The organism is Rathayibacter rubneri (assembly GCF_023743255.1).
In the GTDB taxonomy this organism is placed as follows: domain Bacteria; phylum Actinomycetota; class Actinomycetes; order Actinomycetales; family Microbacteriaceae; genus Rathayibacter; species Rathayibacter rubneri.
This window is the reverse complement of sequence record NZ_JAMRYM010000004.1, coordinates 1-57,671: the sequence shown is the minus strand read 5'-3', so window position 1 is coordinate 57,671 and position 57,671 is coordinate 1. Positions and strand designations below refer to the sequence as shown.

Here is a 57,671-nt window from a genome sequence, read left to right as displayed (position 1 = left end):
TGATCAACCACGGAACCAATCTCGACCCCTGGTACGACTCCTACGCAGAGCGCACCGCCGGCCTGGCAGCCAGCGAGGTCAGAGCACTGTTCGCCGTGGCGTCCCGACCCGAGGTCGTATCGCTCGCGGGCGGTATGCCGTACGTCACCGCGCTGCCGCAGGACCTGGTGAGCAGTGCCATCGACTCCGTCATGCGGGAGCAGGGCCCGGTCGCACTGCAATACGGATCGGGTCAAGGTGTTCCGAAGCTGCGCGAGCAGATCCTCGACGTGGTGGCGCTCGAAGGGATCTCGGCCAGCGCGGACGACGTGGTCGTCACCACCGGATCACAGCACGCGCTCGAGCTCTTCTCGAAGATATTCCTCGACCCGGGTGATGTCGTCCTGTCCGAAGGCCCCAGCTATGTGACGGCCATGGTCATCTTCCGGTCCTACCAGGCCGAGATCGAGCACGTCGCCATGGACGAGCACGGTCTCATCCCCGCGGCGCTGCGGGAGCACATCGCCCGCGTGCGATCCTCGGGCAAGCGGATCAAGTTCCTTTACACCATCCCCACCTTCCACAATCCCGCGGGAGTCACCCTCAGCTGGGAGCGGCGGGTCGAGATCCTCGAGATCTGCAAGAGTGCGGGGATCCTCGTCCTCGAGGACAATCCGTACGGGCTCCTGTACTTCGACGGAGCACCGCCCAAAGCGATGCGGTCGCTCGAGGAGGACGGCGTCGTCTACCTGGGCACGTTCTCCAAGACCCTCGCACCCGGCTTCCGCGTCGGCTGGGCCCTCGCCCCGCACGCCATCCGCGAGCGTCTGATCCTAGCGAACGAGGCCGCAGTCCTCAGTCCCTCGTCGTTCAGTCAGCTGGTCATCTCGAAGTACCTCGACACCGCGGACTGGAGAGGGCAGATCGACATCTTCCGTGGCGTCTACCGGGAGCGGAAGGAGGCGATGCTGCGCGGACTCGAGACTCACCTGCCGTCTCTCTCGTGGACGGATCCGAGCGGCGGCTTCTACGTCTGGGTGACGCTTCCCGACGGACTCGATGCGAAGGCCATGCTCCCCCGCGCTGTGAAGGAGCTCGTGGCCTACACACCCGGCACCGCCTTCTACGGGAACGGAGACGGCCGCCGCAACATCCGGCTCTCCTTCTGCTACCCGACGCCCGAGCGGATCACTGAAGGGATCAGACGGCTCGCCAAGGTCATCGACGGCGAGCTCGAGCTGCTGTCGACCTTCGCCGGCGCGGGTGCTCGGCGCACCGTCGACACCGGCCGTCCGGTTCACGCCCTTCCTCCGACCATCGCCTGACGATCCCCGTCCGTCTCACCGTTCTGAAGAAGGCCTGGTCATGACCCCTTTCGCAGCCCATCCCCGCGCTCTCGACATCGTCGTGGTCAGCGGCGGGATCAGTCACGAGCGCGACGTGTCCCTCCGCTCGGGCCGCCGCGTGACGGATCGGCTCGTCGCCATGGGACACCGCGTCACGACCCGTGAACCGGACGCGGACCTGCTGCCGTTCCTCGTCTCTCGCCGACCGGACCTCGTCTGGCCGGCCGTCCACGGGGCAAGCGGAGAGGACGGGGCCCTGCTGGGGCTGCTCGAGGCCGCTGGCCTGCCCTACGTCGGCTCGGATGCGGATGCGGCCCGTCTCGCGTGGTTCAAGCCCACGGCGAAGACCCTGGTCCGGCGCGCCGGTCTCGCCACACCGGACTCCCTCACGCTCCCCCGCGACACCTTCCGTGAGCTCGGTGCGGCAGCGATCCTCTCGCAGGTCCGGGCGATGCTGCCCGGCGCACTGGTGGTGAAGCCCGCGCAGGGGGGATCAGCGCAAGGGGTCACCCTCGTCGACGAGGACTCCGAACTCCCCCGGGCCATGGTCGGGGCCTACACCTACGGAGATGTCGCCCTCATCGAACAGCGCATCCGAGGCGCGGAGATCGCCGTCGGTGTCATCGACCTCGGAGACGGACCCCTCGCCCTTCCTCCCGTCGAGATCGAACCGGTCGCCGGCTCGTACACGTTCGACGCGCGGTACAACGCCGGTGAGACAAGGTTCTTCACGCCGGCCCGGCTGGATGCTGGCACGATCGCAGAGGTCTCGCGAATCGCCGTCCGGATCCATGAGCTACTCGGCCTGCGCCATCTCTCGCGCATCGACTTCATCGTCTCCGCGGACGGTACGCCCTGGTTCTTCGACGCGAACGTGCTGCCCGGGATGACCGAGACCTCGCTGGTCCCCCAGGCCATCGAAGCGTCGGGCCGGTTCCTCGGTGATGTGTACTCGACCTTGGCTCATCTCGCGGCGGCACCTGCTCCATCTCGGGCCTGAGCCTGGATGCGAGGCGGGGTTTCCTCGCGGTGTTCCACGTGAAACAAGGTGGCGGTTGACCGGGATCCGCGCGTAGGCGCGGAAGAACCCAACCCCTGGGTGTTTCACGTGAAACATCTTCCGCAGCGCGAGCGGCGGGATATCGCCGATCTGTGGTGCGCTGCCCGATATGCATCGCAGGATTCGCGCGGATGAAGGCGTCGCCCCGCATCGCCGACGGAGAGCCTGGCTCGACAGCGATCCGCCAGACTAGCTTCTCGGCCATGTTTCGACGACATCGTCGTTTCACGTGAAACGCTCTGCCAGACTTCTCAACGTGGTGCTGCGAGCAGTCAGCTAGCGGACGCACCTGCCAGCCGGAGGGTCTTCTACCGGACTCGATCGCTCGGCCCCCCAGAGGTCCAGCACCGCATCAGCACGGCTCCATCGGGCACAGAAAAGCCCCGGCGGGGGAGACCACCGGGGCGTTTCACGTGAAACATCACCGCGCTACGGCGCGAGCGATACCTCGGAGGGCTCTCCGATCTCGGCCAGGATGCGGTTCAGGTCCTGAATCGTCGCGAAGTCGATGACCATCTGGCCTTTCCGAGCACCCAACGTCACCTTCACGCGGGTGTTCAAGCGGTCACCGAGGTGGTCGGCGATCGTGCTCAGGTGCCCGGCGTGTCCCCCGCGCTCCTCCGGCACTTCCCGAACGGACGTCCGCGGCTTCTTCATCTGAGCCGCTGCAGCCTCCGCGGCGCGGACCGACAGATCCTCGTTCACGATCTTGTCCGCGAGCCGTCGCATCTGATCGACATCCTCGAGCGACAGCACCGCACGAGCGTGTCCCGCCGTGAGTACTCCGGCAGCGACCCGCGCCTGCACATCGGCAGGCAGGCGGAGCAGGCGGAGCGTGTTCGAGATCTGGGGGCGGGACCGTCCGAGGCGCGACGCGAGCGCCTCCTGGGTGATCCCGAAATCGCTCAGGAGCTGCTGGTAGGCGGACGCCTCCTCGAGCGGGTTCAGCTCGGCCCTGTGCAGGTTCTCGAGCAGAGCATCGCGCAGCATGTTCTCGTCGGCGGTGTCCTTGATGACCGCGGGGATCGTCGTCAGTCCCGCCGCCTTCGACGCCCGGAACCGACGCTCGCCCATCACGAGCTCGAACTTCGCACCACCGCGGCCCGACACCGGACGCACGACGATGGGCTGCAGTACACCGAACTCGCGGACGCTGTGCACCAGCTCGGCGAGATCGTCCTGGTCGAACACGGCCCGGGGCTGCGCAGCATTCGGCACGATGTCGTCGAGGGGGAGTCGCGCCAGGCGTGCACCGGGAACATCCAGCAGATCGTCGGCCGGCTCCACTCCGACGTTCTGGTCCGGGAAGAAGACGTCGACGGGTCGAGACCGCGTCTCATCGCTGGTCGGGATCAGCGAACCGATCCCCCGGCCCAGTCCTGTACGCTTCGTCGCCATCAGCGTGCCTGCCCTTCGTTCTCGGTGGTAGCGGCCTTCCGTGCTCCTCTGCGGGCGATCTCCGCGGCCGCCTCGAGGTAGGCCAGCGAGCCGGAGGACTGCGGGTCGTAAGTGATCACGCTCTGCCCGTAACTCGGCGCCTCCGAGATGCGCACGTTCCGCGGAATGACCGCCCTGAGCACCTCCTTCGGGAAGTGCTCGCGCACGTCCGCGGCGACCTGGTGGGAGAGGTTGGTTCTGCCGTCGAACATGGTCAGCAGGATCGTCGACACGGCGAGCTTGGGATTCAGATGACGCTCGATCAGATCAATGTTTTTCAGCAGCTGGCTGAGTCCCTCCAGTGCGTAGTACTCGCACTGGATCGGGATGAGCACCTCGCGAGCGGCGACGAAGGCGTTGATCGTCAGGAGCCCGAGCGACGGCGGGCAGTCGATGAACACGTAGTCGAACGGCTCGTCCATGCCCTCGAGCATCCGATCGAGGGCTCGACGGAGCCGCTGCTCGCGCGCCACGAGGGACACGAGCTCGATCTCGGCGCCGGCGAGATGGATCGTCGCCGGAACGCCGTACAGCGAGTCGAACTCCGGGCTCTTCTGAACCACCTCGGCCAGGGGAGTGTCGTTGACGATGACGTCGTACACACTCCGCGTGTCAGCACGGTGCTCGATCCCCAGCGCGGTCGACGCGTTGCCCTGGGGGTCGAGGTCGATGACGAGGACTTTGGCATCGCCGCGTGCGAGCCCGGCAGCCAGGTTGACGGTGGTGGTGGTCTTGCCGACCCCGCCCTTCTGGTTCGAGATCGTGATCACACGGGTCGACTCGGGCTTCGGCAGCGGCTGCGCGTTCAGCAGCGCCCGCCGGCGGGTCATGTCGGCGATCTCGCGGGCCAGGGGAGTGGAGGAGTCGAAACCCCCGGCCTGTCCGGTCACGTCGGAATCGGGTCGTTTCACGTGAAACCTTCGCTCAGCAGATGGATCAGGGCGGGTGCCACCGGGGCCGGGAGTCGAGGATCCGAGACGGATCGCGTGCGACAGGGCCGGATCAACCCACTGTAGCCCGGACCACGCGCGTGACCTCGGAGAGCACGCCGTCGCCGAGTACGACGACCTCGGGCGACGAGACCTTGAAACGCCGGAGCACCTTCTCGGCCGCCAGGATCTCCTTCTCGGCGTTGATCCCCTTGAGCAGCACGAGTTCGCCGCCCGGCCGCAGCAGCGGTGCTGTCAGAGGGATGAGCTTCGAGAGAGCACTGACAGCCCGCGCCGTCACCTGGTCGAGCGGCTCCGGAAGGCGGACCTCCTCGGCACGAGCTCGGAGAACTGAGACATTCTCGAGTCCGAGCTCGTCGACCTGCTCGCGGAGCCAGACGATGCGCCGCTCCATCGGCTCGATGAGCACGAAGCGCACATCGGGCCGCACGATGCCCAGGACGAGGCCGGGGAGACCCGCACCACTACCGACGTCGCCTACCAGCCCCGGACGCAGCAGAGGGGCTACCAGGGCGCTGTTGAGCACGTGGCGGGTCCAGAGGCGGGGGAGCTCGAGCGGGCCGATGAGCCCGCGCTCCTCGCCCTGCGCGGAGAGCGACTGTGTGAACCGGCGCAAGACCGGCAGTCGGTCGCCGGCGATCGCGGCTGCCGCGGCGGGTTCCGCCTCGAGAGTCGGCTCCACGGATCTCAGCCGCGGGTGATGACGGTGTGGCGCTCTCGCGCCTCGCCGCGCGACTCCGACACGAAGCCCCGCTCGCCCACCATGTCGTGCACCAGCTTGCGCTCGTACGACGACATCGGGGGCAGGGACGCCGAGGTGGCGCCCTCCTCGATGCGCTCGATGGCCCGGTCGACGAGCTGCGCGAGCTCGGTCTCGCGGGCGTCGCGCGAGCCGCCGATGTCGAGGATGAGCCGCGAGAAGGCACCGGTGCGGGTCTGCACCGCGAGACGGGTCAGCTCCTGCAGCGCCTGAACGGCATCGGGGCGGGACAGCACGCGGAGGTTCGAGTCTCCGGACGCGGTCACGGACAGGTAGGCGCGGCCGTTCCGCACCTCGATGTCGATGTCGCCGTCGAGGTCGCAGATGTCGAGGAACTCCTCGATGTAGTCCGCGGCGACGTCGCCCTCGTCCTCGAGCTGCTTGAGGGTCGACTCCGGAGCCGGGGCGGCACTGTCGCCGGCGGGCACGATCGTGGACTCGTCCACGGCGGGCGCACCGTCGAACGACGGGGCCTGCACGGGAACGGAGGTGGTCTGCGTCGAGTCGGTCATGACGGTCCTACTTCTTTCCGGCTTGCTTCTTGGCGCGGTTCTTGCCGACCGGCTGCTGGCGCTGAACGGCCTTCTTCTCGACGAGCGTGGTCTCGCCGGCGACGTTCGTCTCCTCGACGAGCTTCCCCTTGCGGCGCAGGCGCTCCTCGCGGGCCTTGGCGGCCTCGCTGCCGGGGGTGGGCATGTTCCGGATGACGATGAACTGCTGGACCATCGTCCAGATGTTCGAGGTCAGCCAGTAGAACATCACGCCGAGGGGGAACGCGAAGCCCGAGAAGGCGAACACGAGGGGGAGGATGTAGAGCAGGATCCGCTGCTGCTTGAAGGTCGGCGAGGCCTTGGCCTCGGGCGACATGTTCTTCGAGACGATCTGCAGCTGGGTGATGAACTGCGAGGCGGTCATCAGGACGACCATGATGACGGCGATGACGACCACGAGCTCCTGGCCGCCCTCCTGCAGGGCGCCCTGGATCGACTGGTGCAGCGGGGCGATGCCGAAGAGGTTCGCCTCGCCGAACTGACGGGCGAGGGCCGCGTCGAGGGGTCCGACGCCCCGCTCGCTCCGCTGGGCGTCGTTCAGCACCGAGAAGAGGCTGAAGAAGATCGGCATCTGGATCAGCAGCGGCAGACAGGAGGCGAGCGGGTTGGTGCCCGTGCGCTTGTAGAGCTCCATGGTCTCGCGCGACATCGCCTCGCGAGAGAGCTGGTCGCGCTTGCCCTTGTACTTGTCCTGGATCTTCTTGAGCTGCGGCGCCACCTCCATCATGCGGCGCTGGCTCTTGATCTGCTTCACGAAGATCGGGATCAGAGCGGCACGGATGACGAGGACGAGGCCCACGATCGACAGCACCCAGGTGATGCCGGCCGCCGCCTCCAGACCGGTCAGCGTCAGCAGCTGATGGAAGGCGACGAGGATCAGCTCGACGACCCATTTGAGGGGCCAGAGGATCGTGCCAAGGAGGTCCATGGGAGGGGGTCAGTCCTTTCGAGGGCCCGCGACGAACCCGAGACGCGTCACAGCGAATCGGATGCGGCCCGGAGCCGGCCGGTGCAGAGGGATCGAGGTCGGTACGTCGTCGACGCCGCCGGCCGCCCACGGGTGGCAGCGGAGGAGTCGACGCGCAGCGAGGACGGAGCCGAGGACGAGTCCGTGGAGCTGGACGGCCTGCAGCGCGTACGAGGAGCACGAGGGGTAGTAGCGGCAGACGTCGCCGTACAGAGGGGAGACGACGGTTCGGTAGACCAGCAGGAGCAGGATCCCGAGATTGCGGGGGAGCAGCAGCAGGCCCCAGCCCAGCCGCGCAGGCCACGAGAGCGAGCGGTCGACGACGGAGGTGGTCACGAACGGACCTCGGACGACCGGCCGGACCGCGGGTTCCGCGACATCGCGCCCACGACCTCCCGGCGGAGATCCGCCCACGGAGCCGTCGCGCTGCTCGGCAGCGCACGGATGACGACGTCGGTGCCGTGCTCGGTCTGCGCCAGCAGTTCGAACGCGATCGCCTTCAGGCGCCGGCGCACGGTGTTGCGTGTCACGGCCGAGCCGACGGTCTTGGCCACGATGAAGCCGAACCGCGGGGGAGTCGCCGAAGACGACCTCCGGACATACGTGACGGTGTGCGGTCCTGTGGACCGCACACCGCGACGGACGACTGCCCGGTACTCGTCACCTCGGACGATGCGATTGGCTCTGGCCAGCACCGCTGGTCGGTACCAGTGGGCTCTACGCCGAGAGCTCGGTGCGGCCCTTGGCGCGGCGCGCGCTCAGGATGCCGCGGCCGGCGCGGGTGCGCATGCGCAGGCGGAAGCCGTGCACCTTGGCGCGACGACGGTTGTTCGGCTGGAAGGTTCGCTTGCTCATAGTTCAATCTCCACGTACGTGTTCCTCGGTACCGGCGGGGCGACCGCCGGGGCGGTGCTCCGGTCTCCCGGGAAGAAAGGGAGCCCGGCTCCGATCAGGACGTGTCCCTGAGGACCGACCGAGCGACCCCGGGCAGGCGTCAACTGATTAAAACTACGGCCTGTCCCGCCACCGGTCAAATGGGACCGGGCCGAAACCTCGATTCTGCCCGCGCGGCGGCGGGTTCCGCGCATTGACACGCGGAGGCGGCTGTGGTGGATTTGTCTCCCGTCGGCTCCTTCGTTACCGTGTTGAGCCGCAGTTATCCACAGGCACAGACCCCCTGTTCCCGCGTCCGCGCTGGCATCGGCTCCCTCCTGTGGAGGGCCCTGTGGACGACGTTCGACCCCGGGTCGGGCCGGATCACCGACGGAATCCGCGCGTTCGCAGTGCGAACGGCGCCGCCGCACGGCGATGAGCATTTCGACAGCGACCGAGGACCGGAGACAGATGCCAGAGGACACGTCGATCGTCGACGCGTGGAAGGTGATCCTCGGGGCCCTCTCGCAGGACGATCGCATCACGGCTCCGCTCTACGGATTCGTCTCGCTCGTGGAGCCCAAGGGCATCATGGCGGGCACCTTCTATCTGGAGGTCCCGAACGAGTTCACCCGCGGCATGCTCGAGCAGCGCGTGCGCGTGCCGCTCCTCAGTGCCATCGGCACCCTCGACGACTCCTTCGGCGTCTCGACCTTCGCCTTCGTCGTGAACCCGGACATCGAGCACGAGCCGCTGATCTCGCCCGCCTCGTCCGAGTCGCTGAACCCGTTCGAGCCGATCACCGGTTCCTCCCCCGCGGTCGCCCCGGTGCGCGTGGTGGAGGAGATGCGGACCGTCCCGGCGACGGACACCCGGCTGAACCCCAAGTACAGCTTCGACAACTTCGTCATCGGCGGGTCCAACCGGTTCGCGCACGCCGCGGCGGTCGCGGTCGCGGAGGCGCCGGCCAAGGCCTACAACCCGCTCTTCGTCTACGGCGACTCCGGACTGGGCAAGACCCATCTCCTGCACGCCATCGGCCACTACGCGATGAGCCTCTATCCGGGCATCCGCGTGCGCTACGTGTCGTCCGAGGAGTTCACCAACGACTTCATCAACTCGATCGCCAACAACCGGGGCAACGCGTTCCACGGCCGGTACCGCAACGTCGACATCCTCCTGATCGACGACATCCAGTTCCTGCAGGGCAAGGCGGAGACGCAGGAGGCGTTCTTCCACACCTTCAACCAGCTGCACGATCACAACAAGCAGGTCGTGATCACGTCCGACCTGCCGCCGAAGGCCCTGACGGGGTTCGAGGACCGGATGCGCTCCCGCTTCGAGTGGGGCCTCATCACCGATGTCCAGGCGCCCGACCTCGAGACGCGCATCGCGATCCTCCGCAAGAAGGCCGTCAGCGAGAAGCTGCTCGTGCCCGACGACATCCTCGAGTTCATGGCGTCGAAGGTGTCGAGCAACATCCGCGAGCTCGAGGGGACCCTCATCCGCGTCACCGCGTTCGCGAGCCTCAACCGCACCCCGGTCGACATGTCGCTCGTGCAGACGGTGCTCAAGGACCTGATCACGCTCGACGAGGACAACGTCATCTCGCCGGTCGACATCATCAATCACACCGCGGACTACTTCAAGCTCACGGTCGACGACCTCTACGGCTCGTCCCGCTCGCAGGCCGTCGCCACCGCACGTCAGATCGCGATGTACCTCTGCCGCGAGCTGACCAACCTGTCGCTGCCCAAGATCGGCCAGCTCTTCGGCAACCGCGACCACACGACGGTCATGTACGCGAACAAGAAGATCTCGGAGCTCATGAAGGAGCGCCGCAGCATCTACAACCAGGTCACCGAGCTGACCACCCGCATCAAGACGAACCGCTAGGCGCCCGTCGCCCTGCTGGTCGAGCAGCCGCGCAGCGACCCCTTCTGCTGGTCGAGCAGCCGCGCAGCGGCGTATCGAGACCCGCCCTCCCGATGACGGGGATCTCGATACGCGACCTGCGACCGCTACTCGATCAGCAAGTAGGGAGACGGCCGTCCCCGGACCTCTCCTTCCGCTGGTCGAGCAGCCGCGCAGCGGCGTATCGAGACCCGCCCTCCCGATGACGGGGATCTCGATACGCGACCTGCGACCGCTACTCGATCAGCAGAAGCGAGACGGACCCTCCCCCTCCGCTGGTCGAGCAGCCGCGCGGCGGCGTATCGAGACCCGACCTCGGCGACTCCGACACGCCGTCGCACCCCTCCGCGTTCGACGCATCGAACGGATTCCGGCGCTTTCCACACGTGTGCAGAACCTGTGGATAACTGTGGACAACCGAGCTCGAACTGTGCGGCCGATCGACCCGCCTGTGGAATCCGGTCGACCCGCTCGGATCTCTCAACAGGGCGTCCACCGGCGCGCTCACAACTCCTCCACAGAGGCGGGGGGTCCGGATGCCAGTCGGGAGTAGGGGACGTCAGCGCTTTCCACAGTTTCCACACGTGTTAACACTGTTAACGCAGTTCTCTCTTTAATCAGGGCGCGAACGACAACCTTGTGGAGGACGCGGGAAGCGGTCGACGGAGTCCACCCCTTCTGAGTGCGACGAGACACCCGGGTACGATGGGCGACGGTCTTCGTCCGCGACTCGTCAGGGGTGTTCTCGTGAGGTTCCAAGCCAACCGCGATGTCTTCAGCGAGGCCGTGTCCTTCGCGGTCAAGCTGCTGCCGCAGCGCACCACCCTGCCGATCCTCTCCGGCGTCCTCATCGAGGCGACGAGCGAGGGCCTCACGCTCTCCTCCTTCGACTACGAGGTCTCGGCGCAGACGCAGATCGCCGCCGACGTCGAGGAGACCGGAACGGTCCTCGTCTCCGGGCGCCTCCTCGCCGACATCGCCAACCGTCTGCCCAACGCGCCCGTCCGCGTCGCGACGGAGGAGTCCCGCGTGACGGTCGCGGCCGGATCCGCGCGCTTCACGCTGCTGCAGATGCCCGTGGAGGAGTACCCGTCGATCCCCGAGATCGACGCGTCGACCGGGCTGGTCCCCGCCGACGCCTTCTCGGCCGCCATCTCTCAGGTCGCCGTCGCCGCCTCCCGCGACGACGTGACTCCGGTGATCACCGGCGTGCAGCTCGAGATCACCGAGAACACCATCGGCCTCGTCGCGACGGACCGCTACCGCGTCGCCGTCCGCGAGATCGACTGGGACAACGGCGACAACCCCGCTCCGAGCCAGCCGCTCACCGCTCTCGTGCCGGCGCGGACCCTGCAGGAGGTCGGCAAGACGTTCGGCCACTCCGGCACCGTCTCGGTCGCGATCACGCAGCGCGACGAGCGCGAGCTCATCGCCTTCACCGCCGACCGCAAGACGGTCACGTCGCTCCTGATCAAGGGGAACTTCCCCCCGGTGAAGCGCCTCTTCCCCGCCTCCGTCGAGAACTACGCGGTCATGGCGACCAGCGACCTCATCGAGGCCACGCGCCGCGTCTCGCTCGTCCTCGAGCGCGAGGCCGCCCTCCGCTTCAGCTTCAGCAGCGACGGCCTCACCCTCGAGGCCATCGGATCGGAGCAGGCGCAGGCGTCCGAGAGCATCGACGCGATCCTGACGGGCGGCGATGTGGTCGTCTCGCTCAAGCCGCAGTTCCTGCTCGACGGGCTCGCCGCGGTGCACTCGGAGTTCGTGCGCATCGCGTTCACGAAGACCGAGAACCCCAACAAGCCCGGTCCGGTCCTCCTCACGGCCCAGACCTCGCGCGAGCAGCCCGGCAACGACAGCTACCGCTACCTGCTGCAGCCCAACCTGCTCCTGCGCTGACCCCCCTCATCGATCGCACCGTCGCGACCCTCCCCGCTCCCGACGAGCGCCCGCCCGCCGGCTCATGAATCCAGGAAGGTTCACCATGCACATCGGACTCGTCGGACTCGGCAAGATGGGCGACAACATGCGCTCCCGCCTCCGTGAGAAGGGAGTGGAGGTGACCGGATACGACCGCAACCCGGACGTCTCCGACGCCGCCTCCCTCGACGACATGATCGCGGCCCTGCCCACCCCCCGCGTCGTGTGGGTCATGGTCCCCGCCGGAGCGATCACCGACAGTGTCGTCACCGACCTGTCCGAGAAGCTCTCCGAGGGCGACCTCGTCATCGACGGCGGCAACTCCCGTTTCACCGAGGACTTCAAGCACGACGCGCTCCTGAAGCCCAAGGGGATCCACTACATCGACGCCGGCGTCTCGGGCGGCGTCTGGGGCCTCGAGAACGGCTACGGCCTCATGGTCGGCGGCCCGAGCGAGCTCGTCGAGTACGCGATGCCCGTCTTCGACGCGCTGCGCCCCGAGGGACCCCGCGAGGAGGGCTTCGTCCACGTGGGCGAGGTCGGCGCGGGCCACTACGCGAAGATGGTGCACAACGGCATCGAGTACGCGCTCATGCAGGCGTTCGCCGAGGGCTACGAGCTGCTCGACACGCGCAAGGACATCATCAAGGACGTCACCGGCACCTTCAAGGCGTGGCAGCGCGGCACGGTCGTGCGCTCCTGGCTCCTCGAGCTCCTCGTCCGCGCTCTCGAGCAGGACCCGGAGTTCGAGCACATCGAGGGCTACGTCCAGGATTCCGGCGAGGGTCGCTGGACCATCGAGGAGGCCATCAACAACGCCGTCCCGGTGCCCACGATCAGCGCCTCGATCTTCGCGCGCTTCGTCTCCCGCCAGGAGGACTCCCCCGCGATGAAGGCCGTGGCGGCGCTGCGGAACCAGTTCGGCGGGCACTCCGTCAAAGCCGTCGACTGAGTCGACGGGCTCGGACCGGCTGCGCCGGTCCTCGCGGCGGTCGGCTTCTCGGGATGGTCGCGTTCCGCAGAGCCGGCCGCGTCCGACGCCCTGCGGCCCGCCGCCACCCTGAGGCAGGAGATGCTCTCAGGGCGTCGGCGGGCCTCCGGCCGCCTGCTGCGTTCATCGGCGAGGACCGCCTGCTGCGGTCCTCGCGGCGGTCGGCTTCCTGAGGCGGTCACGTCTCGCAGAGCCGGTCACGTCCGTCGACCTGCGGCCCGCCGCCACCCTGAGGCAGGAGATGCTCTCACGGCGTCGGCGGGCCTCCGGCCGCCTCCTTCCTTGCTCACAGGGGACCGCGTCCTTCGGACGGCGGGGGTTCGTCCTCTCCGCTCGGCGTGCATCCCCCTGCTGGTCGAGTAGCCCCGAAGGGGCGTATCGAGACCCGGATGCGCCGGAGGTCGGGCCTGGAGGAGGCGTGAGGCGAGACCCGTGGGGATCGGAGGAGGAGCGGCCCTCAGGAGGGTCGGGCAGAGTGGGACGGAGGAGGTGGTGACGTGCACGTGGTGCAGCTGGCGCTGAGCGACTTCCGGAACTACGGATCCGTCGACGTCGCGCTCGTGCCCGGGCCGAACCTCTTCGTGGGGCGCAACGGACAGGGCAAGACGAACCTGGTCGAGTCGCTCGGGTACCTCTCCACTCTGGGGTCGCACCGGGTCTCGAGCGATCAGGCGCTCATCCGGGCGGGCCGGGACAGCGCCGTGGTGCGGGCGCGTCTCCGCAACGGCGACCGCGAGCTGCTGGCCGAGGTCCAGATCAACCGCTCCTCCCCCAACCGCGCCCAGATCAACCGCGGCGGCATCAAGCCGCGCGAGCTGCCCCGCTTCTTCTCGAGCGTCCTCTTCGCACCGGAGGACCTCCTCCTGATCCGCGGCGACCCGTCGGCCCGGCGCCGCTTCCTCGACCAGCTGGTGATCCTCCTCTCGCCCCGGATGAGCGCGGTGCATGCCGACTACGAGCGGGTGCTGCGCCAGCGCAATTCGCTGCTGAAGTCGGCGCGGGCCAGCGGCATCCGCGACGTGTCGAAGCTGGGCACCCTCGACATCTGGGACGAGCGGCTGATCGCCCTCGGCTCCGAGATCATGCAGTCGCGCCTCGCTCTCGTCGACGAGCTGAGCGGACCGGTGCGCCGCGCCTACGAGGCGGTGGCCGGGGCGGACCAGCGGCCGGTCCTGCGCTCGCGCCTGAGCATCGAGGGCGCGGTCGACGACGACGGCGAGCCCGTCGAGAGCGCCGAGCCGGGAGCCCCCGTCGAGCGCGCAGGACTGACCGACGCGTTCGCGACGGCCCTCACGGCGGTGCGCCGCAAGGAGCTCGACCGCGGGATCTCGCTGGTCGGGCCGCACCGCGACGACGTGCAGTTCGAGCTGAACGACCTGCCGGCCAAGGGGTACGCGAGCCACGGCGAGAGCTGGTCGTTCGCCCTCGCCCTGAAGCTGGGCGCCGCGGAGCTGCTGCGCCGCGACTCCCCCATGGGCGATCCCGTCCTGATGCTCGACGACGTGTTCGCCGAGCTGGACGCGCGCCGCCGCGAGCGTCTCGCCTCCGTCGTCGCCGACTACGAGCAGGTGCTCATCACCGCGGCGGTCTTCGACGACGTGCCGGCCGCCCTGGCCGCGCACACCGTGAGGATCGAGGCGGGCAGCATCGTCGAGCCCGAGACTCCGGGCGGTGCGGCGATCGCACCGGACCCGGACGTCTCCGGGTCGGCGCGGCCGGACGCGGCGACGGAGCCGGACGTCGCCGACTCCGAGCAGTCGGCCGACGCGGCACCCGACGCCGACGCCGAGCCCGCCGTCGAGGAGTCGGCCCGTGGCTGACACCCCTCGTCGCGGCTCCCCCGCGCCCGAGACCGAGGCCGCGCGCGTCTACCGCCACCTCAAGGAGGTGTTCGGCGGCGACGGGCCGCGCCGCATCCGCAGGACCGTCGAGCGCGCGGAGCCCAAGGGCGACGCGATCCCGTTCGGCAAGGGGCGCGACCCGCACGACCTCGGCGACGTGCTCGAGTCGCTCACCCGCAAGATGGATTGGACCGCGCCTCTCGCACAGGGCGACCTCATCTCGTCGTGGACGGCGATCGCCGGCGAGGAGACCGCGAAGCACTCCACTCCACTGGGCGTCGTCGACGGAGTGCTGAGCGTCGCGTGCGAGTCGACGGCCTGGGCGACGCAGCTGCGGCTCATGCGGATCGAGATCATGAACCACATCGCGGTGAACTACCCCGAGGCAGGGATCGCGTCGATCCGATTCCAGGGCCCTGACGTACCGAACTGGAAAAGGGGCCCCAGGTCGATTCCAGGGCGTGGTCCGCGCGATACCTACGGCTGACGACGCATTTTCGGTCGACCCCGTCGATTCAGGGCGTCAGATCGCCGCAGAGAGCCGCGGATCGTCCCGTCGCGCGGTAGAATGGAGGGCCGCCGAACCGCGGCGACGCCGTTCCCGAGTCCGTTCGGGAGCAGCGCGGTCCACCACTCGTGGGACTCGCGCACCGGGAGCGATCTCCAGATCCTCCCCCGCGTCGCATCGGACCGTCAGAGGAGAACTCCACAGCTATGACATCTGAGCCGACCGACTCCACGTCAGCCCCCGCAGCGAACGACCTGGACGCGAACGGCTCCACCGACGCCCCGTCCTCCGGGATGTCGACCAAGTCCTCCGGCGACTACGGTGCCAGCCAGATCCAGGTCCTCGAGGGTCTCGAGGCGGTGCGCAAGCGCCCCGGCATGTACATCGGATCCACGGGGCCGCGCGGTCTGCACCACCTGGTCTACGAGATCGTCGACAACGCCGTCGACGAGGCGCTGGCCGGGTACTGCGACAGCATCGAGGTCGTCATGCGCGCCGACGGAGGCGTGACCGTCGCCGACAACGGCCGCGGCATCCCCGTCGACATGCACCCGACCGAGGGCATCTCGACCGTCGAGCTCGTCCTGACCGTGCTGCACGCCGGCGGCAAGTTCGGCGGCGGCGGCTACGCGGTTTCCGGCGGACTCCACGGCGTCGGCTCCTCCGTCGTCAACGCCCTCTCGACGAAGCTCGAGGTCGAGGTGAAGCGCCAGGGCTCGGTCTACCGCATGTCCTTCGCCGACGGCGTGCCCGTGGCGCCGCTCGAGAAGGGCGAGGCGAGCGACGAGACCGGCACCACGATCACCTTCTGGCCCAACGGTGAGATCTTCGAGACCACCGAGTTCGACTACGAGACCCTCCGCGCCCGGTTCCAGCAGATGGCGTTCCTCAACAAGGGCCTGCGGATCGCGCTGACCGACCAGAACGAGGTCGAGTTCGACGGCGAGGGCGAGGACGAGACCGTGGGCGTCCGCGGCGACGTCTTCCACTACGAGAAGGGCCTCGTCGACTACGTCGAGTACATCAACTCGCTCAAGAAGTCCGATCTCGTGCACTCCGAGATCATCGACTTCGAGAGCGAGGACAAGGAGCGCCGCATCTCGCTCGAGGTCGCGATGCAGTGGACGACGGCGTACACCGAGAGCGTCCACACCTACGCGAACACGATCAACACCCACGAGGGCGGCACCCACGAGGAGGGCTTCCGCGCGGCGCTCACCACCCTCGTGAACAAGTACGCCCGGGCCAAGAACCTCCTCAAGGAGAAGGACGACAACCTGTCGGGCGAGGACATCCGCGAAGGTCTCACCGCGGTCGTCTCGATCAAGCTCGGCGAGCCGCAGTTCGAGGGCCAGACGAAGACCAAGCTCGGCAACACCGAGGCGAAGGCGTTCGTGCAGCGCGTGACCGGTGAGCAGCTCGCGGACTGGTTCGACCGCAACCCCACCCAGGCCAGGGACATCATCAGCAAGTCCATCCAGGCCGCGTCGGCTCGGATGGCGGCCCGCAAGGCGCGCGAGACCGCCCGACGCAAGGGACTGCTCGAGGGCGGCGGCATGCCCGGCAAGCTCAAGGACTGCCAGTCGAAGGATCCGTCGCTCTCCGAGATCTTCATCGTCGAGGGCGACTCGGCGGGCGGATCCGCGGTGCAGGGCCGCAATCCCGAGACGCAGGCGATCCTCCCCCTCCGCGGCAAGATCCTGAACGTCGAGAAGGCGCGCCTGGACCGCGCCCTCGGCAACAACGAGGTCCAGGCCATGATCACGGCGTTCGGCGCCGGCATCGGCGAGGACTTCAACCCCGACAAGGCGCGGTACCACAAGATCATCCTGATGGCCGACGCCGACGTCGACGGCCAGCACATCACGACGCTCCTGCTGACGCTCCTGTTCCGCTACATGCGACCGCTGATCGATCTCGGCTACGTCTACCTCGCGCAGCCGCCGCTGTACCGCCTCAAGTGGTCGAACTCGCCCCACGAGTACGTCTACAGCGACCGCGAGCGCGACGCTCTGCTCGCGCACGGCGCCGCGTCGAACAAGCGCATGCCGAAGGAGAACGGGATCCAGCGCTACAAGGGTCTCGGCGAGATGGACTACAAGGAGCTGTGGGAGACCACGATGGACCCGGCCACCCGGACCCTGCTCCAGGTCACGCTCGACGACGCGGCCGCCGCCGACGAGATCTTCTCGACCCTGATGGGCGAGGACGTCGAGTCGCGTCGCTCCTTCATCCAGAAGAACGCGAAGGACGTGCGCTTCCTCGACATCTAGATGTCGAGAAAGCGCACGTCCTTCGAAAGGCGGCAGCCGGGCGGTCCAGTGGACCGCCCTCGCAACCACCTCGAGGACGTGACGGCGACCCTCAACGGGTCGCATCCTCGACTCGAACGCGACAGCGGTCTCCACCCGCCCGCGCACCACCACCTGACACCCAGCGCGACCGCCGCCCCGACCCACCCGGGGCTCGGACCCACCTGAGAGACCAGAGATCATGGCAGACGAACCCACCACCCCCACCACTCCGGACGACGGCGAGGACATCGTCACCGAGACCGGTGTGGTGATCCACGGGCACGACAAGATCGAGCCCGTCGATCTGCAGCTCGAGATGCAGCGCTCGTACCTCGACTACGCGATGAGCGTCATCGTGGGCCGGGCGCTCCCCGAGGTCCGCGACGGACTGAAGCCCGTGCACCGCCGCGTCATCTACGCCATGTACGACGGCGGCTACCGCCCGGACAAGGCGTTCTCGAAGTGCTCGCGCGTCGTCGGCGACGTGATGGGCCAGTTCCACCCCCACGGCGACTCCGCCATCTACGACGCACTCGTGCGCCTGGTCCAGCCGTGGAGCCTCCGCTACCCGCTCGCGCTCGGTCAGGGCAACTTCGGCTCCCCCGGCAACGACGGCGCCGCAGCCCCCCGGTACACCGAGACCAAGATGGCCCCGCTGGCCCTCGAGATGGTCCGCGACATCGACAAGAACACCGTCGACTTCCAGGACAACTACGACGGCCGCACCCGCGAGCCCGCCATCCTGCCGGCGCGCTTCCCCAACCTGCTCGTCAACGGCTCGGTCGGCATCGCGGTCGGCATGGCCACGAACATCCCGCCGCACAACCTCCGCGAGGTCGCGGCCGGCGCCAAATGGGCGCTCGAGAACCCGGAGGCGTCCCGCGAGGAGCTGCTCGAGGCGCTCCTGCAGCGCATCAAGGGCCCCGACTTCCCCACCGGCGCCCAGATCCTCGGCGTCCGCGGCATCCAGGACGCCTACCGGACCGGTCGCGGCTCGATCACCATGCGCGCCGTCGTCTCGATCGAGGAGATCCAGGGCCGCACCTGCCTCGTCGTCACCGAGCTCCCGTACCAGGTGAACCCCGACAACCTCGCGATCAAGATCGCCGAGCTCGTCAAGGACGGCCGCGTCTCGGGCATCGCCGACATCCGCGACGAGACCTCGGGACGCACCGGCCAGCGCCTGGTGGTCGTGCTCAAGCGCGACGCCGTCGCCAAGGTCGTGCTGAACAACCTCTACAAGCACACGCCGCTGCAGGAGAACTTCGGCGCGAACATGCTCGCGATCGTCGACGGCATCCCGCGCACGCTCTCGCTCGACGGCTTCATCCGCGCGTGGGTCGACCACCAGGTCGAGGTCATCGTGCGGCGCACGCAGTTCCTCCTCGATGAGGCCGAGGCGCGCATCCACATCCTGCGCGGCTACCTCAAGGCGCTCGACGCGCTCGACGAGGTCATCGCCCTCATCCGCCGCTCCCCCACGGTCGAGGAGGCGCGCGACGGCCTGATGGAGCTGCTCGACATCGACGAGGTGCAGTCGCGGGCGATCCTCGACATGCAGCTGCGCCGCCTGGCGGCGCTCGAGCGCCAGAAGATCATCGACGAGCACGACCGCATCCAGGCCGAGATCGAGGACTACAAGTCGATCCTCGCGAGCCCGGAGCGCCAGCGCAGCATCATCTCGGACGAGCTCGACGAGATCGTCGACCGGTTCGGCGACGACCGCCGCACCGAGATCCTCTTCGGCTTCGACGGCGACATGAGCGTCGAGGATCTGATCCCCGAGGAGGAGATGGTCGTCACCGTCACCCGCGGCGGCTACCTCAAGCGCACCCGGAGCGACTCGTACCGCGCGCAGCACCGCGGCGGACGCGGAGTGCGCGGGGCCCAGCTCAAGGCCGACGACATCGTCGAGCACTTCTTCGTGACCACCACGCACCACTGGCTCCTCTTCTTCACGAACACCGGACGCGTGTACCGCGCCAAGACGTACGAGCTGCAGGAGGCGAGTCGCGACGCGAAGGGCCAGCACATCGCGAACCTGCTCGCACTGGAGCCGGGCGAGCAGATCGCCCAGATCCTCGACATCCGCGACTACGAGGCGGCCCGCTACCTGGTGCTCGCCACCCGCGACGGACTGGTGAAGAAGACCGCGCTCGCGGAGTACGACACCAACCGCTCCGGCGGCATCATCGCGATCAAGCTCCGCGAGGGCGACGAGCTCGTCTCGGCCCTGCTGGTGGACGAGGACAGCGACGTGCTGCTGGTGTCCCGCAAGGGCATGTCGATCCGCTTCACCGCCTCCGACGAGGCGCTGCGCCCCATGGGCCGCTCGACCTCGGGAGTGCGCGGGATGTCGTTCCGCGGCGAGGACCGTCTGCTCGACGCGAACGTCGTCAGCGACGAGGGCTTCGTCTTCATCGTGACCGAGGGCGGCTACGCCAAGCGCACCGCGGTCGACCAGTACCGCCTGCAGAACCGCGGCGGACTGGGCATCAAGGTGGCCAAGCTCGAGGAGAAGCGCGGCGACCTGGTGGGCGCGATCATCACGGGGGAGGACGACGAGGTGCTCGTCGTCCTCGCCGGAGGCAAGGTGGTACGCTCTGCCGTGGCCGAGGTACCGGCCAAGGGTCGCGACACCATGGGAGTCGTCTTCGCACGATTCGCAGAGGACGACCGCATCATCGCACTCGCCAAGAACACCGAACGCAATCTCGACGCCCCGGACGAGGATCCCGACGCCGCAGCGGCGTCCTCCGAATCCGACACGGTGTCGGAGGAGGATGGGTCCGTAGATGAGTAGCACGGTCGCCGAGAAGCTCGCCAGGAAGTCCGCGAAGAGCCCGGCGGCGAAGCAGGTCCGCCTGAAGCTCGTCTACGTCGACTTCTGGTCGGCGGTGAAGCTCTCGTTCCTGCTCGGGCTCACGCTCGCGATCATCACGATCGTCGTCGTCTACCTGGTCTACACGGTGCTCGCGCAGACGGGCGTTTTCGACCAGGTCAACGGCCTGGTCCAGGACATCGCCGGCGCGGAGGCGTTCGATCTCAACACGATCATCTCGCTCCCCCAGATCATGGGCTTCGCGGTCGTCGTGGCCGTGCTGAACACCATCGTCACCACCGCGCTGGGTGCGATCGTGGCGCTGCTGTACAACCTCAGCGTCAAGATCACGGGCGGTCTGCTGGTCGGCTTCACCAACCAGTGAGCCGCACGGGTCCCGGTTCGCGCCGGGGTCCGGGGCCCGATTGGGATTCTGGCGGTTCGTCAGGTAGAGTCTCATCTGGCCATTTCGGGGGTATAGCTCAGGCGGTTAGAGCGCTTCACTGATAATGAAGAGGTCCCAGGTTCAAGTCCTGGTACCCCCACCCGTGCCGATCGGCCCGTCACCTCGCGGTGACGGGCCGTTCAGCTCTCGGAGGCGGATCGCCCCGTCTCCGGCCCGGGGCCTTAGCTCAGTTGGTAGAGCGCCTGCTTTGCAAGCAGGATGTCGGGAGTTCGATTCTCCCAGGCTCCACATTCCTCATCGTCTGGTGTTCCCGGACATGCGCTCCCTGGCCATCAGATCGCCTGGAGCGGGATCGACGTCATCAGCAGCGTGACGATCTCTCGGCGCAGACGGCATGCTCGATCGTTCACTGCCCCGGGCGTTGTCGGCGTGCGCGAGTGCCGAAGTCATCCAGCGCCTGGAGCACCTCCGACGATTGGAAATGCCTATTGCGTCGTCCCGCGCTCGATTGAGTCAGGATGTCGGCTTGCACGAGTTTCTGAACTGAGGCGTCTGCTGCTGGGAAGCTCACGTTCAACTCACTCGCCACGATTCCGGTCGTGACGACCGGTTGTCGCAGAAGGAGGCGCTTGAGGGCGTGGACCGAGGAATCCCGTCGGGCTCGGACAAGTTCATCCCAGCGCGCCGCGATCCGCGTGATGTCCTTCTCCAGAGTGCGACCGTTGGAGATCGCGGAGAAGGCTGCTTCTGAAAGGGTCTCGATGATCGGGCGAAGATCGCCCGCCCTGTAGGCAGTCAGAGCGTCGAAATAATGCCCCGTGCTTCCGAGTAGGCCAGCAGACACGGGAACAGTGACGTTGGCGGTCACGCCACCGGCGCGGAGCATGCCCTGGATGAGGGCACGACCTGTACGACCGTTGCCGTCCGGAAACGGATGAATCGTCTCGAACTGGGCGTGCGCGATGGCGAGTTGTGCGATGACGGGAAGATCGACTCTTCTCGAGAACTCCATGACATCGTCCATCAATTCGGGCACGAGGTCGTGGTGCGGCGGGATGAAGGAAGCTCCGTGCGGGGACACGCCTCCTCCTCCGATCCAGACCTGCTGCCTACGCCACATCCCGACGATCTCAGGATTCGTATTCTCAAGCAGCACTCGGTGCATCGTGAGGATCGCTCCCGTGTCGAGATCGTCGGAAAGCGCTATGGCGGCCTTCATCGCTTCAGCATTTCTCACCACGAGTCTCGCGTTGGCTGATGTCGAATCACCGATCTCCGCAAGGGCGACCTGCCTCGCGCTCGACGTGAGGTTCTCTACTTCCGAGCTCGATGCGCTCTCCGTGTGGAGCAGGATCGACCCGAAAGGCGCAGTCAGGCTTCCGACTTCTGCGTCGAACCTTGTCAGTTCGCGGCCTGCGTCCTCGCTGAGAGCCACGAGGTCGGCAGGGAGCGTCACATCACGGGCTGCGATGAGAGGCGGTACTGCGGCGAGGTACGGTCCGTGAGCAGCTCGTCTGCGTCGCCGGGATCCGACTTCGTCGCCTGTCGGCGCCCACGGCCTGGTCTCGTAGGAAGTGGACGGCCACGCCTTCATGCCTCCGGCAGATTCTGCATCACTGGACATGGCACCACTATATTAAAGGATCAGGTCCTAACATAGAATATGAACGGCTTCACGTCAGCCCTCGTCGGTGTGGCGGGTGGGGGACAGTGGCCGTCACGCGCTCTCGCAGGCCAGCCCGAGGAAGTTCTCGACCGACAGCACCTCCGACGAGTCGTCGCGGACGTCGCCGACGATGATCTCGCCGACCGAGAGGGTGTCGAACTGCTCGGCGCGGAACACCACGGGTCGCGCCGACATCGGACGGTCCTCCGCGTAGGCGCTCAGCGCGTAGTCGACACCGGGAGCGAACCGCTCGACGAGGGGATCGGCCGGCCAGACCGTGCGCCCGACGAGATCCGTGGCTCCGAGATCGACGATCGAGTCCGGGGACGCCCACCGGGTGATGCGGCGCAGGCCGTCTCCGAGGATCAGCGGGGCGGTGTCGTCGACCGCCAGCTCCAGGCCGTCCACCACTCCGGAGCAGACGACGACGACGCCGATGACCTCGCCGCGCTGACCCCCGCGTCCGAGTCCGACGACGGCGCTGGCCTCCTCAGCGCTCGAGCACCCGGCGAGGGCCGCCGCGGCCATCGAGGCGAGCGCGACGGTGCCGCTCACGACCGCGAGGCGATGCCGCATGAGACCTCCTGCGGCCACCCTACGGCGCGTCGGCTGCGGCGGCCTCCGGCAGGGCCCTGGCGAGGGCGGAGAGGGCCTGGGGGAGGGATGGCGCCCCCTCGGCGCGGAACACGGCGCGGCCGTCGGCCGACCGGACGACCACGGTCGGAGTCGAGCGGACGTGCTCCGCCTCGGCCAGATCGGCCCGGAACGCCACGTCGTACTCGCGCAGCTCGGCCGCCGGCACCAGCGCGACGGCGTGCTCCAGGACCGCGCGGGCCGCGTGGCAGGCGCCGCAGAAGGCGGAGGAGTACAGCTCGACGATCACACGAGGGACAACGCGGCGACGGACCCCGCGATTCCCGTCAGCGGACGAGCCAGGCCTCGTTCATGCCGAGGGCGACGTCGACGAGCTCGACCCGCTCGAGGGCCTCGACGTCGCCGACGGGGAACCAGGACGCGGCGTCCGTGGATCCGTCGACCTCGTGGGTCAGCTCTCCGCCGGTGATGCGGGCGCGGTAGACGACGCGGATGGCGTGCAGCGGGCCGGCGCTCGGATCGCTGCGGCGGTGCGCCGGGATGACGTGCGAGTCGACCCCGATGAGGGCCTCGAGCTCGGAGTGGTAGCCGGTCTCCTCGAAGATCTCGCGCACGGCGGCGTCAGCCGGAGACTCGCCCTCGTCGATGCCGCCACCGGGCAGCGTCCACGCCTGCCAGGGCCCCTGGCTCCAGTGCGCGAGGAGCATGCGGTCCCCGTCGATGATCACGCCGTACGCGGCGACACGGATATCCACGGCAGAAGCCTAACTCCGGACGCTTCCGGACATGCGACAGGCCCGGACCCCGCGAGGCGGAGTCCGGGCCGGACGGGAAGGATCAGGAGGCGGTCGATGCCGCGGACTGCGCGGCGCTGGCCGGCTCGTCCTCGGCGACCCACAGCTCGTCGTCCGCGCGGAACGTCTGCCAGACGGCGTAGCCGATGCCGCCGACCGCGACCAGCGCGGCGCCGATGGCGAAGACCGTGCCGGCGCCCGACTTCTTCTTGGGCGGAGTGGTGAGCTCCTCCCAGCGCGCCTTCGAGATCTCGCCGAGCTTGGCGCGGTTCTTGGAGTCCTTGGCGGCCTCGAACGCGGCTGCGGCGGTTCCTCCGACGGCGGCGAAGGTCGGGACGACCTTGTGCAGCACGGTGTCGCGAGCCGAGGAGTACGTGCCCTCGACCGCGTGGACGCCGTTGTCGTAGACGGGCTTCACCCGCGACTGGTACGTGTCCTTGGCGAAGGGGACGAGCTCCTTCTTCGCGTACTTGGCGGCGTGAGCGCGGCTCTTCTCGAGAACGGAGGCCGCGTGCGCCAGCACCTCCTGCTGCTCACTCCAGACCGCCTCGGCGTTCTTGCGGAGGCGCTTGAGATCCTTCTTGTGCTTACGTGACAGACCCATGTGTGGTCCTCCATCGGCTACGAGCAGCGAACTCCTCAATACTGCCACTCATCGATCCGGCTCCGCATCGCGCACCCAGCGCATTGACACCGGGCACAGGGGACCCCTACATACGCGTCGTGCGAGAATCCCCCCATGCCTTTGCACACCGCAGTCGCGACGTTCCACACCAACAAGGGCGACATCGTCGTCAACCTCTACGGGAATCACGCTCCCAAGACGGTCCGAAACTTCGTCGGTCTCGCGACCGGCGACATCGAGTGGACGCACCCCGCCACCGGGGCGAAGACCTCCGAGCCGCTCTACAACGGCACGGTCTTCCACCGCGTCATCCCCGACTTCATGCTCCAGGGCGGCGACCCGCTCGGCCAGGGCATCGGCGGACCGGGCTTCCAGTTCGACGACGAGATCAACCCCGAGCTCGACTTCACGCAGCCGTACATCCTCGCGATGGCGAACGCCGGCAAGCAGGCGGGGCGCGGGACCAACGGCTCGCAGTTCTTCATCACCGTGGCGCCGACGACCTGGCTCCAGGGCAAGCACACGATCTTCGGCGCCGTCGCCGACGACGCGTCGAAGCAGCTGGTGCAGTCCCTCTCGACCGTCGCCACCGACGGCCGCGACAAGCCGCTCGAGGACGTCGTCATCGAGAGCGTCGAGATCACCGAGGTCTGATCCCCTCTTCCACCTTCTCCCCGAGGGCCGGATCCGTCTGGATCCGGCCCTCGTTCTCCCCGGAGGCGAATCCGTGACCCAGGTCCCGCCGAGCAGCGCGTACGCGTGCTACCGCCACCCCGACCGGCAGAGCTTCGTGCGCTGCCAGCGGTGCGGCCGCACCATCTGCGGCGAGTGCCAGACGCCGGCTCCGGTGGGAGTGATCTGCCCCGATGACATGGCGCAGCAGCGGTCGGAGGCTCCGCGGACCCGCAGCCCGCTCGTGTCACGCGTGCGAGCGATGACGCGTGCCGACCAGCCCACGGTCACCTACGCGATCATCGCTCTCTGCGTCTTCCTCTGGATCCTCGAGATCCTGCCGGTCGTCGGCAATCTCGTGATCGGCGGCCTCGCGTACGTCCCCGCCTACACGCTCCCCGGCTTCGGCGCCGGGTTCGAGCCGTGGCGGATGCTCACCTCGGTCTTCCTCCACAGCACCTCGGTCTTCTTCGTCATCCCCTTCCACCTGGCGCTGAACATGTACACGCTGTGGATCTTCGGCATGGCGCTTGAGCGGATGCTCGGCCGCGGTCGCTACCTCGCACTCTTCCTGCTCAGCGGCTTCGCGGGGTCCGTCGGCGTCCTCCTGCTCGCCGGACCGCTCACCACGGTCATCGGCGCGTCCGGAGCGATCTTCGGCCTGATGGGCGCGTACCTGGTGATCCTCCGGCACCTCGGCGGCCAGGCGTCGCAGCTGCTGGTGCTCGTCGGACTCAACCTCGTCATCGGGTTCCTGCCCGGGATGAACGTGGCGTGGCAGGCGCACGTCGGCGGCCTCGTGGCCGGCGCGCTCATCGGTCTCGTGTTCACGAAGACGCGACAGCGCGCGCAGCGCCGGACGCAGAATCTGCTCGTCGGCCTGATCGGCGCCGGCCTCGTCGCCATCACCGCGGGGGCGTACCTCCTGGCGTGACGCCGGTCGTCGGCCGCGTTCTGCGAGGGCGGGGGCTCCGAGGAGAAGTCACCACCTGGTGCGGGTCCAGGCTGCTGATCGAGTGGTCCGTGCAGCGGGCGTCTCGAGATCCACCATCGCGAGAAGGCCGCACCTCGACATGGATATGGGGGCGGACGTGGGTCTCGATACGCCCCTGCGGGGCTACTCGACCAACAGCTCTTTCGAGACGCACCGCGGTTGTTCGAGCAGCTGCAGGACCCTTCTCGCCAGACGTGACTGCTTCATGGGGTCAGCCGGGCTCGTGCGGAGTAACCCGTCGGAGGGGTTGCGGGGAGCGGCGACGTAACCGGCTCGAGGGGTTCTTCCACAGGCGCTCTCCCCAGGTGGGGAGAAAGTTATCCACAGGGTTGTTAACAATGGGGAGAACTACGCGGCTGTCATTCCGCAGACCCCGAGCAGGGCGGCTGCGAGCCCCCGATCCTGCCGCGTCCTGATGCGGATCGCCGTCGGGAGCCCCGGGATCCCGGGGATGCGCGCGGCGCCCCCGTCTCTCCACAGGAGTTTGCACAGCTGGGGATAATTACAGGCGTGTAGTTCGGGGGAGCCGAGCCATCACGACGGTCGCGCCCCGCTCGTCGTCCCTCCGCACCTCGGCGGTGAAGCCCGCGTCGGCGAACGCCGCAGCGCTGACGGGGGCCTGCTCCCGACCGACCTCGATCACGACGGCACCACCCGGAGTGAGCCATGCGGGCGCCTCCCGGGCGATCCGTCGGTGAAGAACCAGGCCGTCGCTCCCGCCGTCGAGCGAGACGGCCGGCTCGTGCAGGCGCGCCTCCGGGGGCATCAGGGCGATCGCCTCCGTCGGCACGTAGGGGGCGTTGACGACGACGAGGTCGAGCAGGCCGCGCTCACGCGCCGGCAGGGCGTCGAAGAGATCGCCCTCGACGACGGTCGCGAGTCCGGCGAGATTCGCCCGCGCGCACGCCACGGCCTCGGGGGAGACGTCGGCGGCGAGCAGGCGCAGACCGCTCCGCTCGTCGAGGAGGGCGCGACCGATGGCGCCCGAGCCGCAGCACAGGTCGAGCACGGTGATGCGGCCGCCGACGGCGTCCTCCAGGACGGTCAGCGCCGCGTCCACGACGAACGCGGTGCGCTGACGGGGGACGAAGACCCCCGGGGCGATCCCGATGCGCAGACCGCGGAACTCGACCCACCCCAGGATCTGCTCGAGCGGCTCGCCCGCCTCTCTGCGCCGCAGGAGCGGCTCGAGCTCCTCCTCGGAGGGCGCCGCCTCCTCGAGGAGTGCGGCCTCCTCCTCCGCGAAGACGCAGCCGACGGCACGCAATCGCGTTACCGACGACGAACGCCCCGTCGGAGGTCCGGACGGGGCGTCGTTCACGCGAGGGGCGCGGTCAGCGCCAGCGGGTCGTCATCAGGAAGCCGATGAAGGCGATACCGAAGCCGATGAGGATGTTGACGTTGCCGAGATCGGGGATCGGCAGGAGACCCTGGCTGACGTAGAAGACGATGATCCAGGCGAGCCCGAGCAGCATGAAGCCGAACATCACCGGCTTGAACCAGACCGGGTTGGGGGAGTTCTCTCCGGTCCGGGCCTCGTCGCGCTCCGGCTTCGGGCTCTTCGTCGCTCGTGCCATGGGGAACACTGTACCGGGCCGAGCCCTCCGACCGGGAGCGGGTGCCCGCGACGGCCCGCGGCACCGGTTCTCCACAGGGCGCTGAGGGCGTCTCCCCAGCCGGCCCCTGAGGCCGGATCCTGCGGGAACGGCCCGATTAGACTCGAGCCATGTCCGCCCCGCAGCCCTCCGACGCCCCTCGGCGGCGTCGATCGAGGCGTACCGCCGCCCGCCCGCGGCGCCGCCTCTCGTTCTTCGGAGTGGTGGGCGAGCTCCTGATGACCGCCGGTGTCCTCGTGCTCCTCTTCCTCGGCTGGCAGCTGTGGTGGAACGACGCGGTCATCGCGAACCAGCAGACCTCCGAGGCCGCGGAGCTGCGGCAGAGCTGGGGAGGACCGCAGTCGTCCGAGTCGCCCTCCGCGGAGGTCGCGCCCTCCACCGAGGGCGCTCCGGTCGACTTCGGGGCGCCCGTCGTCTCTCCGGCGTCGGCGATCGACACGTCGTTCGGCAATCTCTACATCCCCCGGTACGGCGAGGGGTGGGTCCGCACGATCGCCGAGGGCGTCGACGCGGCGAACGTCCTCGACGAGGGCAGCATCGGCCATTACCCCACCACGCAGATGCCCGGAGAGGTGGGCAACTTCGCTCTCGCCGCCCACCGCAGCGCGTACGGCGGCGGGATGCACCTGATCGACGAGCTGCAGCTGGGTGATGCGATCTACATCGAGACCGCCGACGGCTGGTACACCTACCGCTTCCGCAACCTCGAGTACGTGCAGCCGTCGGACGTGCAGGTCATCGATCCGGTGCCGTGGACGACCGACGTCGCTCCCACCGACCGGCTGATCACCCTGACCAGCTGCAATCCGCTCTACTCGACCGCTGAGCGGATCATCGCCTACGGCGTGCTCGAGTCGTGGCAGCCCCGGTCCGCCGGTCCGCCCGCCGAGATCGCGGCCACGGTCGCCGAGGAGGGCTGACGTGTACGCGGCACTGTGGCGGGTCCTGCCCGGGCCCTGGTGGGTCCGGCTCCTGATCGTCCTCGTCCTCGTGGCGGCGGTCCTCGTCGCCCTCGCCGAATGGGTCTTCCCGTGGGTGCAGTCGCTGGTCCTGGACCGGAACGTCACCGTTCAGGAGTGAGCGGGCCGAGGAGCGCGCTGTGACCCGGATCCTCGTCGTCGACAACTACGACAGCTTCGTCTTCACCCTGGTCGCCTACCTGCGCGAGCTGGGCGCCGAGGTCGAGGTGGTCGAGGGTGCCGAACTCGCCGCGCCCGAGGCGATCCTCCGCGCCGACGCGGTCGACGCCGTGCTCGTCTCGCCGGGGCCGGGACGGCCCGAGGACGTGCCGACGTCGATCGCGCTCGTGAGGCACGCGGTCGAGCACGCGCATCCGCTGCTGGGCGTGTGCCTCGGCCACCAGGTGATCGCGCACGCGCTCGGCGCGCGCGTCGGCGAGGCGCCCGAACCGCTCCACGGGCGCACCTCGCCCGTCGAGCACGCGGGGGATGCGCTGTTCGCGGGCATCCCCTCCGGATTCGACGCCATGCGCTACCACTCGCTGGCCGTGGAGCGCGGCTCGCTGCCCGCCGAGCTCGAGGTGACCGCGATGTCGCCCGAGGGCGTCGTGATGGCCCTCCGGCACCGCGCCGCGCCGGTGGTGGGCGTGCAGTTCCATCCCGAGTCGGTGCTCACGCCCTACGGGCGCGCACTCCTGGCGAACTGGCTGACGGAGGTGGGAGGAAGCCGGCCGGCTTCTCCCGCGATCGCCGCCGAGGCCTAGGAGCACGCGGCGCCCCGTCTGTTCGCGACGTGCGCCGCGAGGTCCAGGTCATCGAAATGGCCCCCGCAGTGGGGTCAACCTCGCCCGCCACGACCCGCGCGGATTGCGCCGGAAATGCGCTATGGATGTCGGATAGTGGAGAGCGATCCGCGGATCTGCGGGGGTCGCTCCGCACCACGCGAGGCTTCATCACCAGTCCTGCTGGCGTGTTTTGACGGGTCTCCGGCGGAAGATGCGGTAGCCCTTCCCGGCATAATCGGAGGACATCCGGCAAGGGGATCGACTGCCGGAACGACACATCCGGGGGCGGCAGATGGTGGAACAGATCTCCTGGGCGTACACGGGCATACGGGAACTCGAGGGCCTCGGACCGCGCATCGTCGTGAAGCCCGGGACGGTGCCCCGAATCACGGGCTCCGGCTTCGGCTCCCAGGACGTCAGCGTCGTCCTGATCACCGCCTCCCCGCTCCGGGTCCTGCGCGGAACCTGGGGTGCCGACGACTCCTCGGTGCTCACCTTCTCCTTCCTGCTCGAGGGCTTCGTGCGGATGGTCGGTCCGGAGCGCACCACTCTGCTGCGGCCGGGCTCGATCTCGTACCAGCCCGGCACGACCACGTTCACCACGGAGTCGACGACGCCCGTGAGCCTGCTGCAGATCTCCCTCCGCGCGGACGAGATGCGCCGCTACGGCTTCGACACGAACTCGGGCGTGCATGCGCTCGATCCCGATGCGCGGACCACGCGCGCCGCCGCCGCCTTCACGACGGCGTTCGCGCTCGCGGCGGAGTCGGGAACGGGCGTCCCGGGCGAGGCCGAGCTCGCGAACTTCGTCCACGTCGTGAAGCAGCTGCTGGTGAGCGCGTTCCTCGCCTCGCACGGCGCGCAGTCCGGTGCGACGAGCATTCGAGCCGCGACCCTGGGGCGGGCGAGGATCGTCATCGATCGCACGCATCGCACACCGCGCTGCACTCCCGAGGCGGTGGCCGACGCGGTGAACGTCTCGACCCGCTCGCTGCAGCGCCTGTTCGAGGACGCCGGCACCACCGTCGCGAGCGAGATCGAACGCGCCCGCGTGGCCAGCGCGGTCGAGCTGCTGCGGCGTCGTCCGAGAGAGGTGCCGCTCGAGACCATCGCGGCCTCCTCCGGGTTCTCGTCCGCCGATCACCTGCGTCGGGCTCTGAAGCGCCGAGAGGGGCTCACGCCGAGCGACATCCGGGGCAGGATCTCGCCTGCGGCGGAGTCGGGGGCGTCGAGCGACCTGCTCCACCTCGAGCAGCCGCTGGTCGACGCCCGCCGCGCCTGAGGCCGAGCGGAAGGGGTTCGTCCGGGCGCGCGTCCATCCCGGGAGATGCGGAGGCGCATCCACTCCTCGCGGGCCCGTCGGCGGAGCGGCGGACGTGCTCGGCCGCTCCGCGACTCGGTCAGCCGGCGCAGTACCCGAGCTCGACGGTGGAGCCCTGCGGCACCTCGCCGGGGGCGAGCGACTGCGTGATGATCGGCGGATTCGCCCGCACCGACTCGCACGACTCGTCGGGCGCCTCGACGCCGACCAGCTGCAGCTCCTCGGCCTCGAGGGCCGCCAGGGCCGCGCTGAGCGACTGGCCGACGAGATCGGGCAGGACGACGGTACCCGAGGACACGACGAGATCGACCGGCGTGCCGGGGACGACCTGCTCGCCCGCCGACGGAGTGGTCGAGAGTACCACGTCGGCGGCGATCGTCGGCGAGTTCTGGCGCGTCTGCGACCCCTCCGCGAGGCCCGCCCCGGTGATGGCGGCGATGGCCTCGCCGAGGTTCGTGCCGGCGGTGCCCGGAACGGCGACGGGCTGGACGCCCTGCGACACGTAGACGCGGATCACGGTGTCCGGAGCGACGATGGTGCCGGATCCGGGATCGGTGCGGACCACCTCGCCCTCCGGGACGGAGTCGCTGAACTCGGTCACCTGGCTCGGGACGAGATCGAGGGCCGTCAGCGTCGACTGCGCGCTGTCGTAGCTCGTGCCCGTGAGGGTCGGCACCTCGCGCGACTGCGAGGGGAGCGTGGTCGTGGGCTGGAGGGTGAGCACCCAGATCACCAGGGCCGCCACGATCACCGCGAGCACGACGATCGACGACCAGATCCAGAGGACCGGCGGGCGGCGCTGCGTGCGCACGGCCGAGTTGTCCTCGGCGAGCTGGCGCAGCGCGAGCTCGGAGTCGTTCATGCCGCCCTGGCTGCGCGCGGCGAAGAGCGAGGTGGTGAGCTCGTCGATCGGCCGGTGCTCGGCGAGGCGGCCGGCCGCGGCATCGCGGAGGTCGTCGCGGAACTCGGCCGCTCCCTGGAACCGCTCGTAGCGGTCCTTCGAGAGCGCCCGGGCCACGATCGAGTCGAGGGCGGGGCTGACGGCGGGGTTGATGGAGCTCGGTGCGGGCGGCGTCTCGCTGACGTGCTGGTAGGCCACGGCCACCGGGGTGTCGCCGCGGAACGGCGCCCGCCCGGTGAGGAGCTCGAAGAGCACGATGCCCGCGGAGTAGAGGTCGCTGCGCGCGTCGACCTGCTCGCCCTTCGCCTGCTCGGGCGAGAAGTAGGCGGCGGTGCCGAGGATCGCGGTCGTCTGGGCGACGGTCGCCGCTGAGTCGGAGACGGCGCGGGCGATGCCGAAGTCCATCACCTTCACCTGGCCCGACGGCGTCAGCATGATGTTGCCGGGCTTGATGTCGCGGTGGACCACACCGGCACGGTGGGAGTACTCGAGCGCGGTGAGGATGCCCTCGGTGATGCGGACGGCCTCGTCCACGTCGACCGGGCCCTCGGCGATGACGTCCTTGAGGAGGCGTCCCTCGATGTGCTCCATGACGATGAACGGGCGGCGCGACTCGGCGCCCTGCTCGTCGACCGTGACCTCCTCGCCGGCGTCGAAGACGCGGACGATGGTGGGGTGCGACATGCGCGAGGCGGACTGCGCCTCCTGACGGAACCGCAGGCGGAACGCGGAGTCGGAGGACAGCGAGAGCTTGAGCTCCTTGATCGCCACGGTGCGTCCGAGCCGGGTGTCGGTGCCGAGGTAGACCTCGGACATGCCGCCGCGTCCGAGCCGGGGCCCGACCTGATACCGTCCCGCGATCAGGCGACCCTCTTCCGTCACGCGTGCGCTCCCGCCCTGAATCCCGTATGGCCCTGCCCCCGCAGGAGCCACGGCAAGTGTACCCGCGGGCCCGACGTGATCCGGCTGGACGCGTCGGGGACGACGACGGGCCCGGAGGATCGCTCCTCCGGGCCCGTCGCGATGTCTGCGGCCTACTCCTCCGGCGCGCCGGTGGGAGGCGCGGTCGCCGAGCTCGAGTTGGTGGGCGTCGGAGTCGGGGTCGGAGCCGGGGCGTCGACCGCGACCGTCAGGGTCGGCGAGGCGGCCGACTCCGTCTCTCCGCAGATGACCGTGTAGGTGACGTCGATCGAGCCGGCGGCGGGCCCTGCCTGGATCGCCGCGGTGGTGGAGTTCGACGGGTTGGTGCTCGTGACGGAGGCGCCCTCGCCGGTCGCGGTCACCCGGTAGCCGGCGACCGAGGTGCCGCTCGGGCACTGGTTGTAGTTGCTCCAGGTGACGTTGAAGGTCGCGCCGGCGTCGACGCTCGACGCGGCGGGAGTCACCGTCGGCACGGCCGTCGGAGCATCCGGAGTCGCCACGTCGGTGAAGACGGACACCTCGATGGTCGTGCCCTTGACCACGTTCGCCGTGGGGTTCACTCCCTCGACGAGGCCGACCTGATCGGCGCTCGGGGCGTTCGGGCCGTCGACGCGGTCGACGCCCATTCCCAGCGCGGCGAGCTCGGCCTCGACCTCGTCGAACGGACGGCCGACGTAGTCGGCCTCGTTGATGGGCACGAAGTTCGAGGTCTGGGTGGGAGTCGGGGTCGGAGTGGGTGTCGGAGTCGGCGAGGGGGCCTGGGTCTGCGTGACGGTGGGCGTCGGCTCGGGCTGATCGCCGTCACCCGTGGTCAGCGCGAAGATCGTGCCGCCGATGACGATGGCGAGGATCACGATGAGCGCGATCAGCGGCCAGGTCCACGGGCTGCGCTTGCGCGGCTCCTCGACCTCATCCTGGAGCTCGGGGGCGCCGACGAGCGAGCCGGCGGCGACGGCGGCCGTGTTCGAGGGCAGCACGGTGGTGGCCTGGGTGGCGCCCGCGGCGGACGGCAGCACGGTGGTCGCCTGCGTGGTCGGCAGGTCGCCCGCGACGGCGGGCACGGCGAGGGCCGCTCCGCGGACGTCTCCGGTGCGCAGGGCCTGCGCGGCCCGCGCCAGGTGCGCGGCGGTGGCCGGACGGTCGGCGGGCTTCTTGGCGATGCAGGAGTAGACGAGGTTGCGCACCGGCTCGGCCACCGTGACGGGCAGCTCCGGCGGGGTGTCGTTGATCTGGGCCATCGCGATGGCGACCTGCGACTCGCCCGTGAACGGACGGCGCCCGGCGAGGCACTCGTACGCGACGATGCCCAGCGAGTAGATGTCGGTGGCGGGCGACGCGGGCTGACCGCTCGCCTGTTCCGGGGACAGGTACTGGACCGTGCCCATGACCTGGCCGGTCGCGGTGAGCGGGACCTGGTCGGCGATGCGGGCGATGCCGAAGTCGGTGATCTTGACGCGGCCGTCGGGCGTGATGAGCAGGTTGCCCGGCTTGACGTCGCGGTGGACGAGGCCGGCGGCGTGGGCCGCGTGCAACGCGAGCGCGGTCTGCGCGACGATGTCGAGGACCTTGTCGGTCGAGAGCACGCGCTCGCGCTCGAGCACCGTCGAGAGGGCCTCGCCGGGCACGAGCTCCATGACGAGGTACGCGGAGCCGTCCTCCTCGCCGTAGTCGTAGACGTTGGCGATGCCCTCGTGGTTGACGAGCGCGGCGTGGCGGGCCTCGGCGCGGAAGCGCTCGAGGAAGCCCGGATCGCCGAGGTACTCGTCCTTCAGGATCTTGATCGCGATGGTCCGGCCGATCACCAGATCCGTCGCCTGCCACACCTCGCCCATGCCGCCGATGGCGATCCTGGACTGCAGTTCGTAGCGTCCCCCGAAGGTGAGGCCTGTGGTGGGTCTCATTTGTTCAGCACCGCCTCTAGTACCTGTTGTGCGATGGGTGCGGCGAGAAGATTGCCGTACCCGTTCTGTCCGAGTCCTCCGCCGTTCTCGACGAGGACGGTGATGGCGTACTGCGGATCGTCCGCAGGAGCGAATCCGGTGAACCAGAGGGTGTAGGGGTCGTCCCCGCCGTTCTCGGCGGTGCCGGTCTTGCCGGCCACGGTGACGCCACCTATTGTCGCATTAGTCGCGGCGCCGTCCTCCACGCTGGCGACCATCATCGCCTTCACGGCGTCCGCCGTCTCCTCGCTCACGGCGCGGCCCAGCGGGTTCTCCTCGAACTGCTCCAGGACGCTCAGATCCTGCGAGCGGATGACGTCGACGAGACTCGGCTCCATCACCTCGCCGCCGTTCGCGATCGCCGCCGAGACCATCGCGATCTGCAGCGGAGTGGCGCGCACCTCGTACTGGCCGAACGCGGTGAGCGCGGTCTGCGCGTCGTCCGTCGTCGCGGGGTAGGTGCTCGCCTCGACCGACATCGGGATCTCGAGCTCGGTGTCGAAGCCGAACTTCTCGGCCGTCTCGCGGATCGCGGAGGCGCCCAGCTGCACGCCCATCTCGGCCATCGGCACGTTGCAGGAAAGCTTCACCGCGGTGGCGAGCGTGACCGTGTCCCCGGGGCCGCAGAGGCCGCCTCCGGAGTTCGTGACCTGGGTGCTCGTGCCCGGCAGGGTGAACGCCTGCTGGTTCGGGAAGCTCGAGTCGGGCGTGAAGCGACCGGACTCGATCGCCGCCGAGGCGACGACGAGCTTGAAGACCGAGCCGGGCGGGTTCAGCGAGCCGCCGATGGCCCGGTTGATCAGCGGATCTCCCGGGTCGTCGTTGAGTGCCTGGTACGCGGCCAGAACGTCGTTCGTGTCGTGGGACGCGAGGGAGGTGGGGTCGAAGGTGGGCTTGGAGACCATCGCGAGGATGCGGCCCGTGGCCGGCTCCGTCACCACGACCGCGCCGGTGTAGTCGCCGAGGGCGTCGAAGGCCGCCTGCTGCGCGACCGGATCGATCGAGAGCTCGACGGAGGCGCCGGTGGGGTCCTGACCCGAGACGAGGTTGTCGATCTCGTCGAAGAACTGCGAGTTCGAGGTGCCCGAGAGGTAGTCGTTGAGCGAGCGCTCGATGCCGGTCGTGCCCTGGTTGAGCGTGAAGTAGCCCGTGACTCCCGAGTAGAGGGGCCCGTTCGCGTACTGGCGCTGGAACTTGTAGAGGTCGTCGCTCGGCACGGAGGAGGCGATCGGCTGGCCGTCGACCAGGATCGCCCCGCGCTCGGTCGAGAAGCTCTCGTAGAGCGTGCGGGTGTTGCGCGAATCCTCCGACAGGGTGTCCGCCTGGATCACCTGGATCGTGGTCGTGGAGAGGAAGAGGGCGACGAACATCGTCAGGACGACGATGCTCACGCGCTTGAGTTCACGGTTCATCGACGGATCACACCACCAGACGAGGCTGGCTGCGGACTGTGTCCGAGAGACGGAGGAGGACCGCGACGATCATCCAGTTGGCCACGAGGGAGGAGCCTCCCGCGGCTAGGAACGGCGTCGTGAGGCCGGTCAGCGGGATCACCCGGGTGACGCCTCCGATCACGATGAAGCACTGCAGGGCGATGACGAACGAGAGGCCGACGCCCAGCAGGCGGCCGAAGTCGTCCTGCCCGGCGAAGCCGATGCGGAAGCCGCGCGAGACGAGCAGCAGGTAGAGGCCGAAGATCGCGAAGAGACCGGCGAGGCCGAGCTCCTCGCCGAGGCTCGCGATGATGTAGTCCGACTGGGGGACCGGCGTGATGTCGGGCATGCCCTGACCGAGGCCGGTGCCCAGGAGACCGCCGTGCGCGAGTCCGAAGAGGCCCTGCACGAGCTGGAAGCTGCCGCCCGGGTCGGCGCCGTAGCGGTCCGGGTCGAAGGGGTCGAGCCAGTTCGCGAAGCGGTTGCCGACGTAGCCCAGCGTCTGGCTCGCGAGGATCGCGCCACCGAGGAAGAGGCCGACGCCGATGATCACCCAGCTGGTGCGGCCCGTGGCGACGTAGAGCATCACGAGGAACAGGCCGAAGTAGAGCAGCGCCGTGCCGAGGTCGCGCTGGAAGACGATGACCGACATCGAGACGGCCCAGACCACGAGGATCGGGCCGAGGTCGCGCAGACGCGGGAAGCGCATCCGGAGGAACGTCCTGCCGACCATCGAGAGGGAGTCGCGATTGCGCACCAGGTAGCCCGCGAAGAAGACCGCGAGCGCGATCTTCGCGATCTCGCCGGGCTGGAAGCTGAAGAAGTCGCCGATGCCGATCCAGACGCGCGCACCGCTGACCTCGCGGCCGATGAACGGCAGCAACGGCAGCAGGAGCAGCACGATCGCGGCGAAGCCGGCCACGTAGGTGTACCGGAAGAGGATGCGGTGGTTGCGGATGACGACGAGCACCACGATGGCCGCGACGATCGCGAGACCGCTCCAGATGATCTGGCGCACCGCGACCGACTCCCAGCCGGTGGCGCCGTCGGCGATGTCGATCCGGTAGATCTCGGCGACGCCGAGGCCGTTCAGGACCGTCGCGATGGGGAGGAGGAACGGGTCCGCCTCCGGAGCCGCGAAGCGGAGCACCACGTGCACCACCAGGACGAGCGCCGAGAGGCCCGCACCGAGCGAGACCAGCGTGGTGTCGACGGCGCCGAGGGCGCCCAGCTGGACCAGCAGGATCGCCGAGGCGTCGATCAGGCAGGCGCCGATCAGGAGCAGGAGCTCGAGATTGCGCATCTTCTGCTTGTGCAGGCGGGGGCGTCGGCGCTCGACGGCCGCGGGGGCGCTCCGGGTGTCGGTCACGGTGCTCCGTTCGCGTCGGTCAGGCGCTCGACGATGTCGACCGCTCCGGCGTAGGACTCGGCGCTGATGGTCTGCTCCAGCTGCTCCACGTCGTACTCGCGGAGCGAGTCGAGGGGGATGCCCGTGTCCTCCTTCACGCTGGAGAGCGAGAGCGGGCCCACGGACTGCTGGATGCCCTGGTAGATGATCACGGTGTCGCCGTCGGTGCCGACGTAGAAGCGCGACTGCGTCCAGTCGTAGGCGAGCAGGACGCCGAGGAAGCCGGCGATCAGGACGAGCGAGAGGCCGACGAGCCAGGTGATCCGGCGGCGCAGGTGGCGGCGGCGATCCTCCTCGATCAGCTCGTCGAGGTAGTCCTCGGACTCCGGCTCGAAGTGGGTCGGGCCCTGCGCGGCCGGGGCGCGGGTGTGCAGACGGAGCCCGGGGATGCGGAGGCGGTTCTGCGAGTCGTCGGTGCTGATCGGCGTCGGTGCCGCGGCCGACCCGACGACGACCGGCTCCGGGGTCGGCACGAGCGCCTGCGCGGTGTCGTTCTCGCCCGGGACGTCGAGGATCACGACGGTCACGTTGTCGGGAGCGCCGTGCGAGAGGCTGTCGCGGATCAGTCGGTCGGCGACCTGCTGGGCCGACTCGCTGCGCGACAGCTCCTTGAGGATCTCGTCGTGCGGGACCACTCCCGAGAGGCCGTCGGAGCAGATCAGCCAGCGGTCTCCCGGCTCGGTCTCGAGCGTGAGCGTGTCGATCTCGGGGTTCGTGTGGACGTCGCCGAGCACCCGCATGAGGACGGAGCGGCGCGGGTGCGTCATCGCCTCCTCCTCGGTGATGCGACCGGAGTCGACGAGGCGCTGCACGAAGGTGTGGTCGGTGGTGACCTGCTCGAGTTTGCTGTCGCGCAGCACGTAGATCCGCGAGTCGCCGATGTGGGCGATCGCGACGGACGCGCCGACGCGCACGATCGCGCTGACCGTGGTGCCCATGCCGGTGAGCTCGGGGTGGTCGATGACGGCCTCGGCGAGAAGGGTGTTCGCGGCGAGGAGGGTGCGCTTGAGCTCGTCCTCGGCCTCGTAGGTCGACGCGTACGTGCGGTCGGCCTGGGCGATGCGCTTGATCGCGATGGACGAGGCGACGTCGCCTCCCGCGTGCCCGCCCATGCCGTCGGCGACGACGAAGAGCTGCCGGCCCGCGTAGCCGGAGTCCTGGTTGTTGGAGCGGATGCGGCCGACGTGCGACACGGCGGCGCTCTCGCGCGCCGCGCCGACGGCGCTGTCAGGAGTGGAGGTCACGGGTCGGCCTACGACCGACGCAGTTCGAAGGTGGTCGTGCCGACCTTGACGGGGGTGTTCAGCGGCACCTTGGTCGGCGCGCCCACGCGGCGGCCGTCGAGGAACGTGCCGTTGGTGGAGTCGAGGTCCTGGATCATCCACTCGTCGTTCCAGATCAGCAGGCGCGCGTGGTGCGTGGAGGTGTAGTCGTCGCGGATCACGAGGGCCGACTCGGAGGAGCGGCCGATGGTGAGCGGCTCGCCGTTCAGCTCCAGCTCGGTGCCGCGCTTGGGGCCCGAGGTGATGACGAGGCGTTGCGCGGTGTGGACCGTGGCGACGCCCCCGGAATCGGTGCGCTCGGCAGCGGCCTCGCGGGAGCGGCGGGCCGACGGTGCCTGCTGCTGCACGGGCGCCGGCTGCTGCGGGGGAGCCGAGGCGGCCACGACCGGCTGGGCCGCGGTGACGAACGGCGCATCGTCGGCGCCCGCCTGCGCGGCGGTCGGGAGCTTGCGCACCCGCTGCCCGAACAGGTCGGAGCGCAGCGCGTAGACGATGCCGAACACGAAGAACCACAGCAGCGCGAGGAACGCGATGCGCAGGAGGAAGAGGGTGAGCTCGCTCATAGCCGGTCGTCCCAGAATCCGTCGGAGGCGCGTCCGGACCGACCGGACGGCGAGCGGTCGGCGCGCGCGGGTGCGGCGCCCTGAACGATGCGGAACACGATCGACGTGCGCCCGATCGTGATGGTCTGCTCGGGCGAGAGGACGGCCTGCGTCACGGGCTTGCCGTCGAGCTTGGAGCCGTTGGTCGAGCCGAGGTCGTGCACCTGGGCGCGCGAGCCGTCCCACAGGATCTCGACGTGCTTGCGGGAGGTGCCGGAGTCGTCGACGGTGATGTCGGCGTCCGCTCCCCGGCCGATGACGGTGCGGGACTTGGTGATCGGGTGGCGACGGCCGGCGATGTCGAGGACCGGCGTGTAGGCGACGGTGCCCTTGACGCTCCGGGAGTCGACCTCGACCATGCCGTCGCTGAGCGAGGCGTCGGCGGCGAGGCGGATGTCGACGGGACCGGGGAAGCGGAAGCCCTGCTTCTTCGCGTGCTCGGTGGCGACGGTCGTGAGCTCGTCGATCAGCGTGGCCCCCATCCGCTCCATGCGGGAGAGATCGGCGGCGGACATGCGCAGGGTCAGGCTGTTCGGCACGAGGATGCGGTCGCGGGTGACGACGGCGGCCGTGGTGTCGAGCTCCCTGCGGAGGGCGGACGCGAGCTCGACCGGCTGCAGCCCCGATTTGAAGGTCCTCGCGAACGCGCCGTTGACGACGCGCTCGAGTCCCTTCTCGAAGTTGTCCAGTATGCCCACAGTCTTCCGATCTCCCGTTTCGTCGCCTTCTCGGCGGTCGCGCACGGATCGAGCTGTCTGCGCGCTCACGTGGCTTCCTATGTCGTCTGCGCCGCGCACGGCTACGGGCATGTTACTGGGATGCTCTGGATACGGGTGCCTCAGGGCTTTTTCGCGGGGTTGTCGGAGGGTGCCGGCGGGGTCGCGGGATGCGCTTCGACGACGTCGAGTTCACGGGCGGGCTCGGAGGGTGGTAGTCTTTCTCGTCGGTGCTCAGGCACCGTGGTGAGCGCGAGTGGCGGAATAGGCAGACGCGCACGGTTCAGGTCCGTGTGCCCGAAAGGGCGTGGGGGTTCAACTCCCCCCTCGCGCACCAGCAGAAGACGAAGCCCCCGATCGGATGTCCGGTCGGGGGCTTCGTCGTTCGTCGACCTCCGCGGGTCAGGAGTCGCCGCGGACGCGGTGGACTCGGGCGGTGCGGAGGTAGGCGGCGGGGTCGCGCGGGCCCTCCTCCGGGAACTCGAAGAGGTCGATCATGAGCTGCAGGGAGTAGGGGAGCGACTGGGCGACCCGGTGGACGACGGAGCCGTCGACCGAGAGGACGACTCCGTCCTCGGACCAGTCGGCGGAGTAGAGGTGCGGCTCGGCGGTGTCGATCGGCAGGTCGGCGTCGACGACGTCGGTGCGCAGGCGCGGGTCGTTCACGGCCTTCACCCCGGTGCGGACGATCGAGCGGCGCTCGCCGCGGAGGGAGCCGAACAGCTCCGCGACGGTGATCTCGCCGGAGTCGTCAGGGTGGGACTCCTCGGTGCCGACCAGCCAGATCGCGAGCATGCAGGAGGGGTCGGGGCTCGCCGAGAGGAGCGCCTCGACGTGTCCGCCGGTGGGAGTCCAGAGGCGGCGGGTCGGCACCTCGGTGCGCACGCGCAGGTCGGGGCGGTGGCGGTGGGTGCCGCGGGTGCTGCCCACCGGGCCGGAGAACGTCGCGGTCTGCAGGTTCGAGACGCGCATCGCTCCGTCGTCCTCGCGCCACGGCGGCTGATCGGCGTCGATGCGGAGGAGGAGCCCGTCGTCGTCGAGGGACCAGCGGGCGCGGGAGCGGTCGGGCTCGGTCCACTGCGGGAGGTAGTGGTCGATCCAGCGCTCCGGGTCGAGGCGGCCCTCGTCGAAGCCGTCGGTGAAGTCCACGGCCGTCATCCTGCCGCCGGGATGCCGCTGCGGGTCGCTCCTCACGGCGTGTCCTGAGCTGAGCCGGTGTCTCGCGGAGCGGGGCGAAGGGACGCCGGAGGGACACCGGGGGAGGGGCCGGCGTTCACCCGGCGGACGTCGGCGGGCGGGACGCTTCGCGGGTGATCCCGCTGCGTGCCGATGTGACTCCGCTCGACGCCCTCGCTCTGCCCGTGCTGCTGCGCCGGCTGCGCGACCACCGGCACGTGCAGGTCGATGCGCAGCGGTTCCTCGCGCTGATCCCGGGAGTGGGATCGACGCTCGTCACCGACGGGGGAGTGCTCGCGATCGACGTGATGGTCGAGCACCGCGGGCTGGCCCCGCTCGTGATCGACGCGCTCGAGACGGAGCTGCGGCGCGACGGGTTCCGCGAGCGGATCGCGCTGCGCTGGAGCACGCCCGACATCGTGCCGGTGCCGTTCCGCTGATCGGGGCCCCGGCACGGGACGGGCCGTGGTGCTCGTCCAGCCTCAGGAGTACCGTGCGGGCATGGCAGGTCGGAACGACAGAGGTGTCGTCCGTGGCAGGGAGCGCCCTGGCGTCGGACCCCTGGAACTGCGCGTGCACGGCATCGGGGACCACCGTCGGCACACCGCCTCCGGCGACGCGCCGGTCCTGAGATTGTCCGACCGGGGAGAGCCGGACGTTCTCGGCCCCGCCCGCGAGCCCGAGCACCAGGTGAGGAAGATCGACTGGTCCAGGACCTCGAGGTCGAAGGCGCGGATGCTCTGGTTCGCCGCACTCCCCTTCACCCTCGTGAACGTCGCCGCCGAGATGGGTCCGCCCGCCGATGCGCGGGGCGCCCGCACCGTCGAGCGCCGGATCTTCTCGGTCTGCGTCGCCTTCTTCGGTGTGCTCGTGACGATCAGCGCGCTGATCTGGGGCGTCGCCCTCGTCGAGACGGCGATGCGGCTGATGCGACTGCCCCAGGTCCTGGGGGTCGACCCGTCGAGCCCGTCGTTCCCGCTGCTCACCGTGACGATCCTGCTCGGCCTGGGGACGCTGGTCCGCGTCGTCTTCCTCCGTCGACGAGGGGCTCCGTCGTCGATCCTCGGGATGGGGGCGCTGCACGCGGCTGCGATCGTCGCCGTGTGCGTGGGAGTGCTGGTCGCGCCTCCGACCCGATGGCGGTTCGACGAGCCGCTGCCACCGCTGCTCTCGCCTCTTCTCCAGGTCAGAGTGCCCGTCGACCCGGAAGAGACCCAGACGTTCCTCGATGCGCCGTGGTCCGTGCCGTCGGAGCTGCACGTCGACCCGCTCGCGGCGTCGATCGTCGTCACCCTCCTCACGGGGATCGCCGTCGCCCTCGCGCTCACCGCCGTCGACATCGTGCGCTCGCGGCGGACAGCAACCCCGAGCATCAGCCTCACCGCGGCCGGGCTGGCCTGCCTCCTCGCAGTGGGTCTCGTGCACGTGTACGGCTCGGCCCTGCGCCTCGGCGCGGACATCGTCCTCCGATACCTCAACTCCCGGAACTACGCGTTCCCCTTCGTCCGGGAGCGCAGGGACGACGATCGCATCGAGAGGCTCGTCATGCCTCTGCAGGCCTCGAAGAGCTCCATCAGCTCAGGACTGATCGACCGGGTGACGCTCTTCCTGCTGCTCGGGCTGCTCGCGCTCGCACTGGGAGTGCTGGTGCTCCATCTCGCTCGTCGTCCTCTCAGGGGCGGTTCCGGTGAATCGGCTTCCCGGTGGACCGCGCGGGCTCGCTTCCAGCACGATCTGGTCTCCGGACTCCCGAGGAGCCTGCGGGGCGGGGTGATCCTCGCGGTGCCGCTCTGGATCGGCGCCTCAGCGCTGCTCCTGCATCTGATCCTGTCGTCGGCGATCGTCTTCGAACTCACGGTTCCCCTGAGTCAGGGTCTCGCGGTGGCGGCCGTCGTCTTCGTGGTGACGGGCGGAGGCGCGGGCCGGGTGCGGACCGTCTACGGGATGATCGCCGACATCGCCGGATTCTGGCCGGTGACAGCGCATCCACTCGCCGGCCGCTCGTACCGGCAGGCGGTTCTCGACGGTCTCGATCAGGAGCTCCTGGTGGGCGATCGGCTCCGTGCTGGTCCGACCGTTCTGGTCGGTCACTCCCAGGGATCGGTCCTCTGCTTCTGGTGGGTGCAGCAGCATCCTGCGCTCGAGGACCTGGATCTCGTGCTGTGCGGAAGTCCGCTCGACACCCTCTACGCCTCGTTCTTCCCCCAGCGCTTCTCCGCTGCGCACTTCGACGAGGTCGTCGCGAACTGCCGATCGGTCGCGAACTTCTGGAGGGAGACGGATCCGATCGCCACCGAGCTCGGTCACCGCGGCCTCGAGGACGTCTGCCTGGCGGATCCCCGTGACCAGACGATCACCCATCCCCGGGGCCACTCCGATTACTGGAGCGACCCGGTTCAGATGCGGTACATCGCCGGGCGGCTGAACGACACGGCGACCGGGGTCAGCGGCGGGCGAGCTCGACGACGGGGATGACGCGGGTCGTCCTGCGCTCGTAGCCGGCGAAGCCCTCGGAGGCGTCGGTGAAGAGCCTCCAGCCCGCGTCGCGCTCGGCGCCCTCGAGGACGCGGGCGCGCACGGGGACCGTTCCGTCGTCCGGAGTCTCGATCGCGGCGTCGGGCTCGGCGACGAGGTTGTGGAACCAGGCGGGGTGCTTCGGGGCGCCCGCGGCGGAGGCGGCGAGCAGCCAGACGTCGGCCGAGGGGTGCAGCGCCATCAACGGCGAGACGCGCTCCTCGCGCGACCGTGCGCCGAGGTGGTGCAGGAGCACGAGTGAGCGGCCGAAGCCGGCGGTGGTCACCGTTCCGCCGTTCGCACGGAACTCCTCGATGATCGTCTCGTTGAAGTCGGCCACGACGTTCCCCTTCTTCTGCGGCGAGCGGCGCTCACCGGTCCCGGGCGCGGTCAGGCGCTCACCAGCGGGCGTCGACGGCCTCGGTCACGGCGACCGCATCCGACTCGGGGGAGCCGCCGCCGACGGCGGCGGGATCCGCGAGCGCCCGTCGCCAGGGTAGCTCCGCCGCGCCCACGAGCTCCAGACGCGATCGGAGCGCCGCGCGCTCGATCCGGACGCCGCGGGCCAGGTCGCTGAGGGCGCGCGCCGACACCCGGGCGGCGAGGCGCTCGCGGTCGACCGTGAGGAGGGATCCCAGGAAGCCGCCGAGGACGACGCAGGTGGGGTTGAACAGGTTGATGAAGGTGGAGAGGCCCTCGGCGAGCAGGTCGACCTGGCGGGCGACCTCGGCGAGGACGGCGGGGTCGCGGGAGGTGCCCAGCGCGATGTCGAGCTCGTCCTGGTCGAGGACCCGCGCGCCGAGGACGTCGAGGAGGGAGCGCATCCGCACCTCGGCCTCCAGACAGCCGTGGCGACCGCAGCCGCAGCGGGTCCCGCCGGCCGCGACGAGGGTGTGGCCGAGCTCGGCCGCGAAACCGGAGGAGCCGCGCAGCGGGTGGCCGTCGATGATCACTCCGCCGCCGATGCCGCTCGCGCCCCCGGTCACGTAGACGACGTCGGCGACGCCACGCGCGGCTCCGAAGAGCGATTCGCCGATCGCGCCCAGGCTCGCGTCGTTGCCGACCGAGACCGGCAGAGCGAGCGCGCGGCCCAGCCGCTTCGCGAGATCGACGTCGCGCCAGCCCAGATGGGGCGCGATCTGCACGAATCCGGAGTCGGCCTGCACCAGGCCCGGGACCGCGACTCCCGCGCCGACCAGGATGCGGTGCCCCTCCTTCTCGGAGCGGAACCCGTCGACGATGCCCGAGACGACGCGCGCGACGGTGTCGGGGGTGGCCGGAGTGGGGGTGTCGAAGCGCACGCGGCGCAGGAGGTCGCCGTTCATCCCGACGAGGCCGACGATGATCGCGTCGGTGTCGAGGTGCACTCCGACGACGGCGAACGCCCGGCCGGGCACGACGGTGGCGCTCGGGCGGCCGATGCGGCCGGTGGGAGCGGTCGTCTCCTCCTCCACCCAGCCCAGTCCGGCCAGCTCGCCCACCAGATTCGCGACGGCGGAGCGGTTGAGGCCGGTCCGCTGACCGAGCTCGGCGCGGCTGAGGGGCCCGGAGCGGTGGACGAGCGTCGCGATCGCGGCGAGGTTGTGGCGGCGGAGCAGAGCGTTGCTCGAGGCGCCGACTGCTCCTGCCATGCTGACCCGTCTCTCGTCGGTGCGGCCCGCGGCGCGGTCTGACGACTCGGGCGGGCCCCGTCATAGTAGAGGGCCCGCCCGAGGCGATCGGAGGAGTGGGCCCTAGCGCCCGCCCGCCCGCCGCTTGTTGAAGATGTCGAACGCGACGGCGAGCAGGAGCACGAAGCCCTTGATGGCCATCTGCCACGCGGCGTCGACCGACAGGATCGACAGGCCCATGTTGAGCACGCCCATCACGAGTCCGCCGATGACCGCGCCGACCACGGTGCCGACACCGCCCTGCACCGCCGCGCCTCCGATGAAGACGGCCGCGATCGCGTCGAGCTCGTAGTTCTGACCGGCGGAGGCGACGGCGCCGCCCGCGCGGGCCGTGCTCACGACGCCCGCGACTCCGGCCAGCACGCCCATGTTCACGAAGATGAAGAAGTTGACCCACTTCGTCTTCACGCCGGACATCATCGCGGCGAAGAGGTTGCCGCCCATCGCGTAGATGTGGCGGCCGAACACGGTGCGGCCGAGGACGAAGCTGTACGCGAGGATCAGCACGGCGAGCACGATCAGGATGATCGGGGTTCCGCTGTATCCGGCGAGCAGCCAGGCGAGCGCCATGATCGCGACGACCGCGATGCCGGCCTTGATCCAGAAGGACGCGATCGGCTCGCGCGGGAGCTCGAGGCGGCGGAGCGTGGCGCGGGTGCGCAGCTGCTGCACGACGAGGACCGCCGAGACGACCACTCCGAGCAGGAGGGTGAGCGCGTCGCGGCCGAGGATGCCGCCGAGCACGCCCGGTAGCCAGCCGGCTCCGATGGCGGTGAAGGCGGTCGGGAGGCCGTTGATCGTGCCGCCCGTGAGCAGCACGAGCGTGAATCCGCGGAAGATCAGCATGCCCGCGAGGGTCACGATGAACGCGGGTATGCCCACGAACGCCACCCAGAAGCCCTGCCAGGCACCGACCAGCGCGCCGGTGAGCAGCGCGACGACGACGGCGACTCCCCAGGGCAGTCCCCAGTTGTTCATCGCGATCGCCGAGATCGCTCCGACCATCGCCACGACCGAGCCGACCGAGAGGTCGATGTGGCCGGCGATGATCACCATGACCATGCCGATCGCGAGTATCAGCACGTAGGCGTTCTGCTGGATCAGGTTGTTGACGTTGCCGGGCAGCAGCAGGCGGCCGCCGGTGAGGAGCTGGAAGAGCAGGATTATGACGCCCAGCGCGGCGAGGATGCCGTACTGGCGCAGGTTGACGTTCATCCGGAGCCCCCGCTTGGGCGGCGTGGAGGGCGTGTTCGCGGGCGTGCCGCTCGGCGCTGTGGTGGTCGTGGCGCTCATCGGGCCTGGTCCTTCCCTGCGGTCATGAAGTGCATGAGGTGCTCCTGGGTCGCGTCGGCGCGGGCGACCTCGCCCGAGATGCGGCCTTCGGAGATGGTGTAGATGCGGTCGGAGAGCCCGATCAGCTCGGGCAGCTCGGACGAGATCACGACGACGGCCTTGCCCTGGGCCGCGAGCTCGTTGATGATCCCGTAGATCTCGTACTTGGCCCCCACGTCGATGCCGCGGGTGGGCTCGTCGAGGATCAGCACGTCGGGACCCGAGAAGATCCACTTCGAGAGGACGACCTTCTGCTGGTTGCCTCCGGAGAGCTTGCCGGTGACGGCCGAGACGCTCGGGGCCTTGATGTTCATCTTCGAGCGGTACGAGTCGGCGACCTTGTACTCGCGGTGCTTGTCGATCACTCCGAGACGGGCGAGTCGCGAGAGCGCGGCGGCCGAGACGTTGACGGTGATGTCGCCGATGAGGTTGAGGCCGTAGCGCTTGCGGTCCTCCGTGGCGTAGGCGAGCCCGTTGCGGATCGCCTCGTCGACGGTGCGGGTCTGGATCTCCTTCCCGTCCTTGAAGACGCGGCCGGAGATGCCGGTGCCGTAGCTGCGGCCGAAGATGCTCATCGCGAGCTCGGTGCGGCCCGCGCCCATCAGGCCCGCGAATCCGACGATCTCGCCGGCGCGCACGGTGAAGGAGGCGTCCTCGACGACCACGCGGTCGACGTCGACGGGGTGGTGCACGGTCCAGTTCTCGACGCGCAGCTTCTCCTCGCCGATCTGCGGATCGCGCGGCGGGAACATGCTGTTGAGATCGCGGCCGACCATCGCGCGGATGATGCGGCTCTCGCTCGCCTGCTCCGCCGTCATGGCGAAGCTCTCGATCGTGCGGCCGTCGCGGATGATCGTGACGGTGTCCGCGATCGCGCGGATCTCCTTCAGCTTGTGGCTGATGATGATGCAGGTGATGCCCTGGCGGCGCAGCTGGTCGATCAGGCCCAGCAGGTGATCGCTGTCCTCGTCGTTCAGCGCCGCGGTGGGCTCGTCGAGGATCAGGAGCTTCACGCGCTTGGCCAGGGCCTTCGCGATCTCGACCAGCTGCTGCTTGCCGACTCCGAGCTCGAGGATCTTGGTCGCGGGGTTCTCGGCGAGGCCGACCCGCGCGAGCAGCGTCGCGGCCTCGGCGTTCGTCGCGTTCCAGTCGATGACGCCGCGCTTGGACTTCTCGTTGCCGAGGAAGATGTTCTCGGCGATGGAGAGGTAGGGGCTGAGGGCGAGCTCCTGGTGGATGATCACGATGCCGTCGGCCTCGCTGTCGTTGATCGAGCGGTACTGGGCCGCCCGGCCCTCGAACTCGATCGAGCCCTCGAAGCTGCCGGTGGGGTAGACGCCCGAGAGGACTTTCATCAGCGTCGACTTGCCGGCGCCGTTCTCGCCGCAGATCGCGTGCACCTCGCCGGGCTGCACCGAGAGCGAGACGCCGTCGAGAGCGCGGACACCGCCGCCGAACTCCTTGACGATCTCGCGCATGATGAGGATGGGACTGGCCAACGGGGCCTCGCTTCGTGGTCGTGGTGGGTGAGGACGGGGTGGGCGGGAGCGGGGAGGACGTCGCCTCCCCGCCCCCGCCTCGGGATCAGAGCCCGACGTCACCGGCCTTCAGGAAGCCGGAGTCGACGAGGGTCGACTGCACGTCGTCCTTCACGACGACCTGCGGCTCGAGGAGGTAGGAGGGGACGACCTTCTCGCCGTTGTCGTACGTCTCGGTGTCGTTCACCTCGGGCTCCTCGCCCGCGACGATCGACTGCACCATCTGGAAGACGCGGTCGCCGAGGGTGCGGGTGTCCTTCCACACGGTCATGGACTGCTCGTCGGCGAGGATCGCCTTGACGTTGGCCTTGTCGGCGTCCTGACCGGTGATCACCGGGTAGTCGGCGCCCGGCGCGTAGCCGGCCGACTTCAGCGACGCCTCGATGCCGATCGCGAGGCTGTCGTTGGGCGAGAGCACGACGTCGACCTTCTGGTCTCCCGTGTAGAAGGAGGAGAGGCGGTTGTCCATCTCGGACTGCGCCTTGTCGGAGGCCCAGCCCTGGATGCCGATGGAGGCCCAGTCGTCGTTCGAGGCGGGCGACTTGCCCGAGGGGACGACGAGCTTGCCGCTCTCGACGTAGGGCTGCAGGACGTCCCACGCACCCGAGAAGAAGAACTTGGCGTTGTTGTCGTCGGGGCTGCCGGCGAAGGGCTCGAGGGTGAAGGGTCCCGCGGCGTTCGCGAGGTCGAGGGTCTCCTCGATGTACTGGCCCTGGAGCTGGCCGACCTTGTAGTTGTCGAACGTCGCGTAGTAGTCGACGTCGGCGGTGCCGTTGATGAGGCGGTCGTACGCGATGACGGTCGCGTTCTGCTTCTTCGCCTCGGACAGGACCGGCGCGAGCGCCTCTCCGTCGATGGCCGCGATCACGAGGATCTTCGAGCCGCCGGCGATCTGGTTCTGGATCTGCGAGATCTGCTGGTCGGTCTTGTTGTCGGCGTACTGGAGGTCGACGGTGCAGCCCTCGTCCTCGAGCTGGGACTGGAGTCCCTCGCCGTCGTTGATCCAGCGCTCGAGGCTGCGGGTGGGCATCGAGATGCCGACGGTGCAGTCGCCTTCGGCGCTCTCGCCGCTCGCGGCGCCGCCGGAGTTGGCGGGGCTGGCCGAGCAGGCGGCGAGGCCGAGGGAGATGATGCCGGCGGTGGCCAGCGTCGTGAGTCCACGCGAGAACTTCATGGAGTGCATTCCTCTCTGAAAGCAGTGTCCGAGTGAGAAGGACGGCGCGAGAGCGTGCACGGATGGATGCACGCCGTCGTGTCGTCGCCCGGGAGGGGCGGGGAGCCCCGAGGGGCTTTGTCCACGGAGACAACATATTGCTCGGGGTGGTCGCTGTAAAGCGCGGAGCGGACCGATGCGAAACCGTGACCTTCGCGTCGCCAACCCTGCCGTTGCGGGGAGAGACCGCTCTCACGATGGGCGGCGTAGGGGAACCGTGAGCATTCGGCGGCGGGCCGTAGGGAAACCGTGAGGAGCGGATCCGGGGGCGCCCGGCGGGTGTTGCATCGGGATTCGTGCGCTCGATCGGGCGCTGTCCGCCTCCGGATGGAGTCCTCCGTGCTCGACCTCGCCTACCTCCTCGGCGTGCTCGCCCTGTTCCTCGTCATCGGCCTCGCGGCGAAGGGGGTCGAGAAGATCGGCCCTCCTGTCCGCTCCGCCGACCCCCGTGCGGCCCGCGTGCCGGAGGAGTCGAGGTGATCGTCTTCGACGTCCTCGCCGTGGTCCTGGCGATCGGTGCCGTGCTGCTCCTGCTCGTCGCCCTCGTCCGACCGGAGCGCTTCTGATGGACACGCTCTTCGCCGTCCTCCAGGTCGCGACCGTCGGCCTCGCCCTGGCCCTGCTGCACCGCCCGCTCGGCGACGGCATGGCCCGCCTCTACACCTCGACCCGCGACCTCGCGATCGAGCGCGGCCTCTACCGGGTGATCGGAGTCGACTCCTCGTCCGAGCAGAGCTGGCGCGCGTACCTGCGCGCCGTGCTCGCGTTCTCGCTCGTCGGGATCCTCCTCCTGTACGGGATGCAGCGGCTGCAGGCCGTGCTGCCCGGCTCGCTCGGTCTGCCCGCCGTGCCCGAGGGACTCGCGTTCAACACGGCTGTCTCCTTCGTCACCAACACGAACTGGCAGTCGTACTCGCCCGAGCTCACCCTCGGCTACGCCGTGCAGCTCGGCGGGCTCGCGGTGCAGAACTTCGTCTCGGCCGCGGTGGGCCTGGCCGTCGCGGTGGCGCTGATCCGCGGCTTCGCGCGGCGCTCCTCCGGCACGCTCGGCAACTTCTGGGTCGATCTGACCCGCGGTGTGCTGCGCCTGCTGCTGCCGCTGTCGGTCGTGGCCGCGATCGTCCTCGTCGCCGGCGGCGTGGTGCAGAATCTCGCGTCGCCCCTCGAGGTCGAGACCCTCTCCGGCGGTGCGCAGAGCATCCCGGGCGGCATGGTCGCGTCTCAGGAGGCGATCAAGATGCTGGGGACGAACGGCGGCGGGTACTTCAACGCCAATTCCGCGCATCCGTTCGAGAATCCCTCGGCCTGGACGAATCTCCTGCAGATCGTGCTCATGCTCGCGATCCCGTTCAGCCTGCCGCGCACCTTCGGCCGGATGATCGGCGACGTGCGGCAGGGCCGCGCGATCCTCGCTGCGATGGCCGTGGTCTTCACCGTGTCGCTCGGCGCCTTCACCGCGCTCGAGCTGGCCGGCAGCGGATCCGCCGCGCAGGCCGCCGGGGCCGCGATGGAGGGCAAGGAGACGCGCTTCGGCATCGCCGGCTCGACGCTGTTCGGCAGCGCGAGCACGCTCACCTCGACCGGTGCGGTGAACGCGATGCACGACTCCGCGACTCCGCTGGGCGGCATGATGCCGATGCTGAACATGATGCTCGGCGAGGTCGCGCCGGGTGGTGTCGGCTCGGGGCTCTACGGGATGCTCGTGCTCGCGATCCTCGCGGTGTTCGTCGGCGGGCTGCTCGTCGGCCGCACGCCCGAGTACCTCGGCAAGAAGCTCGGCCCCCGCGAGATCACGCTCGCGAGCCTGTACATCCTGGTCACCCCGACTCTCGTGCTCGCCGGAACGGCGCTGAGCTTCGCGATCCCCGGTGTGCGCGAGGATGTCGAGAGCACGTCGATCGGGAACCCCGGGCTGCACGGCCTGTCGGAGGTGCTCTACGCGTTCACCTCGGCCGCCAACAACAACGGCTCGGCGTTCGCGGGGCTCACCGCGAACACCCCCTGGCTCAACACGGCTCTCGGAGTCGCGATGCTGCTCGGGCGGTTCCTGCCGATGGTGCTGGTGCTCGCGCTCGCCGGATCGCTCGCCGCGCAGAAGGCGGTGCCCGCGAGTGCGGGCACCCTGCCCACCGCCCGGCCGCAGTTCGTCGGCCTCCTCGTGGGCGTGACGGTCGTCGTCACCGCCCTCACCTACTTCCCCGTACTCGCGCTGGGACCCCTGGCGGAAGGGCTCTGATCATGTCGTCCACTCTCACCGCACCGCCTGCCGAGCCGACTCCGGCTCCCCGCTCGGCGCGAGCCGCGTTCGGTCCGCGCCAGCTCGCCGCGGCACTGCCGGGCGCCGTCCGCAAGCTGGACCCGCGCCTGATGCGGCACAACCCGGTGATGCTCCTCGTCGAGGTCGGCGCGGTGCTGCTCACTCTGCTCGCGATCGCCGAGCCGTTCCTCGGCGGGCCGGAGCCGTCCGGCGGCTCGGCCGTGCCCGTCACGTTCACCGCCGGCATCGCCCTGTGGCTCTGGCTCACCGTGGTCTTCGCGAACCTCGCGGAGTCGGTGGCCGAGGGCCGCGGCAAAGCGCAGGCCGAGAGCCTGCGGAGGACCCGCACCAGCACTCCCGCCCGTCGCGTCATCGGCTACGACCCCGCCGATCCGTCGGCCGCGGCGGCCGAGCTGCGCGAGGTCCCCTCCTCGTCGCTGCAGCTCGGCGACGTGGTCGTGGCCGAGGCCGGCGACCTCGTGCCCGGCGACGGCGACATCGTCTGGGGCATCGCCTCCCTGGACGAATCCGCGATCACGGGAGAGTCGGCTCCGGTCGTCCGCGAGAGCGGTGGGGACCGCAGCGCGGTCACCGGCGGCACCCGCGTGCTCTCGGACCGCATCGTCGTGCGCATCACCTCGAAGCCGGGCGAGACCTTCGTCGACCGCATGATCGGACTGGTCGAGGGCGCCTCGCGGCAGAAGACGCCGAACGAGATCGCGCTCGACATCCTGCTGGCGAGCCTGTCGATCGTGTTCCTGATCGTCGTGCTGACCTTGAACCCGATCGCGTCGTACGCGGCGGCGCCGGTCAGCGTGCCCGTGCTCGTGGCGCTGCTCGTCTGCCTCATCCCGACCACCATCGGAGCGCTGCTCTCGGCGATCGGCATCGCCGGCATGGACCGCCTCGTGCGGCGCAACGTGCTCGCGATGTCGGGGCGCGCGGTCGAGGCGGCGGGCGACGTGACGACGCTGCTGCTCGACAAGACCGGCACCATCACCTACGGCAACCGTCGGGCCACCGCGTTCCTGCCGGTGGCCGGAGTGGCGCAGGCCGCGCTCGCGGACGCCGCGGCGTCGTCGTCGCTCAGCGATCCGACTCCTGAGGGACGGTCGATCGTGGATCTGGCGATCGCCTCCGGCCGCACGGTCCTCGAGCCCGAGCGCGCGGTCGTCGTGCCGTTCACGGCGCAGACGCGGATGAGCGGGCTCGACCTGCTCGACGGGACCGCGATCCGCAAGGGCGCCGCGTCGGCGGTGCGCGCGTGGGTGGAGCAGGAGGGGCCGCTCGCCGCGCCCCTGGCCGCGCAGCTCGCGCAGACGGTCGACGAGGTGTCGGGCAGCGGAGGCACTCCGCTCGTCGTCGCCGTGAAGGACGCCGCCGGCCCGCGGGTGCTCGGGGTCGTGCACCTCAAGGACGTCGTCAAGGACGGTCTGGCGGAGCGGTTCGCGGAGCTCCGCGAGATGGGCATCCGCACCGTGATGATCACGGGCGACAACCCGCTGACGGCGCGGGCGATCGCGGCCGAGGCGGGGGTCGACGACTTCCTCGCCGAGGCGACTCCCGAGGACAAGCTCGCCCTGATCCGGCGCGAGCAGGAGGGCGGCAGCCTCGTCGCGATGACCGGCGACGGCACCAACGACGCGCCGGCGCTCGCGCAGGCCGACGTGGGCGTGGCGATGAACACGGGCACCTCGGCGGCGAAGGAGGCCGGCAACATGGTCGACCTCGACTCCGACCCGACCAAGCTCATCGACATCGTGCGGATCGGCAAGCAGCTGCTGATCACCCGCGGGGCGCTCACCACGTTCTCGATCGCGAACGACGTGGCGAAGTACTTCGCGATCATCCCGGCGATGTTCGCGGGCGTGTTCCCGGGTCTCGCGGTGCTCAACGTGATGCAGCTGCACTCGCCGGCCTCGGCGATCCTCTCGGCGATCGTGTTCAACGCCCTGGTGATCGTGGCGCTCATCCCCCTGGCACTGCGGGGGGTCGCCTACCGGCCGCTGTCGGCCTCGAAGGTGCTCGGCCGCAACCTGCTCGTCTACGGGCTGGGCGGCGTGATCGCCCCGTTCATCGGGATCAAGCTCATCGACCTCGTGGTCGCGACGATCCCCGGGTTCTGACACCCGCTCCCCTCCGCGGGACACCGCTCGCGCACGCCTCCACCGGCGTCTCGCGCAGCGGCGTCCCGCGGGACTCCACCCCGCTCCCGGAAGAGAAGAGACCATGACGCTCCGCCCCTACTCCGTCGCCCTGCGCGCGATGATCCTGATGACCGCGCTGCTCGGCCTCGCCTATCCGCTGGCCGTCCTCGGCGTCGGCCAGCTCGCCCTGCCCGCTCAGGCGAACGGCTCGCTCGTGTCCGCCGACGGGCGGGTGGTCGGCTCCGCGCTGATCGGCCAGTCCTTCACCGACGCCGACGGCGCCGCACTGCCGGAGTGGTTCCAGTCGCGCCCGTCGGCGGCCGGGTACGACGCCGGCGCCTCCGGCGGCAGCAACCTCGGCCCCGAGAACGCCGACCTCGTCGCCGCGATCCAGGAGCGCCGCGCGTCGATCGCCGCGCTGGAGGGGGTCGACCCGGCCGACGTGCCCGCCGACGCGCTGACCGCCTCCGCCTCGGGTCTCGACCCGCAGATCAGCCCGGAGTACGCGCTGCTGCAGGCGCCCCGGGTCGCCGAGGCGCGCGGACTCGCCGTCGAGGACGTCCGCGACCTCGTCGAGAGCTCGGTGCAGCCGCGCGTGCTCGGCTTCCTGGGCGAGCCGAGGGTCGACGTGCTCGAGCTGAACCTCGCGCTGGCCCGGCTGTGATGCGCCGCTCCGCGGCTCGTAGACTCGCGAACGGCCCGCTGGTTCCCGCGAGCCGGAGCCGGTCCGGCGAGCCGAAGGTGAGGCCTGGAGCATGACGAAGGGCCGCCTGCGCGTGCTGCTCGGGGCGGCGCCCGGCGTCGGCAAGACCTACACGATGCTCGAGGAGGGCCGTCGGCTCGCCGACGAGGGCCGTGACGTCGTCGTCGCCGTGGTCGAGACGCACGGCCGCTCGGCCACCGCGGCCGTGCTCGAGGGCCTCGAGGCGGTGCCGCGCCGCCGCCTGGAGCACCGCGGAGTCGCGCTCGAGGAGATGGATCTGGACGCGGTGCTCGAGCGCCGCCCGGACATCGCGCTGGTCGACGAGCTCGCGCACACCAACGCCCCCGGCTCGAGGAACGCCAAGCGCTGGGAGGACGTGCGCGCCCTGCTCGACGCCGGCATCACCGTGTTCTCGACGGTCAACATCCAGCACATCGAGTCGCTCAACGACGTGGTGCACGCGATCACCGGGGCGCCGCAGCGCGAGACGATCCCGGACGCGGTGCTCCGCTCCGCCGATCAGATCGAGGTCGTGGATCTGGCGCCGCAGGCCCTGCGCGACCGGCTCGCCGACGGCCGGGTCTACCCGCCGGAGCGCATCGACGCGGCGCTCTCGAACTACTTCCGCCTCGGCAACCTCACCGCGCTGCGCGAGCTCGCCCTGCTCTGGCTCGCGGACGAGGTCGACAGCGCGCTGCGCGACTACCGCGTCGAGAACGGCATCGACAGCACCTGGGAGGCGCGCGAGCGCGTGGTCGTGACGCTCACCGGAGGGCCGGAGGGCGAGACCCTGCTGCGGCGCGGCGCGCGGATCGCGGCGCGCTCCTCCGGGGGCGACCTGCTGGCCGTGCACGTGGTGACGCCGGACGGACTGCGCGCACCGCGGCCCGACCTGCTCGAGGCGCAGCGCGCGCTGGTCGAGTCGCTCGGCGGCAGCTACCACCAGGTCGTCGGTGAGGACGTGCCGCGCGCGCTCGTGGAGTTCGCCCGCTCGGTCAACGCGACGCAGCTGGTGCTGGGCGTCAGCCGTCGCAGCCGGATCGCCGCGGCGCTCACCCCCGGCATCGGTGCGACGGTGATCCGCGAGTCCGGCAACATCGACGTGCACATCGTCAGCCACTCGGCCGCGGGGCGGAGCGCGCTGCTGCCCCGGCGCGCCGGCGCGCTGACGCTGCGGCGCCGGCTGGTCGGCACGGGCCTCGCCCTCGTCGGCGGACCGCTGCTCACCTGGCTGCTGTCGATCCTCCGGAACGACGAGTCGATCACGAGCGACGTGCTCTCGTACCAGCTGCTCGTGGTGCTCGTCGCGTTGGTCGGCGGCATCTGGCCCGCTCTGTTCGCGGCCGTGCTCTCGGGACTGACGCTCGACTTCTTCTTCGTCGATCCGCTCTACACGATCACGGTCGACGAGCCGCTGCACGCGCTCGCGCTGGTCCTCTACGTGGTCAACGCGGTGCTGGTGAGCTCGGTGGTCGACGTGGCGGCGCGGCGCTCGCGGGCCGCGAAGCGCTCGGGGGCGGAGTCGGAGCTGCTCGCGACGATCGCCGGCGGGGTCATCCGGGGCCAGGGCGCGGTGCAGGCGATCCTCGAGCGCGCCCGCGAGGCCTTCGGCCTGACGGGGGTGCGGCTCGTGCGCGACGGGACCGTGGTCGCCGTCGACGGCGAGCCGCAGGAGGAGCCGGTGTCGGTGCCGGTCGGGCGCAGCGCCGTGCTCGAGCTGCACGGCCGCGAGCTGGAGGCGAGCGAGCGGCGGCTGCTGCAGGTGGTCGCGGCTCAGCTCGACTCCGTCCTCGAGAACGCGGCGCTCACCGAGACGGCGAGCGAGCTCGCTCCGCTGGCCGAGACGGACCGGGTGCGCAGCGCTCTGCTGTCGGCGGTCAGCCACGACCTGCGCCGCCCGCTGGCCGCCGCGACCGCCGCGGTCAGCGGGCTGCGCTCGCCCGACATCACCTGGAGCGACCGCGACCGGCAGGAGCTGCTCGCCACCGCCGACGAGAGCCTGACCGTGCTGGCCGCGCTCGTCACCGACCTGCTCGACGTCACGCGGCTCGAGGCCGGGGCGCTCGCCGTGGCGCTCGCTCCGCTGGACGCGGCCGACGTCGTGCTGCCGGCGCTCGACGAGCTGGGGCTCGGACCCGGCGAGGTCGACCTCGACCTGGACCTCGACGGGCCGGAGCTGCTCGCCGACGCGGGGCTCCTGCAGCGCGTGATCGTGAACCTGCTGGCGAACGCCTCGCGCTACGCGCCTCCCGGGACCCGCGTGCGCATCGCGACCAGCGCCTTCGGCCGCTCGGGGCAGATCCGCATCGTCGACCACGGCCCGGGGGTCGCTCCCGAGCGGCGGGAGGAGATCTTCGTGCCGTTCCAGCGCCTGGGCGACGACGACAACCTGACCGGGCTGGGGCTGGGGCTCGCGCTGTCGAAGGGGTTCACGGAGGGGATGGGCGGCACGCTCGAGACCGAGGACACCCCGGGGGGCGGGCTGACGATGGTGGTGACTCTGCCGCTGGCTCCGTCCGCTCCTGCTCCGTCCGCTCCTGCTCCCATCGCTCCTGAGGAGGACGCGTGAAGATCCTGATCGCCGACGACGACCCGCAGATCCTGCGGGCGCTGCGCATCACCCTGACCGCCCGCGGCTACGAGGTGGTGACGGCGGGCGACGGGACGGAGGCGGTGAACCGCGCGGTGGACGAGCATCCGGACCTCTACATGATCGATCTGGGCATGCCGCGGCTCGACGGCGTCGAGGTGATCCACGCGCTGCGCGGCTGGACGAGCGCGCCGATCCTCGTGGTGTCGGGGCGGACGGGAGCGGCCGACAAGGTCGACGCGCTCGACGCCGGAGCCGACGACTACGTGACCAAGCCGTTCTCGATGGACGAGGTGCTCGCGCGCATCCGGGCCCTGTCGCGGCGCGTGCAGCCGGCCGACGGCGAGCCGCTCGTGGTGATCGGCGACGTGACGATCGACCTGATCGCCAAGAGCGCGACGCGGGCCGGCGCGGGGGTGCGGCTCACCCCGACGGAGTGGCAGGTGCTCGAGATCCTGGTGCGGAACGCGGGGAAGCTCGTGACGCGCCGCTCGCTCCTGGACGAGATCTGGGGGCCCGCGCACGTCACCGACACGGGCTACCTGCGCCTGTACCTCGCGCAGCTGCGGAAGAAGCTCGAGCCGGATCCGTCGCATCCGCGGTACCTGCTGACGGAGGCGGGGATGGGGTACCGGTTCGTTCCGGGGGCGTGAGGCGGGCGGGTCTCGATACGCCCCTTCGGG

The 57,671-nt window shown here is 69.8% G+C and carries 53 protein-coding genes and 3 tRNA genes; 28 read left to right on the top strand and 28 right to left on the bottom strand.

Going from position 1 to position 57,671, the window contains the following annotated elements; all coding sequences use genetic code 11:
* Positions 1-2: 2 nt before the first annotated feature.
* Positions 3-1,304 carry an aminotransferase-like domain-containing protein gene (locus NB037_RS02785; RefSeq protein ID WP_251943491.1) on the top strand — a complete coding sequence of 434 codons (1,302 nt, stop codon included), beginning with the start codon at positions 3-5 and terminating at the stop codon, positions 1,302-1,304.
* Between the two features lie 40 nt (positions 1,305-1,344).
* On the top strand, positions 1,345-2,325 hold the full coding sequence (locus NB037_RS02780) for a D-alanine--D-alanine ligase family protein (RefSeq protein WP_251943450.1): 981 nt from the start codon (positions 1,345-1,347) through the stop codon (positions 2,323-2,325).
* Positions 2,326-2,814: 489 nt separating this feature from the next.
* Here NB037_RS02780 and NB037_RS02775 read toward each other — a convergent pair whose 3' ends face one another.
* The 8 genes from NB037_RS02775 to rpmH all read right to left on the bottom strand — a co-directional run bounded on the left by NB037_RS02775 (position 2,815) and on the right by rpmH (position 7,905).
* Positions 2,815-3,783: a ParB/RepB/Spo0J family partition protein gene (locus NB037_RS02775; RefSeq protein WP_251943449.1), complete on the bottom strand. Its 969-nt coding sequence runs from the start codon at positions 3,781-3,783 to the stop codon at positions 2,815-2,817.
* Entirely contained in the window at positions 3,783-4,733 is a 951-nt protein-coding gene (locus NB037_RS02770) for a ParA family protein (RefSeq protein WP_308202037.1), read from the bottom strand. The genes NB037_RS02775 and NB037_RS02770 overlap by 1 nt, the downstream gene beginning before the upstream one ends.
* A gap of 91 nt (positions 4,734-4,824) precedes the next feature.
* Entirely contained in the window at positions 4,825-5,454 is a 630-nt protein-coding gene (gene rsmG, locus NB037_RS02765) for a 16S rRNA (guanine(527)-N(7))-methyltransferase RsmG (protein WP_251943447.1), read from the bottom strand.
* A gap of 5 nt (positions 5,455-5,459) precedes the next feature.
* Positions 5,460-6,044 carry a Jag family protein gene (locus NB037_RS02760; protein ID WP_251943445.1) on the bottom strand — a complete coding sequence of 195 codons (585 nt, stop codon included), beginning with the start codon at positions 6,042-6,044 and terminating at the stop codon, positions 5,460-5,462.
* 7 nt (positions 6,045-6,051) lie between these two features.
* Positions 6,052-7,011 (bottom strand): membrane protein insertase YidC, encoded by a 960-nt coding sequence (gene yidC / locus NB037_RS02755; RefSeq protein WP_207403319.1) that lies wholly within the window; start codon positions 7,009-7,011, stop codon positions 6,052-6,054.
* 9 nt (positions 7,012-7,020) lie between these two features.
* The gene (gene yidD, locus NB037_RS02750; RefSeq protein ID WP_372490681.1) at positions 7,021-7,386 is read right to left on the bottom strand and encodes a membrane protein insertion efficiency factor YidD; all 366 of its coding nucleotides are present in this window, start codon (positions 7,384-7,386) and stop codon (positions 7,021-7,023) included.
* Positions 7,383-7,745, bottom strand: a complete 363-nt coding sequence (gene rnpA, locus NB037_RS02745) for a ribonuclease P protein component (protein ID WP_308202036.1) — start codon at positions 7,743-7,745, stop codon at positions 7,383-7,385. The genes yidD and rnpA overlap by 4 nt, the downstream gene beginning before the upstream one ends.
* Before the next feature lie 22 nt (positions 7,746-7,767).
* On the bottom strand, positions 7,768-7,905 hold the full coding sequence (rpmH, locus tag NB037_RS02740) for a 50S ribosomal protein L34 (protein WP_055784512.1): 138 nt from the start codon (positions 7,903-7,905) through the stop codon (positions 7,768-7,770).
* Between the two features lie 453 nt (positions 7,906-8,358).
* On the opposite strand from rpmH, the gene dnaA reads away from it, so the two are divergent.
* The 10 genes from dnaA (at position 8,359) to NB037_RS02690 (ending at position 20,906) form a co-directional block, all read left to right on the top strand.
* Positions 8,359-9,819: a chromosomal replication initiator protein DnaA gene (gene dnaA / locus NB037_RS02735; protein WP_372490679.1), complete on the top strand. Its 1,461-nt coding sequence runs from the start codon at positions 8,359-8,361 to the stop codon at positions 9,817-9,819.
* A 765-nt stretch (positions 9,820-10,584) separates the two neighbouring features.
* On the top strand, positions 10,585-11,736 hold the full coding sequence (gene dnaN / locus NB037_RS02730) for a DNA polymerase III subunit beta (protein ID WP_251943439.1): 1,152 nt from the start codon (positions 10,585-10,587) through the stop codon (positions 11,734-11,736).
* Between the two features lie 85 nt (positions 11,737-11,821).
* Entirely contained in the window at positions 11,822-12,709 is an 888-nt protein-coding gene (gene gnd, locus NB037_RS02725; protein WP_251943437.1) for a phosphogluconate dehydrogenase (NAD(+)-dependent, decarboxylating), read from the top strand.
* 536 nt (positions 12,710-13,245) lie between these two features.
* Complete coding sequence (gene recF / locus NB037_RS02720; RefSeq protein ID WP_251943434.1) at positions 13,246-14,568, top strand: DNA replication/repair protein RecF; 1,323 nt, start codon at positions 13,246-13,248, stop codon at positions 14,566-14,568.
* A complete protein-coding gene (locus tag NB037_RS19785) occupies positions 14,561-15,076 on the top strand; it encodes a DciA family protein (RefSeq protein WP_251943432.1) in 516 nt (171 codons plus the stop codon). Before recF ends, NB037_RS19785 begins: the two co-directional genes overlap by 8 nt.
* Before the next feature lie 314 nt (positions 15,077-15,390).
* Complete coding sequence (gene gyrB, locus NB037_RS02710; protein ID WP_251943487.1) at positions 15,391-17,370, top strand: DNA topoisomerase (ATP-hydrolyzing) subunit B; 1,980 nt, start codon at positions 15,391-15,393, stop codon at positions 17,368-17,370.
* Between the two features lie 220 nt (positions 17,371-17,590).
* On the top strand, positions 17,591-20,194 hold the full coding sequence (gene gyrA / locus NB037_RS02705; protein ID WP_251943431.1) for a DNA gyrase subunit A: 2,604 nt from the start codon (positions 17,591-17,593) through the stop codon (positions 20,192-20,194).
* Complete coding sequence (locus tag NB037_RS02700) at positions 20,187-20,597, top strand: DUF3566 domain-containing protein (protein ID WP_207403309.1); 411 nt, start codon at positions 20,187-20,189, stop codon at positions 20,595-20,597. The genes gyrA and NB037_RS02700 overlap by 8 nt, the downstream gene beginning before the upstream one ends.
* An 86-nt stretch (positions 20,598-20,683) precedes the next feature.
* Positions 20,684-20,757: transfer RNA gene (locus tag NB037_RS02695), tRNA-Ile, on the top strand.
* 76 nt (positions 20,758-20,833) lie between these two features.
* Positions 20,834-20,906 (top strand) — tRNA-Ala (locus NB037_RS02690).
* A 118-nt stretch (positions 20,907-21,024) separates the two neighbouring features.
* Here the strand turns inward: NB037_RS02690 and NB037_RS02685 are convergent.
* From NB037_RS02685 to NB037_RS02665, 5 genes are all read right to left on the bottom strand, one after another.
* Entirely contained in the window at positions 21,025-22,242 is a 1,218-nt protein-coding gene (locus NB037_RS02685; RefSeq protein WP_251943429.1) for a Fic family protein, read from the bottom strand.
* 93 nt (positions 22,243-22,335) lie between these two features.
* Positions 22,336-22,839, bottom strand: a complete 504-nt coding sequence (locus NB037_RS02680) for a hypothetical protein (protein ID WP_251943427.1) — start codon at positions 22,837-22,839, stop codon at positions 22,336-22,338.
* A gap of 40 nt (positions 22,840-22,879) precedes the next feature.
* Complete coding sequence (locus tag NB037_RS02675; protein WP_251943425.1) at positions 22,880-23,167, bottom strand: glutaredoxin family protein; 288 nt, start codon at positions 23,165-23,167, stop codon at positions 22,880-22,882.
* Between the two features lie 37 nt (positions 23,168-23,204).
* Entirely contained in the window at positions 23,205-23,633 is a 429-nt protein-coding gene (locus NB037_RS02670; protein ID WP_308202035.1) for an NUDIX hydrolase, read from the bottom strand.
* A gap of 82 nt (positions 23,634-23,715) precedes the next feature.
* Positions 23,716-24,276 carry a hypothetical protein gene (locus tag NB037_RS02665; protein WP_207403305.1) on the bottom strand — a complete coding sequence of 187 codons (561 nt, stop codon included), beginning with the start codon at positions 24,274-24,276 and terminating at the stop codon, positions 23,716-23,718.
* A 135-nt stretch (positions 24,277-24,411) separates the two neighbouring features.
* On the opposite strand from NB037_RS02665, the gene NB037_RS02660 reads away from it, so the two are divergent.
* Together NB037_RS02660 and NB037_RS02655 are read left to right on the top strand one after the other, a co-directional pair.
* Complete coding sequence (locus tag NB037_RS02660) at positions 24,412-24,951, top strand: peptidylprolyl isomerase (protein ID WP_251943423.1); 540 nt, start codon at positions 24,412-24,414, stop codon at positions 24,949-24,951.
* Between the two features lie 280 nt (positions 24,952-25,231).
* Positions 25,232-25,903, top strand: coding sequence for a rhomboid family intramembrane serine protease (locus NB037_RS02655; protein ID WP_251943422.1), 672 nt, complete (start codon positions 25,232-25,234; stop codon positions 25,901-25,903).
* Positions 25,904-26,465: 562 nt separating this feature from the next.
* Here the strand turns inward: NB037_RS02655 and NB037_RS02650 are convergent.
* Positions 26,466-27,230, bottom strand: a complete 765-nt coding sequence (locus NB037_RS02650) for a putative protein N(5)-glutamine methyltransferase (protein WP_251943420.1) — start codon at positions 27,228-27,230, stop codon at positions 26,466-26,468.
* 67 nt (positions 27,231-27,297) lie between these two features.
* Complete coding sequence (locus NB037_RS02645) at positions 27,298-27,540, bottom strand: cell division protein CrgA (RefSeq protein WP_207403302.1); 243 nt, start codon at positions 27,538-27,540, stop codon at positions 27,298-27,300.
* 149 nt (positions 27,541-27,689) lie between these two features.
* Between NB037_RS02645 and NB037_RS02640 the strand changes: the two genes are divergently transcribed.
* The 4 genes from NB037_RS02640 (at position 27,690) to NB037_RS02625 (ending at position 30,605) form a co-directional block, all read left to right on the top strand.
* Complete coding sequence (locus NB037_RS02640; protein WP_251943418.1) at positions 27,690-28,499, top strand: class E sortase; 810 nt, start codon at positions 27,690-27,692, stop codon at positions 28,497-28,499.
* A gap of 1 nt (position 28,500) precedes the next feature.
* Positions 28,501-28,659 (top strand): hypothetical protein, encoded by a 159-nt coding sequence (locus tag NB037_RS02635; protein WP_251943416.1) that lies wholly within the window; start codon positions 28,501-28,503, stop codon positions 28,657-28,659.
* Positions 28,660-28,678: 19 nt separating this feature from the next.
* On the top strand, positions 28,679-29,302 hold the full coding sequence (locus NB037_RS02630) for an anthranilate synthase component II (RefSeq protein ID WP_251943413.1): 624 nt from the start codon (positions 28,679-28,681) through the stop codon (positions 29,300-29,302).
* Positions 29,303-29,615: 313 nt separating this feature from the next.
* Entirely contained in the window at positions 29,616-30,605 is a 990-nt protein-coding gene (locus NB037_RS02625) for a helix-turn-helix domain-containing protein (protein WP_251943411.1), read from the top strand.
* 118 nt (positions 30,606-30,723) lie between these two features.
* Here the strand turns inward: NB037_RS02625 and pknB are convergent, their stop codons facing one another.
* From pknB to NB037_RS02590, 7 genes are all read right to left on the bottom strand, one after another.
* Positions 30,724-32,427 (bottom strand): Stk1 family PASTA domain-containing Ser/Thr kinase, encoded by a 1,704-nt coding sequence (pknB, locus tag NB037_RS02620; protein ID WP_308202034.1) that lies wholly within the window; start codon positions 32,425-32,427, stop codon positions 30,724-30,726.
* Between the two features lie 152 nt (positions 32,428-32,579).
* On the bottom strand, positions 32,580-34,367 hold the full coding sequence (locus NB037_RS02615) for a protein kinase domain-containing protein (protein WP_251943407.1): 1,788 nt from the start codon (positions 34,365-34,367) through the stop codon (positions 32,580-32,582).
* Complete coding sequence (locus NB037_RS02610; RefSeq protein WP_251943405.1) at positions 34,364-35,818, bottom strand: peptidoglycan D,D-transpeptidase FtsI family protein; 1,455 nt, start codon at positions 35,816-35,818, stop codon at positions 34,364-34,366. Before NB037_RS02610 ends, NB037_RS02615 begins: the two co-directional genes overlap by 4 nt.
* 7 nt (positions 35,819-35,825) lie before the next feature.
* Positions 35,826-37,142, bottom strand: coding sequence for an FtsW/RodA/SpoVE family cell cycle protein (locus tag NB037_RS02605; RefSeq protein ID WP_251943482.1), 1,317 nt, complete (start codon positions 37,140-37,142; stop codon positions 35,826-35,828).
* 62 nt (positions 37,143-37,204) lie between these two features.
* Positions 37,205-38,491, bottom strand: coding sequence for a Stp1/IreP family PP2C-type Ser/Thr phosphatase (locus NB037_RS02600; RefSeq protein WP_251943403.1), 1,287 nt, complete (start codon positions 38,489-38,491; stop codon positions 37,205-37,207).
* A gap of 8 nt (positions 38,492-38,499) precedes the next feature.
* Positions 38,500-39,093, bottom strand: coding sequence for an FHA domain-containing protein FhaB/FipA (locus NB037_RS02595; protein WP_251943401.1), 594 nt, complete (start codon positions 39,091-39,093; stop codon positions 38,500-38,502).
* Positions 39,090-39,830 carry an FHA domain-containing protein gene (locus tag NB037_RS02590; protein ID WP_251943399.1) on the bottom strand — a complete coding sequence of 247 codons (741 nt, stop codon included), beginning with the start codon at positions 39,828-39,830 and terminating at the stop codon, positions 39,090-39,092. The genes NB037_RS02595 and NB037_RS02590 overlap by 4 nt, the downstream gene beginning before the upstream one ends.
* A gap of 268 nt (positions 39,831-40,098) precedes the next feature.
* Between NB037_RS02590 and NB037_RS02585 the strand changes: the two genes are divergently transcribed.
* Positions 40,099-40,185: transfer RNA gene (locus NB037_RS02585), tRNA-Leu, on the top strand.
* 65 nt (positions 40,186-40,250) lie between these two features.
* On the opposite strand, the gene NB037_RS02580 is transcribed toward NB037_RS02585, so the two are convergent.
* A complete protein-coding gene (locus NB037_RS02580) occupies positions 40,251-40,997 on the bottom strand; it encodes a glycoside hydrolase family 16 protein (protein WP_251943397.1) in 747 nt (248 codons plus the stop codon).
* A gap of 161 nt (positions 40,998-41,158) precedes the next feature.
* Between NB037_RS02580 and NB037_RS02575 the strand changes: the two genes are divergently transcribed.
* Together NB037_RS02575 and NB037_RS02570 are read left to right on the top strand one after the other, a co-directional pair.
* Positions 41,159-41,464 (top strand): hypothetical protein, encoded by a 306-nt coding sequence (locus NB037_RS02575; RefSeq protein WP_251943395.1) that lies wholly within the window; start codon positions 41,159-41,161, stop codon positions 41,462-41,464.
* Positions 41,465-41,759: 295 nt separating this feature from the next.
* Positions 41,760-43,499, top strand: a complete 1,740-nt coding sequence (locus NB037_RS02570; RefSeq protein ID WP_251943391.1) for a hypothetical protein — start codon at positions 41,760-41,762, stop codon at positions 43,497-43,499.
* Here the strand turns inward: NB037_RS02570 and NB037_RS02565 are convergent.
* The 5 genes from NB037_RS02565 to chvE form a co-directional block, all read right to left on the bottom strand.
* Positions 43,468-43,878, bottom strand: coding sequence for a nitroreductase/quinone reductase family protein (locus NB037_RS02565; protein ID WP_251943389.1), 411 nt, complete (start codon positions 43,876-43,878; stop codon positions 43,468-43,470). The two genes, NB037_RS02570 and NB037_RS02565, sit on opposite strands and share 32 nt — an antisense overlap.
* A 58-nt stretch (positions 43,879-43,936) precedes the next feature.
* Positions 43,937-45,169 (bottom strand): ROK family protein, encoded by a 1,233-nt coding sequence (locus NB037_RS02560; RefSeq protein WP_251943387.1) that lies wholly within the window; start codon positions 45,167-45,169, stop codon positions 43,937-43,939.
* Between the two features lie 102 nt (positions 45,170-45,271).
* Positions 45,272-46,501 carry a multiple monosaccharide ABC transporter permease gene (mmsB, locus tag NB037_RS02555; protein ID WP_372490678.1) on the bottom strand — a complete coding sequence of 410 codons (1,230 nt, stop codon included), beginning with the start codon at positions 46,499-46,501 and terminating at the stop codon, positions 45,272-45,274.
* On the bottom strand, positions 46,498-48,018 hold the full coding sequence (gene mmsA, locus NB037_RS02550; protein ID WP_279308528.1) for a multiple monosaccharide ABC transporter ATP-binding protein: 1,521 nt from the start codon (positions 48,016-48,018) through the stop codon (positions 46,498-46,500). The genes mmsB and mmsA overlap by 4 nt, the downstream gene beginning before the upstream one ends.
* A gap of 106 nt (positions 48,019-48,124) precedes the next feature.
* The gene (chvE, locus tag NB037_RS02545) at positions 48,125-49,252 is read right to left on the bottom strand and encodes a multiple monosaccharide ABC transporter substrate-binding protein (RefSeq protein ID WP_372490677.1); all 1,128 of its coding nucleotides are present in this window, start codon (positions 49,250-49,252) and stop codon (positions 48,125-48,127) included.
* 378 nt (positions 49,253-49,630) lie between these two features.
* Here chvE and NB037_RS02540 point away from each other — a divergent pair, with 378 nt between their 5' ends.
* From NB037_RS02540 to NB037_RS02510, 7 genes are all read left to right on the top strand, one after another.
* On the top strand, positions 49,631-49,771 hold the full coding sequence (locus NB037_RS02540; RefSeq protein ID WP_207403352.1) for a hypothetical protein: 141 nt from the start codon (positions 49,631-49,633) through the stop codon (positions 49,769-49,771).
* Entirely contained in the window at positions 49,768-49,857 is a 90-nt protein-coding gene (locus tag NB037_RS02535; RefSeq protein ID WP_251943383.1) for a potassium-transporting ATPase subunit F, read from the top strand. Before NB037_RS02540 ends, NB037_RS02535 begins: the two co-directional genes overlap by 4 nt.
* Positions 49,857-51,527, top strand: coding sequence for a potassium-transporting ATPase subunit KdpA (gene kdpA / locus NB037_RS02530; RefSeq protein WP_251943381.1), 1,671 nt, complete (start codon positions 49,857-49,859; stop codon positions 51,525-51,527). Before NB037_RS02535 ends, kdpA begins: the two co-directional genes overlap by 1 nt.
* A 2-nt stretch (positions 51,528-51,529) precedes the next feature.
* A complete protein-coding gene (gene kdpB, locus NB037_RS02525) occupies positions 51,530-53,674 on the top strand; it encodes a potassium-transporting ATPase subunit KdpB (protein ID WP_251943369.1) in 2,145 nt (714 codons plus the stop codon).
* 103 nt (positions 53,675-53,777) lie between these two features.
* Positions 53,778-54,359, top strand: coding sequence for a potassium-transporting ATPase subunit KdpC (gene kdpC, locus NB037_RS02520; protein ID WP_251943367.1), 582 nt, complete (start codon positions 53,778-53,780; stop codon positions 54,357-54,359).
* 91 nt (positions 54,360-54,450) lie between these two features.
* A complete protein-coding gene (locus tag NB037_RS02515) occupies positions 54,451-56,967 on the top strand; it encodes a sensor histidine kinase (protein WP_251943364.1) in 2,517 nt (838 codons plus the stop codon).
* On the top strand, positions 56,964-57,641 hold the full coding sequence (locus NB037_RS02510; protein WP_251943362.1) for a response regulator: 678 nt from the start codon (positions 56,964-56,966) through the stop codon (positions 57,639-57,641). Before NB037_RS02515 ends, NB037_RS02510 begins: the two co-directional genes overlap by 4 nt.
* The last annotated feature ends 30 nt before the right edge of the window (positions 57,642-57,671 follow it).

Bases quoted from the DNA above. Each gene is read 5' to 3' on its own strand.
- NB037_RS02605 (WP_251943482.1), bottom strand. From the start codon at position 37,142: ATGCGCAATCTCGAGCTCCTGCTCCTGATCGGCGCCTGCCTGATCGAC.
- NB037_RS02595 (WP_251943401.1), bottom strand. From the start codon at position 39,093: ATGAGCGAGCTCACCCTCTTCCTCCTGCGCATCGCGTTCCTCGCGCTG.
- chvE (WP_372490677.1), bottom strand. From the start codon at position 49,252: ATGAAGTTCTCGCGTGGACTCACGACGCTGGCCACCGCCGGCATCATC.
- gyrA (WP_251943431.1), top strand. From the start codon at position 17,591: ATGGCAGACGAACCCACCACCCCCACCACTCCGGACGACGGCGAGGAC.
- NB037_RS02685 (WP_251943429.1), bottom strand. From the start codon at position 22,242: ATGTCCAGTGATGCAGAATCTGCCGGAGGCATGAAGGCGTGGCCGTCC.
- NB037_RS02655 (WP_251943422.1), top strand. From the start codon at position 25,232: ATGACGCGTGCCGACCAGCCCACGGTCACCTACGCGATCATCGCTCTC.
- NB037_RS02610 (WP_251943405.1), bottom strand. From the start codon at position 35,818: ATGAACCGTGAACTCAAGCGCGTGAGCATCGTCGTCCTGACGATGTTC.
- gnd (WP_251943437.1), top strand. From the start codon at position 11,822: ATGCACATCGGACTCGTCGGACTCGGCAAGATGGGCGACAACATGCGC.
- NB037_RS02615 (WP_251943407.1), bottom strand. From the start codon at position 34,367: ATGAGACCCACCACAGGCCTCACCTTCGGGGGACGCTACGAACTGCAG.
- NB037_RS02570 (WP_251943391.1), top strand. From the start codon at position 41,760: ATGCTCTGGTTCGCCGCACTCCCCTTCACCCTCGTGAACGTCGCCGCC.
- NB037_RS02760 (WP_251943445.1), bottom strand. From the start codon at position 6,044: ATGACCGACTCGACGCAGACCACCTCCGTTCCCGTGCAGGCCCCGTCG.
- NB037_RS02560 (WP_251943387.1), bottom strand. From the start codon at position 45,169: ATGGCAGGAGCAGTCGGCGCCTCGAGCAACGCTCTGCTCCGCCGCCAC.
- mmsB (WP_372490678.1), bottom strand. From the start codon at position 46,501: ATGAGCGCCACGACCACCACAGCGCCGAGCGGCACGCCCGCGAACACG.
- kdpA (WP_251943381.1), top strand. From the start codon at position 49,857: ATGGACACGCTCTTCGCCGTCCTCCAGGTCGCGACCGTCGGCCTCGCC.
- kdpC (WP_251943367.1), top strand. From the start codon at position 53,778: ATGACGCTCCGCCCCTACTCCGTCGCCCTGCGCGCGATGATCCTGATG.
- kdpB (WP_251943369.1), top strand. From the start codon at position 51,530: ATGTCGTCCACTCTCACCGCACCGCCTGCCGAGCCGACTCCGGCTCCC.
- NB037_RS02625 (WP_251943411.1), top strand. From the start codon at position 29,616: ATGGTGGAACAGATCTCCTGGGCGTACACGGGCATACGGGAACTCGAG.
- NB037_RS02665 (WP_207403305.1), bottom strand. From the start codon at position 24,276: ATGGGTCTGTCACGTAAGCACAAGAAGGATCTCAAGCGCCTCCGCAAG.
- gyrB (WP_251943487.1), top strand. From the start codon at position 15,391: ATGTCGACCAAGTCCTCCGGCGACTACGGTGCCAGCCAGATCCAGGTC.
- NB037_RS02515 (WP_251943364.1), top strand. From the start codon at position 54,451: ATGACGAAGGGCCGCCTGCGCGTGCTGCTCGGGGCGGCGCCCGGCGTC.
- NB037_RS02775 (WP_251943449.1), bottom strand. From the start codon at position 3,783: ATGGCGACGAAGCGTACAGGACTGGGCCGGGGGATCGGTTCGCTGATC.
- NB037_RS02645 (WP_207403302.1), bottom strand. From the start codon at position 27,540: ATGGCACGAGCGACGAAGAGCCCGAAGCCGGAGCGCGACGAGGCCCGG.
- NB037_RS02780 (WP_251943450.1), top strand. From the start codon at position 1,345: ATGACCCCTTTCGCAGCCCATCCCCGCGCTCTCGACATCGTCGTGGTC.
- mmsA (WP_279308528.1), bottom strand. From the start codon at position 48,018: ATGCGCGAGATCGTCAAGGAGTTCGGCGGCGGTGTCCGCGCTCTCGAC.
- yidC (WP_207403319.1), bottom strand. From the start codon at position 7,011: ATGGACCTCCTTGGCACGATCCTCTGGCCCCTCAAATGGGTCGTCGAG.
- NB037_RS02660 (WP_251943423.1), top strand. From the start codon at position 24,412: ATGCCTTTGCACACCGCAGTCGCGACGTTCCACACCAACAAGGGCGAC.
- rpmH (WP_055784512.1), bottom strand. From the start codon at position 7,905: ATGAGCAAGCGAACCTTCCAGCCGAACAACCGTCGTCGCGCCAAGGTG.
- NB037_RS02700 (WP_207403309.1), top strand. From the start codon at position 20,187: ATGAGTAGCACGGTCGCCGAGAAGCTCGCCAGGAAGTCCGCGAAGAGC.
- NB037_RS02640 (WP_251943418.1), top strand. From the start codon at position 27,690: ATGTCCGCCCCGCAGCCCTCCGACGCCCCTCGGCGGCGTCGATCGAGG.
- dnaA (WP_372490679.1), top strand. From the start codon at position 8,359: ATGAGCATTTCGACAGCGACCGAGGACCGGAGACAGATGCCAGAGGAC.